Origin of the sequence: Citrobacter amalonaticus (assembly GCF_002918555.1) — a bacterium.
GTDB classification, from domain to species: domain Bacteria; phylum Pseudomonadota; class Gammaproteobacteria; order Enterobacterales; family Enterobacteriaceae; genus Citrobacter_C; species Citrobacter_C amalonaticus_A.
The window spans coordinates 114,665-172,335 of record NZ_PQMB01000007.1 but is presented as its reverse complement, the minus strand read 5'-3'; the positions used below and the strand labels follow the sequence as shown (position 1 = coordinate 172,335).

Sequence of the window (57,671 nt, the reverse complement as noted above, 5' to 3'; positions counted from 1 at the left end):
GGTGGTCCCACCTGACCCCATGCCGAACTCAGAAGTGAAACGCCGTAGCGCCGATGGTAGTGTGGGGTCTCCCCATGCGAGAGTAGGGAACTGCCAGGCATCAAATTAAGCGTGCTGATATGGCTCAGTTGGTAGAGCGCACCCTTGGTAAGGGTGAGGTCCCCAGTTCGACTCTGGGTATCAGCACCACTTATTCGGTTAAAGTTCGGCACAGTAGAAAAGAATTTGTCTGGCGGCAACAGCGCGGTGGTCCCACCTGACCCCATGCCGAACTCAGAAGTGAAACGCCGTAGCGCCGATGGTAGTGTGGGGTCTCCCCATGCGAGAGTAGGGAACTGCCAGACATCAAACAAGTGAAAAGGCCATCCGTCAGGATGGCCTTTTTGCATTCTGGTTCAGGAAATTCAATGAATGACCTGTGATAAAAATGCACGCGTACGTTCTGATTTTGGTTGAGCGAAAAACGTCTCTGGTGGTGCCTGCTCAACAATTTCACCTCGATCCATAAAGATCACCCGGTCAGCTACAGTTCTTGCAAACCCCATCTCATGTGTGACGCAAAGCATAGTCATGCCAGATTGCGCCAAACCTATCATAGTATCCAGTACCTCTTTTACCATCTCCGGATCCAGCGCAGAGGTCGGCTCATCAAACAGCATTATTTTCGGCTTCATGCACAACGAGCGCGCAATAGCTACGCGCTGCTGTTGACCACCAGATATTTGCCCGGGAAACTTGTGGGCATGTTCAGCGATACGTACACGTTCCAGGTAGTGCATGGCCAGAGATTCAGCCTCTTTTTTTGACATCTTACGCACCCAAATGGGTGCCAGCGTGCAGTTTTGCAAAACCGTCAAATGGGGGAAAAGGTTGAAATGTTGGAAGACCATTCCGACTTCCTGGCGGACGCGTTCAATGTTGCGGATGTCATTATTAAGCTCAACGCCATCCACTACGATACGTCCCTGCTGATGCTCTTCCAGATGGTTAATACAGCGAATTGTTGTGGATTTCCCTGAGCCAGAAGGCCCGCACAGAACGATTCGCTCCCCCTGTTTCACATTTAGATTGATATCCTTCAGAACCTGGAATTGCCCGTACCATTTGTTGACGTTCTCCAGTGTGATCATTGCGTCGGCTGGTTGTATTAATCGTTGGCTCATAGGATCCTCAGTGCGGCGTACGCCCGGTGTTAAAGCGATTTTCCAGATGTTGGCTATAGCGCGACATGCTGAAACAAAAAATCCAGTAAATCAGGGCGGCAAAAACGTACCCTTCTGTGGACATGCCCAGCCAGGCGGGATCGACGGTTGCCTGCTGGACGCTACTAAAGAGATCGAACAGACCGATGATGATAACCAGGCTGGTATCTTTAAACAGTGCGATGATGGTGTTTACCAGGCCGGGGATCACCAGCTTCAGCGCCTGCGGTAAGATAACCAATCCCTGCATTTTCCAGTAACCCAGGGCAAGAGATTCTGCTGCTTCATACTGTCCTTTTGGTAAAGCCTGGAGCCCTCCACGAACGACTTCCGCGACGTAGGCTGACTGAAAGAGGATCACCCCAACCAGTGCGCGGATCAGCTTGTCGATACTACTTCCTTCCGACATAAACAGTGGCAACATCACAGAGGACATAAACAACACGGTAATTAACGGTACGCCGCGCCAGAATTCGATAAAAATAACGGACAGGACCCGTACGACAGGCATACGGGAGCGCCGTCCCAGCGCCAGTAATATTCCCCACGGAAGCGCTCCGGCTATCCCAACGGAGGCGATGATTAACGTTAGCGTCAGTCCTCCCCATTGCCGGGTTTCAACGCGCTCCAGTCCGAGAAATCCACCATACATCAGCCACCATACGATGATGGGGTAGATAACGGCCCAGATAGCGATATAGCGCCCGCGATGAGGAATCGCTCTGATGAACATAGGAATAATGGATAACAGGCTGACGATCAGGGCCAGATTTATGCGCCAGCGCTGATCGTGCGGGTAGAGTCCATACATAAACTGGCCAAAACGCTCATGGATGAAAACCCAGCAGGCACCGGTCTTTGTACAGTCGGCGCGAGTTGATCCCACCCAGTTGGCCTGCAGAAATGCCCAGTTCAGCAGCGGCGGGATAAGTACCCACATCAGCCATAAACAAAAGATTGTCAGTAGACTATTGGACCAACTGGAAAACAGATTCTTGCGCATCCATTGCCACGAGCGACCCGCGCCTTTACTGGCTGGGCGCACGGGATGAGACAGCAGAGCTTTTGTCATCATAGTTCCTTAGCGCTCGATCAGTGCAATCCGACGGTTGTAGATATTCATCAGCAGTGAAATGCTCAGACTGATGATCAGGTAGACCGACATAGTGATAGCAATAGTTTCAATGGCCTGACCTGTCTGATTAAGTACGGTACCGGCAAACAGAGAAACCATATCCGGATAGCCAATTGCAGCGGCAAGCGACGAGTTCTTCACAATGTTGAGATACTGGCTGGTTAGCGGGGGAATAATGATCCGTAGCGCCTGAGGAATGATGACCTGACGTAGCGTCACCGTATTCGGTAATCCCAGCGATCGTGCTGCTTCATGTTGGCCATAAGGTACGGCCTGAATTCCTGCGCGAATGATTTCAGCAATAAATGCAGAGGTATAAACAGAGAGCGCGAGCGTCAGCGCTGCCAGTTCGGGGATCAGCGCCATACCACCGCGAAAGTTGAAGCCCCTTAGCTCTGGTACATCCCAGTGCACTGCGGCACCAAAAAACCAGTGTGCCAACAAAGGGAGTAATATGAGAAGCCCCACTGCGGCAGGCCAGGTTTTGCGTAGCTGTCCCGTTTTTGCCTGATGGATTTTATTAAAGCGAAAAAGCCCAACGGATATGGCAATCGCAATAACGACGGCTCCCGCTAGTTCAGGCATTCCCTCTCCCATCTGCGGAGCAGGAATATAAAGCCCCCGGTTACTGAGAAAGACCACATCGAGCGCACTCACCGCCTGTCGCGGGCCTGGCAGATTACGTAACACGGCAAAGTACCAGAAGAAAATTTGCAGGAGAGGTGGGATATTGCGGAACGTTTCAACATAGACCGTGGACAGTTTTCGCAGAAGCCAGTTATCAGACAGGCGTGCTAACCCAAGAAAAAAGCCGATGAAAGAGGCAAAAACAATGCACAACGCAGAGACCAGCAGCGTATTGAGTAAGCCGACCAAAAAGACGCGACCATAGGTGTCTCCTTGTTCGTAGTCAATTAAATGCTGGACAATACCAAATCCGGCGCTGCGATCGAGAAAAGCAAAACCTGAAGTAATGCCACGGTTGCTCAGGTTATTAACGGTGTTATGAATTAAGTAGATAATAATACTGGCAACCGCAATAACGGCGAGGAGCTGAAATAGCCAGGCGCGGATCGCAGGGTTAGAAAAGGAGAGCGTTCCTTTTACAGTTGAGCGATTATGGAACATAAGAAAACCTCGGTAACCATAACTCCGGACTGAACGCCGCTGTAGCGGCGTCCGTTACATCACAGCGGTTTAACGCACAGGTGGTGCGTATTGGATACCGCCGTTATTCCAGAGATTGTTCTGACCACGTTTGATCTTCAGCGGACTTTCCGATCCGACATTGCGTTCAAAGATCTCCGAATAGTTACCGACCTGCTTAATAATGTTGTACGCCCATTTGTTATCAAGCTTCAGATCTTTACCGTAATCCCCCTCTTTTCCCAGTAGATGCGCCATGTCCGGCGTTGCTGGATTAGCAGCCTTCTCATCCACGTTCTTCGAGTTAACACCCATTTCTTCCGCATTCAGCATGGCGAACAGCGTCCAGCGAACAATGGAGAACCACTCATCGTCACCGCGGCGTACCACTGGTCCCAGCGGTTCTTTAGAAATAACTTCTGGCAGGACAATCCACTCCGCAGGATTACTCAGCTTGATTCGCAGGGCGTACAGCTGAGACTGGTCGGAAGCCAGCGTATCGCAACGACCAGACTCAAGTGCTTTGGCTGATTCATCTGAGCGGTCAAAAGTAACCGGGGTATATTTCATCTTATTGGCCTTAAAGTAATCGGCCACATTAAGTTCTGTATCGGTTCCCGCCTGAATGCACACGGTAGCGCCGTCCAGTTCTTTGGCACTCTTGAGACCCGCTTTATTGTGGGTAAGAAAACCAATGCCATCGTAATAGGTTACACCTGTAAAAGACATGCCCATCCCGGCATCGCGAGAGGAGGTCCAGGTGGTATTCCGGGAGAGTAAATCAACTTCGCCGGACTGGAGGGCAGTAAAGCGTTCCTTAGCAGTAAGCGGGGTATATTTTACTTTTGTATCATCACCTAATACGGCAGCGGCGACGCCACGACAAACATCCACATCAATGCCTGAGAATTTACCGTCTGCATCCGCGTAAGAAAAACCCGGCAAACCATCGCTGATACCACATTGTACAAACCCTTTTTTCTTAACGGCATCCAGCGTTGCGCCAGCATGTGCCTGATTTGCAACAGCAAGCAGCACACTGGCTGTTGCCAGTGTGGCGATCATCATCTTTTTCATAATGCATCCTGTGTGGCGAAAATTATCGTTATAGAAAGTTGTTCAGAGAACGTCTTTTACCTGCCTGTGGCCAGGGCCATACTCGTTTAAGCAAAGGTAGTGCCAGTTTTTGCGTACGGAAGTTCGACGCAATAAGCAGAGTGTAGACAGGAAAAAATAAATGCAGCGCCCCTAAATGGGGCGAAATTGAAACGTAAGCCACATTTTGGAGCAAAATATTTTATTGAGCAGGAAATGTGTTGAATAACCGTTGCGGGCGTGAATATCGACAGCGTGAGTAATACGAAAGAGATTCCGTAGAAAGAATATCGCCAGGTTTTTCGAGAAAAAAGGTGCTTAAAATCTATCTTTTAATTCTAAAAGAGAACGGTATTTCCCAACCGTTTGTCTTATCAACAATATATCTGATTCAGAGTGCGACGATGCCGCACTCTGAATGATGTTATTTGGTCAATGCAACGATCCCCAACGTCAGGCCAGCAAGTGCCGCAGCGCCACCCGCAATCGCGCCAGCCGTTTCCCAGTTATCCTGAGTGGTACCTTTCATGCAGGTATTTGTGTGAACCAGTCGACCCTGATCGTCATAAACAGGCACGCAAGGTGAATCGTGTGCACAACCCACCAGCAATGCGGTGAGCAGTGCAACTGAAATTAATCTTTTCATGGTGTTACCTCAAAATAAGCGTTTCGCCAAATCCAGCTGAGCAAATGCCAGACTTGTTGCGAACCCAGCGTTTATTTTACCACCACTTAAAAAAAGACATACATGTGGAATAATCTCAATTCATGTGAATTGTAAAAATAATGGAGAAAGTGAACGTAAGAAAGAATACCCGGGATGCCTGGCGTGACTATGTTATTAATAATTAAGGCCGTTGCTATGTAAAAAAAGACGCCCGAAGGCGTCTGATTTTTAATTTTTAGTCCTGACGTCGGTTAAATCGACGTCTGACGACAACGAAGAAGACCGGAACAAAGAAGATAGCTAGCAGTGTTGCTGTCAGCATTCCCCCCATAACTCCGGTACCCACTGCGTTTTGCGCGCCGCTACCTGCGCCACGACTGATAACCAACGGCATTACCCCCAGAATAAAGGCCAGCGAGGTCATCAGAATAGGGCGAAGACGCATACGAGAAGCTTCAAGGGTGGCTTCAATTAACCCTTTGCCTTCTTTCTCCATCAGATCTTTGGCAAACTCCACGATCAGGATGGCATTTTTGGCGGAAAGACCGATGGTAGTCAGCAGACCTACCTGGAAGTAAACGTCGTTATTCAGACCGCGTATGGATGCGGCCAGAAGCGCACCGACCACGCCGAGCGGTACAACCAACATGACAGAAAATGGAACAGACCAGCTCTCATACAATGCGGCGAGACACAGGAATACGACGATTAACGAAATAGCGTATAACGCAGGTGCCTGATTGCCGGAGAGCCGTTCCTGATATGACATCCCCGTCCAGTCATAGCCGATACCAGCTGGCAGTTGTGCCGCCAGGTTTTCCATTAGCGTCATGGCTTCACCGGTGCTACGACCCGGTGCGGCCTCTCCCAGTATTTCCATTGAGGGCATGCCGTTGTAACGTTCCAGACGCGGCGAACCATAAATCCAGTGCGACGAACTGAACGCAGAGAATGGCACCATTTCACCATTCCCACTACGTACGTAGAGATTGTTGATGTCGTTGGGTAACATACGGAACGGCGCGTCAGCCTGAACGTATACCTTTTTCACCCGGCCATGATCGATAAAATCGTTCACATAGGTGCCGCCAAGGGCCGTGGAAATCGTTTGGTTTATATCCGACAGACTTACGCCTAACGCCTGGGCTTTTTCCTGATCAATATCCAGCTTAAATTGCGGAGTATCTTCCAGACCGTTAGGGCGCACACGCACCAGTAGGTCCGGATGTTCTCTCACCATACCCAACAGCTGGTTCCGGGCTTTCGTCAGTTCTGTATGACCGAGGTTAGCCTGATCAATTAACTGAAAATCAAAGCCGGTCGCGGTACCCAGTTCAAGAATGGCAGGCATGTTGAACGGGAACACCAGTCCATCTTTGATCTGGCTGAACGCCCTGGTCGCACGTTCGACGATAGCCGTCACGCCGTTTTCATCGCCCGAACGTTCTTCCCATGGTTTGAGGCTAATAAAGACGATACCGGAGTTCTGTCCCTGGCCGCTAAAGCTGAAGCCATTAACGGTGAATACCGATTTTACGTTAGCTTTTTCCTGGTTCAGGTAGTAATTCTGAATCTGATCCAGCACCTGCTGTGTGCGCGTCTGTGTTGCACCGGCAGGAAGTTGCACCATTGTCATAAAGACCCCCTGATCCTCATCGGGCAAGAAGGAGGTGGGGAGGCGTAAAAACAGAACAGCCATTCCGCCGACGATAAGAACATATAGCAACAAGTAGCGTCCGGTTTTGCGCAGAATACCGCTGATGCTATTGCTGTAATGCCCGACGCTTTTATCGAACAGGGCGTTAAACCATCCGAAAATACCGCCTTTCTTTTCATCATGCCCGGCAGGAACGGGTTTTAGCAGCGTCGCGCAAAGCGCTGGCGTCAGAATGAGGGCGACCAGAACAGAAAGCGCCATTGCTGAAACAATGGTCAGAGAGAACTGGCGGTAAATGGCGCCGGTCGAGCCGCCAAAGAACGCCATGGGGATAAATACCGCCGAGAGCACCATCGCGATCCCGACCAGCGCGCCCTGGATCTGGACCATGGATTTCTGCGTCGCCTCTTTGGGCGGCAGTTTCTCTTCCGCCATGACGCGTTCGACGTTTTCTACTACCACGATGGCGTCATCGACCAGCAGGCCGATGGCCAGCACCATTCCAAACATCGTTAGCGTGTTGATGGAGAATCCGAATGCGGCGAGGATCGCGAATGTTCCCAACAGTACGACAGGCACTGCGATAGTTGGAATCAGCGTGGCGCGCAGATTTTGCAGGAACAGGTACATCACCAGGAACACGAGGATGATGGCTTCAAACAGCGTTTTCACCACCTCGTTAATCGAGATTTTTACAAATGGTGTGGTGTCATAGGGGTAAACCACTTGCAAACCTTGCGGGAAGAAAGGTTGTAACTCAGCCAGCTTTGCTTTGACGCCTGCGGCAGTATCCAGCGCGTTTGCACCGGTCGCCAGCTTAATGCCCAGACCTGTTGCGGGCTGACCATTAATTTTCGTCACCATGTTATAGTTTTCGCCGCCGAGTTCGATGCGGGCTACATCTCTGAGGTGAACCATCGAGCCATTTTGGCTCACCTTCAGCGTTATGCGGCCAAACTCTTCCGGCGTTCTCAGGCGTGTCTGAGCAATAATGGAGGCATTAAGTTGCTGACCCTGGACGGATGGTGCGCCTCCCAACTGGCCTGCGGCAATCTGATTGTTTTGCGTTCTCAGTTGATTGATAACGTCCAGCGGGGTCAACTGATATTTGTTCATTGCGTTGCTGTCGAGCCAGATGCGCATTGCGTACTGTGCACCAAACATCTGGACATCGCCGACACCGGCTGTTCGGCTTATTGTATCTTTAACGTTAGACGCCACATAGTCGGAAATATCATCCTGCGTCAGATTGTTATTATCGGAGACAAAACCCGCCACCATCAGGAAACCGCTGCTGGATTTCTCGACGCTGATCCCCTGCTGCTGTACTTCCTGAGGCAGTAACGGCATCGCTAACTGTAATTTGTTTTGCACCTGAACCTGTGCGATATCCGGGTCAGTACCCGACTCGAAAGTCAGAGTAATGGTGACGCTCCCGGAGGAATCGCTGGTGGAGGACATATACATCAGGTTATCGATACCGTTCATGTTCTGTTCGATAACCTGCGTAACCGTATCCTGTACCGTCTGTGCATCCGCGCCTGGATAGTTGGCGGAGATTGCGACGGCCGGAGGCGCAATGGTCGGATACTGTGCAACGGGCAGTTGCATGATTGCCAGAGCCCCTGCCATCATCAGAATGATGGCCAGAACCCAGGCAAAAATAGGGCGATTGATAAAAAAGTTAGCCATGTCCGGTTACCTTATTGCGCAGTTTTTGCGGCTGGAGTTTCGGTATCGGTGGTTGCTTTAACCTGTACGCCGGGATGCGCTTTCTGCAATCCGCTGACGATAACCTTATCGCCAGGCTGTAAGCCCTCGCTGATTAACCACTTATCGCCTAGCGCCTGAGTAGCAACGACGGGGCGAGCCTCGACCTGACTCTTGTCATTGACAACCATCACCGTTGCATCGCCGCGCGGTGTACGCGTTACTCCCTGTTGTGGTACGAGAATGGCGTCGGGCTGAACACCTTCATCAATGCGTGCGCGAACAAACATCCCTGGCAGAAGCGTATGCTGAGGGTTCGGGAATACGGCCCTGAGCGTGATCGACCCTGTGCTTTCATCAACGGTGACATCAGAGAACTGCAACGCACCTTTCAGCGGATACGTTTTTCCGTTCTCCATTACCAGTTCGACGGAGCTGGTAGCGCTGTCTTTATGCAGGCTCCCCTGTTCAACAGCCTGTTTGAGGCGCATAAAGTCACTGCTGGATTGGGTTACATCAACATAAATAGGATCAAGCTGTTGAACCGTTGTCAGCTCAGTCGCCTGACCATTGGTCACCAGTGCACCTTCGGTGACGTTAGATTTACCGATACGTCCGCTAATGGGCGATGTCACTTTGGTGTAGGCCAGGTTGATACGCGCGCTTTCGACCGCCGCTTTTGCCGCGATAACGGAGGCATCGGCCTGGCGGGCATCAGCAATTGCCTGATCGTATTCCTGTTGACTGATGTATTTTGTGCCCACCAGCGGGACATAACGTTTTACCGTTAAATGTGCGATAGCTGCCGCCGCTTCACTCTTTGCCAGTTCGCCTTTGGCGCTGTCGTAGTCGGCCTGGTAGGTTGCGGGATCGATCTGATAAAGCGACTGACCTGCTTCAACATCGCTGCCTTCGATGAAATTTCTTTTAAGAACGATACCACTGACCTGAGGTCGAACCTCTGCAATGCGGAAAGCACTTGTCCGTCCCGGGAGTTCGGTCGTCACGGCTAACGGCGCAGACTCGACCACATGTACGGTAACCTGTGGCTCAACGGCATGAGACTGTTTATCTCCCTGGTCGTCACAGCCGGTGAGGAACGCAGCGGAGATGATGATGAATGAGGGCAGGAGTGAAAACCTGGCATGTTTCGACATTGCTATTCCTTAAAAACCGAAATCTCGTTATTTACCGGATGACGGTAGGGAGTTAACGTACACAAAGAAAAATAACAGTGGGCTATCCTACAAATTATTAGGTCGGGATGTAAGCAATACTTATTTAATGGCGAGATGTACGGCACGTAAAAGCAAAAAAAAGATTAATACATTGCTTTTTTATAATGCACAAATAGCAATTTTTGGAATTAGGATAACATAATTTGAAATACGCATTCGTGTTGTGAATGATATTATTTATTAACATAAAAATTAATTATATGTTTTGATATTTCGTGCCGGATAACTTTCGCAAAGCTCGTTTAATATCAGGGTTGGTGTTACATTTTTTTGCCACGATAAAAACACCTGAAGTTTTTATTTTTTTTCCTCTGTACCTGACACGATAACTGATGGCGAAGAAAACAAAAGCCGATGCGCTCAAAACACGGCAACATTTAATTGAAACGGCGATCGTCCAGTTCGCCTCTCGCGGCGTCAGCAACACGACGCTCAATGACATTGCAGATGCCGCTAACGTCACGCGTGGCGCTATCTACTGGCATTTTGAAAATAAGACGCAGTTGTTTAATGAAGTATGGCTGCAGCAACCACCTGTGCGCGATCTTATCCAGGATCGACTGGTCGGATGCTGGAATGATAATCCGTTACAGCAAATGCGTGAGAAATTAATCGTTGGCTTACAATATATCGCTGAAGTCCCGCGTCAACGGGCGCTATTGCAAATTTTATATCATAAGTGTGAATTTAATAACGATATGATATCAGAACAGGAAATACGCGAAAAAATAGGATTTAATCATCAGGCGCTGCGGGAAGCATTACAATGGGGAATGAATTCCGGAGCAATATCAACCAGTCTGGATATAGATGTCATGTTAATTATAATTCAGGGGAGTTTTAGTGGCATTGTCAAAAACTGGTTAATGAATCCTGCTGATTATGATCTCCATAAACAGGCTCCTGCATTAGTGGATAATGTATTTCGGATGTTTAGTAAGGATGGCAACGAAATGTGATTGATTCATCGAGAAAATAGCTCCGGATCGATAATCTTTATTATTTCTTCTTATTAATCCAGGTCGGCGCAATCCACCAGCTTCAGCGGATTCACTGAATTCATGTTGCGACACTTATCCACATCTGTGCTTATCAGCTCAATCCACTGCATCAGTAAGGCGTCAAAAAGGAAAACGGATGCGGCGAAAGCAACCAGCCACCAATACTTACGAATCATTGTCAAATCCTGCGTATTCATGTCTTAGCCTGCAGGGAATATACACGAATTTTGCTGGCTGAAAAGCAGACTTACAATGATTTTACTTCCCCCTTTCTGACTGATTTTGAGAGATTTTTTGTTTTTCTTTTTTTAACTTTCGCAAGCTCTTTTTCTGAATAATGAGAGCTTACGCTTAGTCTCCTGAGACCCATTTTGATGTATTCGCCATTGACTTCAATTCCGACAAATTTGCGCCCGGTATCTACCGCGACGGCTCCCGTCGTAAAGCTTCCGGCAAAAGGGTCTAAGACAGTATCTCCTGGGTTTGAAGAGGCCAGAATCACCCGTTTGAGCAGCGCTTCGGGTTTTTGCGTAGGGTGATTCTCATATTCATCCATCAGATAGCGAACACGAGGAAACGTCCAGACGTTGCCCGGCACCTTTTTTATGTTGTAGGGTTGCGGCGGGTTTTTCCGGTAATCGATTAGCGCTCTTTTAGCCCCGGTCCTGGTTTCTACCAGAATATCACCGCTGTTAAATGTGTAATTCTTTGGATCTTTCACCATCATCAGGATGGGCTCATACATTGAGCCAAAGAACTTCTTCGCCTGTACGCCAGAACTGTCGTATGACCACACGATACGGCTTTTGATGCTGAACAGCTTCCTGCATTTCAGGTCGATGTAAGGCATGTTCTCCGTGCTGTTCATGATGTACATCGTACCTTGTTGTTTCAGGATGCGGTGGCACTCATCAATACATTCAAACAGCCATGTCAAAAAAAGTTCTTCATCCCAGGACTCCACCATGCCATCGAAATCTTTCCCGATGTTATAAGGCGGGTCAGCAAAGATTAAGTCAACGCTTTCTGGCGGCAGCTTTTTCAGTTCAGTCAGCGCGTCACCATGGATTATCTGCTTCGATTCATCACCAAAGTATGCTGGTTCACATCCGGACTTCACGCTAACCCCCTATGATGCGTATAAAAAAGGCGCTCCCCATGCCGAGTAGCGCCTTTTTAAACAAGCATTTAGCTAATCGAAATTAGTTCATGCCGTATTTTTTCAATTTTTTACGCAGCGTACCACGGTTGATGCCCATCATCAGAGCAGCACGGGTCTGGTTACCACGGGTGTATTGCATCACCATGTCCAACAGGGGCTGTTCTACTTCAGCCAGTACCAGCTCATAGAGGTCATTAACATCCTGACCGTTCAGTTGAGCAAAATAGTTCTTCAGTGCCTGTTTAACCGAGTCACGCAGGGGTTTTTGGGTTACCTGATCCTGAGAGTTAACGGTAGAAACGGTCAGTACGTCAGAATTTACGCGTTGTTCGAACATAGTTCTGTCAGCTCTTTATTTCTGTTTACGCAAAATTTTCGAAGTATGCCTCCAACGCCTCCAGCTGTTCGCTGGCATCCTCAATGGCGTTGAATGTGCGCCGAAACTGGTCATTTGGAGCGTGCTCCTGGAGATACCAGGAGACGTGTTTACGTGCAATTCGGTACCCTTTTGCCTGACCATAAAAGTCATGCAGTTCCCGAATATGCTCGCAAAGCAAGCGCTTAACCTCTGCCAAAGGCAGGGGGGGCAGCAACTCCCCAGTGTCCAGATAGTGCTGGATTTCCCGAAAGATCCAGGGTCTTCCCTGAGCTGCACGGCCTATCATCAGGGCATCCGCCCCCGTATAGTCGAGTACAGCTCTGGCTTTATGCGGGCCAGTAATGTCGCCATTCGCGATAATCGGAATGGAAACTTTCTGCTTAACTGCCCGAATGCTGTTGTATTCAGCATCTCCATTGAACAAACAGGCGCGGGTGCGTCCATGAATGGTCAGAGCCTGAATGCCACAGTCTTCAGCCAGTTGGGCAATCTCTACGCAGTTACGGTGTTCCGGAGCCCAGCCGGTGCGAATCTTCAGGGTGACAGGAACGTCCACTGCACTGACGACCTCGGTTAGTATCGACTTCACTAAATCCGGGTACTGCAAGAGGGCTGAACCTGCGAGCTTACGATTCACTTTTTTAGCCGGACACCCCATATTGATATCAATAATCTGGGCGCCGCTTTCCACGTTAATGCGTGCGGCATCGGCCATCTCAACAGGATCGCTACCGGCAATTTGCACCGTGCGAATTCCTGGCTCATCAACGTGTACCATTCGTAAACGAGACTTGTCGCTTTCCCAAACCTGCGGGTTAGAAGACATCATCTCGGATACTGTCAATCCTGCTCCCATCTCATAGCACAGCGTCCGAAACGGTCTGTCAGTGATGCCAGCCATAGGCGCTGCGATCAGGCGATTTCTGAGCGGGTATTGTCCGATACGCATGAGTTAAGAAATGACCATACTGTGACTGCAAGGCGGCGTATATTACGCATTTTTTGCACGAGATGAAAGGCCAAACTTTAACCAATCCTCTGAGGTGGATCAAAGAATCGCTGTAAAACTGAACGGTCATGAATAATTAACTATATAAATCATTGCATTAGAAATATGAGTCTAATCTATCCGAACATATAATTTTGCGTAACTTCTCATTTTTTCTTCGTTGGCAGGGGCTGAAACCAGATAATCTGCTGAATTAATCAGCAAATTATCGCGCCGTAGTGTGACGATGACCTCATTTCAGAACAAGATCGTGAAGCGTAGTTAACGTTTACTCGGTGACCTCACGGGCATTGAGCGGTTGCACCGGGCAGCTGTTGTTATGCGGAATAGTACCTTTGAAGTTGTTCAGCAGCTCTTGTGAAGCGTTGAGGCGGATTTCATAACGAACCCACGGATATGCTCACCGTAGGGCGGCGTGGGTATTGCTGGATATTTGAATGAAAGGAGAGGGGAACGGCGGTTCGTGTGGCGAGGCGTGATCGACCGATCACGCCCGGAAAGATTACTTTTTACGACCCGTGATTCGGCACCACTCTTCTTTCTCTACGACCGGGTCAAGGGTGAAGAGATCGGCATAGGCTTCGCAGACGCTGTCCGCCTGGCTGGCAAGGATACCGGAAAGCCCCAGTAAACCGCCTGTAACGGGCAGGACGCTGATTAATGGCGCCAGTTCACGTAATGGGCCAGCGAGAATGTTTGCGACCACCACGTCGGCTTTCATGGCGTCTGGCTGATCCTGCGGCAGGTACAGCTCCAGACGCTCTGACACGCCATTACGCTGGGCATTGTCGCGGCTCGCCTGAATTGCCTGTGGGTCGATATCCACGCCGATAGCTTTTGCTGCGCCCAGTTTCAGCGCCGCAATGGCCAGAATGCCGGAACCGCAGCCGAAGTCGATGACGGTTTTACCGGTTAAATCGAGGCTGTCGAGCCATTGCAGGCACAGAGACGTCGTTGGGTGCGTTCCGGTACCAAACGCCAGGCCAGGGTCCAGCATTACGTTGACTGCGTTCTCATCCGGCACATCACGCCAGCTTGGGCAGATCCATAACCGTTCGCCAAAGCGCATCGGATGGAAGTTATCCATCCACTCGCGTTCCCAGTCTTTGTCTTCCAGTTGTTCGATTTTATGGACGAATCCGGCTCCCAGCAGCGGATGGTTTTCCAGAATGGCGACCACCTCTTTCATGTCGGTTTCCGCGTCAAACAGACCGATCACATCGGTATCGCCCCACAGGCGGGTTTCACCCGGTAAGGGTTCAAACACCGGCGTGTCGTGTGTGTCCTGGAAGGTGATGGAAACGGCGCCCGTTTCCATCAGGGCATCACTCAGATCTTCCGCGTTAGCACCGGTAGTATTCAGTTTCAGTTGGATCCATGGCATGGCAAAACTCTTTATTTATCAGTAGTCAATGTAGTGGCTTGTGGGACGGAAGTACCAAAACGATTCCCGATCAGAAAAGCCAGCAAACTCAGCAGTAACGAAGGCACAATCGGATGGAAGCCCAGATACTGAATATTAAACGTGGCAAGAACGGCATACAGTAAGCCGCCAATAATCATCGCGCTCAACGCGCCGGCAGCATTGGCACGCTCCCAGTACAATCCCAGCACCAGCGGCCACAGGAAGACGGCTTCCAGACCGCCAAACGCTAACAGGTTCAGCCAGATAATCATCTCAGGTGGCTTCCATGCGGCCAGCAACAGTAATGCGCCTAAAACCAGGGTGATCACCGCCGACATCCGCTTCAGACGAACCTCATTTTTCAGCTGTTCCGGACGCAGGTTCAGGTAGAGATCTTTAATGATCGTCGCGGAACTTTGCAACAGCTGGGCGTTGATCGTTGACATGATCGCCGCCATTGGCGCGGCCAGGAAGATCCCGGCGGCAAATGGCGGCAGTACCTTAACCATCAGGGTTGGGATCACCAGATCCGGTACGGTCAGATCGGGGATCACCGCCCGGCCCAGCGCGCCCGCCAGGTGCATGCCGAACATCAGGATTGCCACCACGATGGTGCCGATGATAATACCCCGGTGTACCGCTTTGCTGTCTTTATAGGAGATGCAGCGTACCGCCGTGTGCGGTAAGCCGATCACCCCAAAACAGACCAACACCCAGAATGAGGTCATGAAGGTCGGAGAGAGGATATCGTCAGTCCCTTGCGGCGACACCAGTTTCGGATCGATAGCCTGCAATGTTTCTACTGCATGACCCAGCCCCCCCGCCGCATGAACCACGCCTGCCAGCAGGACAATGGTACCAATCAGCATTACCATACCTTGCATCGTGTCGTTAAGTACGCTGGCGCGAAAACCACCAAACGCGGTATACAGCGCAATGCTGATGCCAAAGATAAGCAGGCCGGTTTCATAGGGGATTCCCGCCGCCGTTTCCAGTAAACGCGCGCCGCCAATAAACTGTACCGTCATTGCGCCGACGAAAGCCACCAACAGGCTAAGGCTCGCCAGCCACACCAGCAAACGGCTCTGGTAGCGGGCGAACAGCATATCGTTGAGCGTCACGGCGTTATAACGCCGCGCCAAAATAGCGAATTTCTTACCGAGAATGCCCAGCGAAAGCCAGACGGCAGGCAGCTGGATCATGGCCAGCAATACCCAACCCAACCCGTACTTATATGCGGCACCAGGACCGCCGATAAATGAACTGGCGCTGATATAGGTGGCGGTAAGCGTCATTGCGAGCACAATCCCGCCCATTGAGCGGCTACCGAGGAAATACTCGTTCAGGAAGGTGCCGGTAGTTCGCTTGCGCATGGCATAAACAGACAGGCCAAACACGACGAACAGGTAGGCCACAAGCGGCAGAATGACCTCAAGCTGCATTGTCATCCTCCAGAGAAATATCACGATAGATAAATTTCACCATTGCCCAGCACAGCAAAATAAAGACCAGTGGAGTCAGCAGACAGGCCATTTCGAACCAGTGCGGAAGCCCGGTAATACCCGTTGCTGAATCAGGTAAGTAAGCAGCCACTAACCAAGCGGCCAGATATAAAAGGGTCAGCCACAGCGCCCAGCGCGCCTCTTTGTGGGCCTGAACAAAACGAGCGTCCATTTGAATCCCTTGTGGATGAAGAAAACGGGGATTGTACCTTATGGGACTTCACTCTCCCCAGAAATAAAAAAGGCCGGAATCTCCGGCCTTTTGCTGCGATAGCAGTCTTATTTTTCCTGAAGACCGAGTTTCTTCTCCAGATAGTGGATATTCGTTCCACCGTGCTGGAAGTTCTCGTCGTTCATGATGCGAGTCTGGAGATCAATGTTGGTTTTGATACCGTCGATGATCAGCTCCTGCAAAGCGTTTTTCATGCGGGCAATCGCCACATCGCGGCTTTCACCGTAGCAGATGAGCTTACCGATCATTGAGTCATAATACGGCGGTACAGTGTAACCGGCGTAAATATGAGACTCCCAGCGCACACCAAAGCCACCCGGCGCGTGGAAACGCGTGATTTTACCCGGGCTTGGCAGGAAGGTGTTCGGGTCTTCGGCGTTGATACGGCACTCGACCGCATGGCCTTTCACCACAACCTCTTCCTGTTTGATGGACAGCGGTTGACCCGCCGCGATACGCAACTGTTCTTTGATCAGGTCAACGCCGGTGATCATTTCGGTAACCGGATGCTCTACCTGAATACGGGTGTTCATTTCGATGAAATAGAACTCGCCGTTTTCGAACAGGAATTCAAAAGTACCCGCCCCGCGATAACCGATGTCAACGCACGCTTTGGCGCAACGTTCACCGATATAGCGACGCAGTTCCGGTGTAATCCCCGGCGCTGGCGCCTCTTCGACCACTTTCTGGTGACGGCGCTGCATGGAGCAGTCACGTTCTGCCAGATAGATGGCGTTGCCCTGGCCATCAGCCAACACCTGAATCTCGATGTGGCGTGGGTTTTCCAGGTATTTTTCCATATATACCATGTCATTGCTGAAGGCAGCTTTCGCTTCAGCTTTGGTCATGGAAATGGACTGCGCCAGTTCGGCATCGCCACGCACAACGCGCATACCGCGACCGCCGCCGCCGCCAGACGCTTTGATGATCACCGGGTAGCCAATGCGTTTCGCATGAGCGCGGTTAACATCCATATCTTCGCCCAGCGGGCCATCGGAACCCGGTACGGTCGGAACGCCGGCCTTTTTCATCGCGGTGATTGCCGAGACTTTGTCGCCCATCAGGCGGATAGTGTCAGCTTTCGGGCCGATAAAGATGAAGCCGGAGCGTTCTACCTGTTCAGCAAAGTTGGCGTTCTCAGAGAGGAAGCCGTAACCCGGATGGATGGCTACTGCGCCGGTAATTTCAGCGGCGCTGATGATTGCCGGGATGTTCAGATAGCTTTTCACGGAAGGAGCCGGGCCAATACAGACCGTCTCATCCGCCAGTAATACGTGTTTTAAATCGCGATCCGCGCTTGAGTGCACAGCGACAGTCTTGATGCCCAGTTCTTTACAGGCACGCAGAATACGCAATGCAATCTCGCCGCGGTTGGCGATAACAATTTTATCCAGCATGTTCGCCTCGTTACTCGATGACGACCAGCGGCTCGTCAAATTCTACCGGTTGACCACTTTCGACCAGGATTGCTTTCACGGTACCTGACTTGTCCGCTTCAATCTGGTTCATCATTTTCATGGCTTCAACGATGCACAGGGTATCGCCCGCGTTGACTTTCTGGCCGACTTCGATGAACGCTTTTGCGTCCGGGCTCGGCGTGCGGTAGAAAGTACCAACCATTGGGGAGCGTACGATGTGACCACTGATTTCCGCTGCTGCAGGCGCTTCCATCGCTGGAGTGGTCGCCGGAGCGACAGCGTTAGACAGAGCTGGCTGCTGCATCATTGGTGCAGCGTAAGCCTGTTGCATCATTGGAAAACTTGCAGCTGGCGCCGCACGGCTGATGCGTACAGATTCTTCGCCTTCGGAAATTTCCAGTTCGGAGATGCCTGATTCTTCAACCAGCTCGATCAGTTTTTTAATCTTACGAATATCCATGAGTGGGTTCCGTACTCTTTGTTTAGTGTGATTGTGACAGGCGTTTTACCGCCGTCTGTAAAGCATTGGAATGACTGTTGCGGGCAAGACGCCTCGCGTTTCTGACATTGCTCGATTTGCCAGTGCACCCGACAGCGAAATTCAGAATCTGACAGTCATTGTGCGGCTATCTTCTGCCATTTTCGGGCAAAAAACAAAATATACCTTCAATACGCGATTGTCACCCTTTCAGCGAGTAAAAAACGCTGTCCGGGAAAGCAAAGTCGCACATTATAACTATTTCGTCGCAATTGGCAGCTAAATACTGGTCTTATCAGGGAAGATAATCAACCGCTAACATGCAAATAACATCCGCGAGTCTGTGTTTTGCAACAAACCGCACAGTTCATAAAACTAGCGCCACCACTGGCGGAACTTCTTATATCGCAAGGCCAGAAGCGCAAGAGCTAAAGCGGCGTAGACGATCGGCTGGGGAGACAAAATTTTCACCGACCACAGATAATGAATGGGCGCCAGGATCGCGACAAGATAGACGAAGTTATGCAAAAGTTGCCAGCGCTTGCCCAGCTTTCGCTGTGCCGCCTGGGTGGAAGTCAGCGTGAGCGCCAGGAGGATCAGCCAACAGATGATACCAAGCGTGAGGTAAGGGCGAGAAATCAACTCCCGGCCTAACAATCCTAAATTATTACTACCCAACTCCAGCAGGGCGTAACTGGTCAGATGCAGCGTCGCCCAGGCGAAACACCATAACCCCAACAGGCGACGGGTGCGTATCAATAAGGGTTGTTTAGCGTAGCGCGCAAGAGGCGCGACCAGCAGGGTGGCGAGCAAAAATTTCAGAGCCATCCTGCCGGTAAAATGCTGAATATCTTTCACGGGATCGGCACTGAGTCCCCCGTTATTCACTGCCCAAAAGAGCCAGAGAAAAGGTAAAAAACCGGCGAGATGTAACAGCACTTTCAGCCAGGTTATTTGCTTTACGGTGAGTCGCACTTAAAAATTCTCCCGCAGATTCAACCCGCGATATAGCGACGCCACGTCATCAGCGTAACCATTAAACAGTAGCGTAGGTTGTCTTTGTACATCCAGAATACCGCCTGCCCCGATAAAACGTTCAGTGGCCTGCGACCAGCGCGGATGATCAACATGAGGGTTTACATTGGCATAAAAGCCATATTCGTTCGGGGCGGAGAGATTCCAGGTGGTCGGCGGGCGCTCGCGGGTCAGTTTAATACTGACAATCGACTTAATCCCCTTAAAACCATACTTCCACGGTACCGTAAGCCGGATGGGGGCACCGTTTTGCGGCGGCAGCGCTTTGCCGTAGACGCCGACGGTTAACAAGGTAAGTGGGTGCATCGCTTCGTCCAGACGTAGCCCTTCGACATAGGGATACTGAAGTCCGCCGCCAATAAAGCGGTCTTTCTGTCCTGGCATATCATCAGGGGCGTAGAGTGTTTCAAACGCCACATATTTAGCGTTGCTGGTGGGTTCAGCCTGGGCGAGTAGCTTGTGTAAAGGAAAGCCAATCCAGGGAACGACCATCGACCAGGCTTCGACACAGCGCATCCGATAAATCCGCTCTTCCAGTGGAAAGCGGGAGGTCAACGCATCGTGATCCAGCGTCAAGGGTTTTGCCACCTCACCGCTGATTTTCAGCGTCCACGGATCGGTTTTTAGGCTATTCGCATTGGCGGCAGGATCGGCTTTATCCAGACCAAACTCATAAAAGTTGTTATAACCGCTGACTTTCTCTTCCGGCGTTAAGGGAAGATGGCTTTGCCAGGCGGGCGGTTTGCTGAAATCAAGCGCTTTTCCTGCCGGAGCCGGGGGCCGATCGTTGCCCTTAAACCAGCTCAATAAATCGGCATGGGCCGTAACAGGTAGTGACAAGGCTGCAGCACCAAGCCCCAGGGCTTTTAATACCTGGCGACGCTGCATAAAAAAAACCGACTCGGCAGTGACGTCGGCTTCTGTAAATGGACGTAATTTCTGCATAACAGACTCCTGGCGTACGCGTCACGATTCATGGAAGGACGCGTAGTTACTATGGCAGGGTGTCTGTAAAAATGCCGTGAAATTTAGTTAATTAAGTGTAAATATCTGCGGCAGCGGTGCTTACTGAACCTTCACCAGCGTGCGGCCCTGCACCTGGTTATTAATAATGGCATCGGCAAACTTCGGTGCATCTGCCAGTGCAATCTCTGTTGCTGCCTGCGCATAGAACGATTCTGGCAGATCGTTAACCAGGCGCGCCCAGGCTTTTGCACGACGTGCTGGCGGCGTCATCACTGAATCCACCCCCTGCAAACGGACATTACGCAAAATAAACGGCATGACCGTGGTCGGCAGAGCGAAACCGCCAGCCAGACCGCAGGCCGCAACGCAACCACCGTAGTTCATTTGCGCCAGCACTTTCGCCAGCACTTTGTCACCAACGGTATCGATCGCACCTGCCCAAAGCTGTTTTTCCAGCGGGCGTGATTCCGCAAATTCATTGCGGTCTAAAATACGATTTGCGCCGAGACTTCTCAGGTAATCATGGGTGCTTTCACGACCAGAAACGGCTGCAACCTGATAACCTAACTTATGCAGCAGAGCGACAGCCGTGCTCCCTACGCCGCCACTGGCACCAGTGACCACAACCTCGCCGTCTTCAGGACGAATACCCGCATCTTCCAGCGCCATGACGCACAGCATGGCGGTAAAACCAGCGGTACCAATCACCATTGCTTTACGAGCGTCCAGTCCTTCTGGCAACGCAACCAGCCAGTCGCCTTTGACGCGAGCCTGTTCGGCCAGCCCCCCCCAATGGTTTTCGCCCACGCCCCAACCGGTCAGCAGAACGTCCTGCCCGGCATGAAAACGCGGATCTTCACTGGTATGAACGGTACCGGCAAAATCGATACCAGGAATCATCGGAAAGTTACGGATGATCTTCCCTTTCCCGGTGATAGCGAGTGCATCTTTGTAGTTCAGGCTGGACCAGTGGACATCAACTGTCACATCGCCTTCCGGCAGCCGGCTCTCTTCGAGAGTCTGAACGGACGCGATGGTTTTACCGTCCTGCTGTTCTAAGATCAAAGCCTGCATAACCTGTCCTCATTTTGCATGGTGGATTGGAAAATTATTTATGATGACTATACTCGCTAATCGAAACGTGATGCCGATTCAACGCAATAAATTGCCAGATGCACCTGATTTGGTAGTATGCACTCACTTTTTTGCACAACCGGGCGGATTTCAAGTTTAGTTGGTTTTTAGGTTCCGCTTGATCACTTTCGCGCCGCTTTATAACTGTCGGAGTTAACACAAGGATGCGATTAACGACGAAATTCTCAGCCTTTGTCACGTTACTAACAGGTTTAACGATCTTCGTTACCCTGATTGGCTGCTCGCTGAGTTTCTACAATGCCATTCAATACAAGTTCAGCCACCGCGTTCAGGCAGTAGCGACAGCGATTGATACTCACCTTGTTACCAGCGATTTTTCTACGCTCAAGCCGCAAATTAGCGAGCTGATGATGTCCGCCGACATTGTGCGCATCGACCTGCTGCATGGAGAAAAGCAGATCGACACCCAGACGCGCAGCGGCAGCTACCGTCCGGTTGGTACCAGTAATCTGTTTCGTGAAGTGACGGCCCCCCTCCTTAAACATCCGGGAATGACGTTGCATCTGGTGTATCAGGATCCGATGGGCAATTATTTCCACTCGCTGATGACAACGGCACCGTTAACGCTGGCAATCGGCTTTATTGTCATTATGTTGTTCTTCGCCGTCCGTTGGCTCCAGCGGCAGCTTTCCGGGCAGGAGCTGCTGGAGGTTCGCTCGACGCGAATACTGAACGGAGAGCGCGGGCCAAACGTTCGCGGTAGCGTATATGAGTGGCCCTCGCGCACCAGTAGCGCCCTGGATATGTTGCTTTCAGAGATTCAACACGCCCAGGAGCAACGCAGTCGGCTCGACACGCTGATCCGATCTTATGCCGCGCAGGATACAAAAACCGGTCTTGGTAATCGTCTGTTTTTCGATAACCAACTGGCGACGTTGCTCGAAGATCAGGAGAAAGTGGGCGCGCATGGCGTTGTCATGATGATACGTCTGCCTGACTTCAATCTGCTGCGTGACAACTGGGGACGCCATTCAGCGGAAGAGGAGCTGTTTGGTCTTATCAACCTGCTTTCCACCTTCATGATGCGTTATCCTGGTTCGCTGTTGGCGCGTTACCACCGCAGTGACTTTGCCATACTGCTGCCGCACCGCACGCTGAAAGAGGCCGAAAGCATTGCCGGACAGCTATTAAAAGCCGTAGATTCACTTCCCGTTAATAAAATGCTCGATCGTGACGATATGGTACATATCGGCATTTGCGCCTGGCGCAGCGGGCAATCGACCGAGCAGGTAATGGAACATGCGGAGGCCGCCACCCGTAACGCTGTTTTGCAGGGGGGGAATAGCTGGGCGGTGTATGACGATACGCTCCCGGAGAAAGGTCGTGGTAATGTTCGCTGGCGCACCCTTATCGAACAGATGCTCAGTCGCGGTGGACCGCGTATCTATCAAAAGCCGGCAGTGACCCGGGAAGGCCGTGTTCATCACCGGGAGCTGATGTGCCGTCTCTTTGATGGGAATGAAGAGGTGCTTTCGGCAGAATACATGCCAATGGTGCTGCAGTTTGGCCTGGCTGAAGAGTACGATCGTCTGCAGATTAGCCGCGTTATTCCACTACTGGGCTACTGGCCAGAAGAAAATTTGGCGGTCCAGGTCACGGTTGAATCGCTGATTCGCCCGCGTTTTCAGCGCTGGCTGCGTGATACATTGATGCAGTGTGAAAAATCGCAACGAAAACGCATAATTATTGAACTTGCAGAGGCGGATGTAGGTCAACACATCAGCCGGTTACAGCCTGTGATTCGCCTGGTGAATGCACTTGGTGTTCGGGTTGTGGTCACGCAGGCGGGTTTGACCCTGGTAAGTACCATCTGGATTAAAGAGCTTAATGTTGAATTGATCAAGCTTCATCCGAGCCTGGTCAGAAATATTGAGAAGCGAACAGAGAATCAGCTACTGGTGCAAAGTCTGGTGGAAGCGTGCACAGGCACGAATACTCAGGTTTACGCCACTGGCGTTCGTTCGCGGGACGAGTGGCTGACGCTGACAGCGCGTGGTGTGGCGGGCGGACAGGGTGATTTTTTTGCTGCCTCACAGCCACTTGACACAAACGTGAAAAAATATTCTCAAAGATATTCGGTTTAACCTGCCGTTTATTCTGTTTTCACGTAGAATAACGCGCGCTGTGCCTTCATGGGGGTGTGCTTGTCTGCTCGCCAGTTTGTTACAGCACATATGCAGGTGAATGACCTTTAACAGGTTGCAAATGAGAGCGAGGACTGCTGCTGACGTACTCAGCCCTGAGGGACTCAGGTAGAGATTTGTAACAGAGGAAACGAACTGCACTAATTTTCACCGTAGCAGATGATTTTTGCGCCTTGTCGCTGCTGCGTGTGGTTGGTAAAGTAAGCGGATTTTGTTTTCCGCCCCAGCTTTCAGGATTATCCCTTAGTATGTTGAAAAAATTTCGTGGCATGTTTTCCAATGACTTGTCCATTGACCTGGGTACCGCGAATACCCTCATTTATGTAAAAGGACAAGGCATCGTATTGAATGAGCCTTCTGTGGTAGCCATTCGTCAGGATCGTGCCGGTTCACCGAAAAGCGTGGCTGCAGTAGGTCATGATGCGAAGCAGATGCTGGGTCGTACACCGGGCAATATCGCTGCTATCCGCCCAATGAAAGATGGCGTTATCGCTGACTTCTTCGTGACTGAAAAAATGTTGCAGCACTTCATTAAGCAAGTGCACAGCAACAGCTTCATGCGTCCAAGCCCGCGTGTGCTGGTGTGTGTTCCGGTTGGAGCGACTCAGGTTGAACGCCGTGCAATCCGTGAATCCGCACAGGGCGCTGGCGCCCGCGAAGTGTTCCTGATTGAAGAACCGATGGCTGCGGCAATTGGCGCAGGTTTGCCGGTTTCTGAAGCAACGGGCTCCATGGTTGTGGATATCGGTGGCGGTACGACCGAAGTGGCCGTTATCTCTCTGAACGGCGTGGTTTACTCCTCCTCCGTGCGTATCGGCGGTGACCGTTTCGATGAAGCCATCATCAACTATGTACGTCGTAACTACGGTTCTCTGATTGGTGAAGCCACCGCAGAACGTATTAAGCACGAAATCGGTTCTGCCTATCCGGGCGACGAAGTGCGCGAAATTGAAGTGCGCGGTCGTAACCTGGCCGAGGGCGTTCCACGCGGCTTCACTCTGAACTCTAACGAGATTCTGGAAGCGCTGCAGGAGCCGCTGACCGGTATTGTCAGTGCTGTGATGGTTGCACTGGAACAGTGCCCGCCGGAACTGGCGTCAGATATCTCCGAGCGCGGAATGGTGCTCACGGGCGGTGGCGCACTGCTGCGCAACCTTGACCGTCTGTTAATGGAAGAGACCGGTATTCCAGTTGTTGTTGCTGAAGATCCGCTGACCTGTGTGGCGCGCGGCGGCGGCAAGGCGCTGGAAATGATCGACATGCACGGCGGCGACCTGTTCAGCGAAGAGTAATCGGATGCGGGCAGGGTGATGCTTTGATTACCCTGCCGGCTCTGATACGAGAATACGCAAACTTATGAAGCCAATTTTTAGCCGTGGCCCGTCGCTACAGATTCGCCTTATTCTGGCGGTGCTGGTGGCGCTCGGCGTTATTATTGCCGACAGCCGCCTGGGGATGTTCAGTCAAATCCGCACGTACATGGACACCGCCGTCAGTCCTTTCTACTTTATTTCCAATGGTCCCCGTGAATTACTCGACGGCGTTTCGCAAACGCTGGCCTCGCGTGACCAACTCGAACTTGAAAACCGGGCACTGCGCCAGGAACTGCTGCTAAAAAACAGCGACCTGCTGATGCTGGGACAATATAAACAGGAGAACGCGCGTTTGCGCGAGCTGCTGGGGTCTCCGCTACGTCAGGATGAGCAAAAGATGGTCACGCAGGTGATCTCAACGGTTAACGATCCTTACAGCGATCAGGTTGTGATCGACAAAGGGAGCGTTAACGGCGTTTACGAAGGCCAGCCGGTTATCAGTGATAAAGGCGTTGTGGGCCAGGTGGTCGCAGTCGCAAAACTCACCAGCCGCGTTCTGTTGATCTGCGATGCCACCCATGCGCTGCCGATTCAGGTGCTACGTAACGACATTCGCGTGATTGCCGCCGGTAACGGCTGTACTGATGATTTGCAGCTTGAGCATCTGCCAGCCAACACCGACATTCGCGTCGGGGATGTGCTGGTGACCTCTGGTCTCGGCGGTCGCTTCCCGGAAGGGTATCCGGTTGGCGTTGTTTCCTCCGTCAAGCTTGATACGCAGCGGGCGTATACCGTAATTCAGGCGCGCCCGACGGCGGGTCTGCAACGCTTGCGTTATCTGCTGCTGCTGTGGGGGGCGGATCGCAATGGCGCGAATCCGATGACGCCGGAAGACGTGCACCGCGTAGCGAATGAACGTCTGATGCAGATGATGCCGCAGGTTCTGCCTTCACCGGATACGATGGGGCCGCCGGCACCCATGCCGGATCCGGCTACGGGAATCGGTCAGGTGCCTGCGGGTTCAACCGTGCCAGCAACGACGCAGCCTCCTGCGCGTGCGCCGGGAGGACCGTAGTGGCAAGTTACCGTAGCCACGGACGCTGGGTTATTTGGCTCTCGTTCCTTATTGCACTCTTGCTGCAGGTTATGCCCTGGCCGGAAGACATTATTGTTTACCGGCCAAACTGGGTTCTGCTTATCCTCTTGTATTGGATCCTTGCTCTGCCTCATCGCGTAAATGTGGGCACAGGTTTTGTGATGGGTGCCATACTGGATCTTATCAGCGGTTCGACGCTGGGCGTAAGAGCGCTGTCGATGAGTATCATCGCTTATCTGGTGGCGCTCAAATTCCAGCTGTTTCGTAATCTGGCGCTCTGGCAACAGGCGCTGGTGGTGATGTTGCTTTCGCTGGCGGTGGATATTATTGTTTTCTGGGCAGAGTTTTTAGTGATCAACGTCTCTTTCAGACCCGAAGTGTTCTGGAGTAGTGTAGTTAACGGTGTGCTCTGGCCCTGGCTCTTCTTATTGATGCGCAAAGTGCGTCAGCAGTTTGCTGTGCAATAAAGGTTTCTATGATTTCGTTATATCTCGCTTCCGGATCGCCTCGCCGTCAGGAATTACTGACCCAGCTGGGGGTTTCTTTCGAACGCATCGTCACCGGGATTGAAGAAAAACGTGGCGATGGTGAAAGCGCCATGCAGTATGTCTCTCGTCTGGCGCGAGAGAAGGCCCAGGCTGGCGTGACGCAAACACCGCATGATTTGCCGGTACTTGGAGCCGATACCATCGTAATCCTTAACGGTGAGGTTCTGGAAAAACCGCGCGATGCAGAGCACGCGGCGTGCATGTTGCGGAAAATGTCCGGGCAGACGCATCAGGTGATGACCGCGGTCGCGCTGGCGGATAGCCAGTGCGTGCTGGATTGCCTGGTGGTGACGGAAGTGACGTTCAGAGCACTAACAGATGCGGATATCGCTGGCTACGTGGCCAGCGGTGAACCGATGGATAAAGCAGGTGCATACGGTATTCAGGGGCTGGGTGGCTGTTTTGTCAGGAAGATTAATGGCAGCTATCACGCCGTGGTCGGCTTACCGCTGGTTGAAACGTATGAGTTGCTGAGCAATTTTAACTCACTGCGTGAGAAAAGGGATAAACATGACGGCTGAATTGTTGGTAAACGTAACGCCATCGGAGACGCGCGTGGCGTACATTGATGGCGGTATTCTGCAGGAAATTCATATTGAACGTGAGGCGCGACGCGGAATTGTAGGCAATATCTACAAAGGTCGGGTAAGCCGTGTACTTCCGGGTATGCAGGCGGCTTTTGTAGATATTGGATTAGATAAAGCCGCGTTTCTACATGCTTCCGACATTATGCCGCACACCGAATGTGTGGCCGGAGATGAGCAGAAGCAGTTCACCGTGCGCGATATTTCCGAGCTGGTGCGCCAGGGACAGGATCTGATGGTGCAGGTTGTGAAAGACCCGTTGGGTACGAAAGGTGCTCGTCTGACAACCGACATCACGTTACCCTCCCGTTATCTTGTCTTTATGCCCGGAGCTTCTCACGTGGGGGTTTCCCAGCGTATTGAAAGCGAAACCGAACGCGAACGCCTGAAAAAAGTGGTGGCGGAATACTGCGACGAGCAGGGCGGATTCATTATTCGTACAGCGGCAGAAGGCGTTTGTGAAGAAGATCTGGCCTCAGATGCGGCTTATCTCAAGCGTGTCTGGACCAAAGTCATGGAGCGCAAGAAGCGCCCTCAGACCCGCTATCAGATGTATGGCGAGCTGGCGCTGGCACAGCGGGTACTGCGTGATTTCGCTGATGCTCATCTGGACCGTATTCGCGTGGATTCCCGGCTGACCTATGAATCTTTGCTGGAATTTACCGCGGAATATATTCCTGAGATGACCAGCAAGCTGGAGCATTACAGCGGGCGTCAGCCGATCTTTGATCTCTTTGATGTGGAAAATGAGATCCAGCGTGCACTGGAACGTAAGGTTGAACTGAAGTCGGGCGGTTATCTGATCATCGATCAGACAGAAGCGATGACGACCGTCGATATTAATACCGGCGCGTTTGTGGGTCATCGCAACCTCGATGACACTATTTTTAATACCAACATCGAAGCAACCCAGGCGATTGCCCGACAGCTGCGTCTGCGTAATCTCGGCGGCATCATTATTATCGATTTCATCGACATGAATAATGAAGATCATCGCCGCCGGGTGCTGCACTCCCTTGAGCAGGCGTTAAGTAAAGATCGGGTGAAAACCAGCATTAACGGTTTTTCCCAACTGGGACTGGTAGAGATGACGCGTAAGCGTACGCGTGAAAGCGTGGAGCATGTGCTCTGCAATGAATGTCCGACCTGTCACGGTCGCGGAACGGTGAAAACGGTGGAAACCGTCTGCTATGAGATCATGCGCGAAATCGTCCGTGTCCATCACGCCTACGACTCTGACCGCTTCCTGGTCTATGCGTCCCCGGCGGTGGCGGAGACCCTGAAAGGGGAAGAGTCTCACGCGCTGGCGGAAGTCGAGATTTTCGTCGGCAAACAGGTCAAAGTGCAAATTGAGCCGCTCTATAACCAGGAGCAGTTTGACGTCGTAATGATGTAAACCGACTCTGAGCCAGATGACTGATGGCTCTTTTTTTGGCAGACAAGGAGAGACGCGTGAGGCGATTGCCGGGGATTTTACTGCTCACTGGAGCCGCGCTCGTCGTTGTCGTAGCGCTGCTGGTCAGTGGTCTGCGCCTTGTGCTGCCGCAACTCGACAGTTGGCGTCCGACGATCCTCAGCAAAATTGAGTCAGCCACCGGTATTCCGGTTAACGCCAGCCAGCTCTCTGCCAGCTGGCAAAATTTCGGTCCTACCCTCGAAGCCCGCGATATTCATGCGCAGTTGAAAGACGGCGGTGAATTTTCGGTTAAACGTGTGACCCTGGCGCTGGATGTCTGGCAGAGCCTGTTGCACATGCGCTGGCAGTTTCGCGACCTCACCTTCTGGCAACTTAACTTCCGAACCAATACGCCTATCGAACGGAGTGACGGCGGAGACGGGCTTGAAACCAGCAGGATAAGCGATCTTTTTCTACGCCAGTTCGATCACTTCGATCTGCGCGACAGCCAGATTAGTTTCCTCACGCTCTCCGGCCAGCGCGCTGAGCTGGCTATTCCTCAACTGACCTGGCTTAATGGCAGAAACCGCCATCGCGCTGAAGGTCAGGTCAGCCTATCCAGTCTGACCGGGCAGCATGGCGTGATGCAGGTGCGGATGGATCTGCGTGATGATGACGGCCTGCTGAATAATGGTCGGGTCTGGCTACAGGCTGATGATATTGACGTGACGCCGTGGCTGGGGAAATGGATGCAGGACAACGTGGCGCTGGAAACCGCGCGCTTCAGTCTGGAAGGCTGGATGACCATCAGCAAAGGCGAAATCTCCGGCGGCGATGTCTGGCTGAAAAAGGGGGGGGCAAGCTGGCAAGGCGAAAATATCACTCATACCCTTTCTGTTGATAATCTGACGGCGCATATCAGCCGCGAGCAGTCCGGCTGGCAGTTTGCTATTCCTGATACGCGTATCACCATGGATGATAAACCCTGGCCCCGTGGCGCGCTGACGCTTGCCTGGCTCCCGGAGCAGGAAGTCGGTGGCGAAAATAACAAGCGCAGCGACGAGCTGCGCATCCGTGCCAGCAATCTGGAACTCTCCGGGGTGGAAGGGTTGCGCCCGATGGTGGCGAAGCTCTCTCCTGCGCTGGGCGATATCTGGCAATCTACCCAGCCGAGCGGAAAGATAGATCGGCTTTCGCTGGATATCCCGCTCCAGGCGACCGACAAAACGCGCTTTCAGGCATCGTGGCGCGATCTGGCCTGGAAACAGTGGAAGCTATTGCCGGGGGCGGAGCATTTCTCCGGCACGTTGTCAGGGAGCGTGGCGGAAGGTGTGCTCACCGCGTCGATGAAGCAGGCGAAGATGCCTTATGAAACGGTCTTCCGCGCGCCGCTGGAAATTGCAGATGGCGTGGCGACGCTGCGCTGGCTGAACAATGACAATGGCTTTCAGCTTGACGGGCGCGACATTGATGTTAAAGCCACAGCGGTTCATGCACGTGGCGGCTTCCGCTATCTGCAACCAACGGGCGATGAACCCTGGCTGGGAATTCTGGCGGGTATCAGCACCGACGATGGCTCTCAGGCCTGGCGTTACTTCCCGGAAAACCTGATGGGCAAAGCGCTGGTGGACTACCTCAGCGGGGCGATTCAGGGAGGACAGGCGGATAACGCCACGCTGGTCTACGGTGGTAATCCTCATTTGTTCCCGTATAAACACAACGAAGGGCAGTTTGAGGTACTGGTACCGCTGCGCAATGCCAAATTTGCTTTCCAGCCGGACTGGCCTGCGCTGACCGATCTGAATATTGAGCTGGATTTCCTTAACGACGGCCTGTGGATGAAGACCGACAGCGTTAACCTGGGCGGCGTGAAGGCCAGCAATCTGACGGCGATCATTCCTGATTATGCTAAAGAGAAGCTGCTGATTGACGCGGATATTAATGGGCCAGGAAAAGCCGTCGGACCGTACTTTGACGACACTCCGCTGAAAGATTCTCTTGGCGCAGCGCTTGAGCAGCTACAGATGGATGGCGATGTGAATGCTCGCTTACATCTTGATATTCCGCTCGACGGCGAGCAGGTTACCGCCAAAGGTGATGTTTCGCTGCGTAACAACAGCCTGTTCATTAAGCCGCTTGATAGCACGCTGAAGAACCTGAACGGGAAGTTCAGCTTTATCAATGGCAATCTTAAGAGCGAGCCATTGACTGCAAACTGGTTTAATCAGCCGCTGAACGTTGATTTCACTACTAATGAAGGGGCGAAAGCCTATCAGGTTGCCGTGAATCTTGAAGGCAACTGGCAGCCGACCCGCACCGGTGTGTTGCCCGCTCAGGTGAATGAGGCGTTGAGCGGTAGCGTGGCGTGGAGCGGCAAAGTGGGGATCGATCTGCCGTATCATGCCGGGGCAAAATACAATATTGAGTTAAAGGGTGACCTTAAAAATGTAAGTAGTCACTTACCATCCCCGATGGATAAATCAGCGGGTGAGCCATTGCCTTTCGCCATTAAAGCTGACGGCGATCTGCGCAGTTTCGCGCTGACCGGTAGCGCCGGAAAGGGTAACCATTTCAACAGCCGTTGGTTATTGAATCAGAAGCTCACGCTCGACCGTGCTATCTGGGCGACGGACAGTCGGACAACGCCGTCGCTTCCCGATCGGGAAGGAGTGGAGCTGAATCTGCCAGCTCTGGACGGCGCGCAATGGCTGGCGCTGTTCCAGAAAGGGGCGGCGGACAAAGTGGGCAGCAGTGCGAAATTCCCGCAACGCGTGACGCTACGCACGCCTTCCCTGGCGCTGGGCGGACAGCAGTGGAATAACGTGAGCATTGTCTCTGAAGCGGCGTCGAATGGTACTAAAGTCGAAGCTCAGGGGCGAGAGATCAACGCCACGCTGGCGATGCGGAATAACGCGCCGTGGCAGGCGTTTATCAAATATCTCTACTACAACCCGACAACGGCGAAAAGCAGTAGTGCGGCTACCTCATCGTCGCCTTTCTCATCAACCGACAGCGTCAGCTTTCACGGTTGGCCTGACGTGCAGTTACGTTGTGAAGAGTGCTGGATGTGGGGGCAAAAATATGGACGCCTTGACGCCGATGTGGCGATTAAAGGCGATACGCTGACATTGAGCAACGGTCTGCTGGATACCGGATTCGCCCGACTGACCGCGGACGGGGAGTGGATTAACACACCTGGCCGTCAGCGCACTTCGCTGAAGGGCAAGCTGCGTGGTAACAAGATTGATGCAGCCGCCGGGTTTTTTGGCGTTTCTACGCCAATCCGGAATTCCTCATTTAACGTTGATTATGATTTGCACTGGCGTAATCCGCCGTGGCAGCCGGATGAGGCCTCGCTTAACGGGATTATTCGCACCCAACTGGGTAAAGGGGAAATCACTGAGCTTAGCACTGGTCACGCGGGTCAGCTGCTGCGCCTGCTGAGTTTCGATGCTCTGCTGCGTAAGCTGCGCTTTGATTTCAGCGATACCTTCAGCGAAGGGTTTTACTTTGATTCGATTCGCAGCACCGCGTGGATTAAAGATGGCGTAATGCATACGGACGATACGCTGGTGGACGGACTGGAGGCTGATATTGCGATGAAAGGGTCGGTCAATCTGGTGCGACGTGAACTGGATATTGAAGCTGTTGTGGCACCGGAAATTTCCGCAACCGTGGGCGTTGCCGCCGCGTTTGCGGTGAATCCTATCGTGGGTGCGGCGGTGTTTGCCGCGAGCAAGGTTCTGGGACCACTGTGGAGCAAAGTCTCGATTCTGCGCTATCGCATCACCGGCCCGGTAGACAAACCGCAGATCAACGAAGTCCTGCGCCAGCCTCGCAAAGAAAGCCAGCAATGATTTGACGGAGGGGCGAAATTGCCCCAATCTCAGTAAATAGATCTTCTCCTGAAGTCACCAATGAGTAGCAAAAACGATGAGTCTGAACCTGGTAAGTGAACAATTGCTAGCAGCGAATGGCCTGAAACATCAGGATCTGTTCGCTATTCTGGGCCAACTGGCCGAACGCCGACTTGATTACGGCGATCTCTATTTTCAGTCGAGCTACCACGAATCCTGGGTTTTAGAAGATCGCATCATCAAAGATGGTTCTTACAATATCGATCAGGGTGTTGGCGTCCGTGCGGTAAGCGGTGAGAAAACCGGTTTTGCCTATGCCGACCAAATCAGCCTGTTAGCGCTGGAACAGAGTGCGCAAGCCGCACGTACTATCGTGCGTGACAGCGGCGACGGTAAGGTCAAAACGCTGGGGGCGGTGGAACATCAGGCGCTTTATACCTCGGTTGATCCCTTACAGAGCATGAGTCGCGAAGAGAAACTGGATATCCTCAGACGCGTGGACAAAGTGGCACGTGAGGCGGATAAACGCGTTCAGGAAGTGACCGCCAGCCTGACCGGGGTGTATGAATTGATCCTGATTGCGGCAACGGATGGCACGCTGGCGGCAGATGTTCGTCCGCTGGTGCGACTGTCAGTGAGCGTACAGGTGGAAGAGGACGGTAAACGTGAGCGCGGTGCCAGCGGTGGCGGCGGGCGTTTTGGCTATGAGTTTTTCCTTGCCGACCTGGATGGCGAAGTCCGTGCTGACGCGTGGGCGAAAGAAGCTGTCCGTATGGCGCTGGTAAATCTTTCCGCAGTGGCAGCGCCAGCCGGAACGTTGCCGGTTGTACTGGGCGCTGGCTGGCCGGGCGTGCTGCTGCACGAGGCGGTGGGACACGGTCTGGAAGGCGACTTCAACCGTCGCGGTACCTCTGTCTTTAGCGGGCATATGGGGGAGCTGGTCGCATCTGAACTTTGCACGGTGGTTGATGATGGCACGATGGCCGATCGCCGTGGTTCTGTCGCTATTGATGACGAAGGGACACCTGGCCAGTACAACGTATTGATTGAGAAAGGTATTCTGAAAGGTTACATGCAGGATAAACTCAATGCGCGTCTGATGGGCGTTGCGCCAACCGGTAATGGGCGTCGTGAGTCTTATGCGCATTTGCCGATGCCTCGTATGACCAACACTTACATGCTGCCGGGCAAGTCCACGCCGCAGGAGATCATCGAGTCCGTTGAGTACGGTATCTACGCGCCGAACTTTGGCGGTGGTCAGGTGGATATCACTTCAGGCAAGTTTGTTTTCTCGACCTCTGAAGCGTATCTCATCGAAAACGGTAAGGTGACGAAGCCGGTGAAAGGCGCGACGCTGATCGGCTCCGGAATCGAAGCGATGCAGCAGATTTCAATGGTGGGTAACGATCTGAAGCTCGACAACGGCGTTGGCGTCTGTGGTAAAGAGGGGCAGAGTTTACCGGTAGGCGTGGGTCAGCCAACGCTGAAGGTGGACAACCTGACGGTAGGCGGCACTGCCTGATTGTATCTTTTGCCGGATGGCGGCTAAGGCCTTATCCGGCCTACAGATCTCATACCAGCCACAGGCCCGATACGCGTAGCGTCATCGGGCACTTTATCCCTTCTCTTTACCCCTGCCGTACATACCCTTAAACAGCCGGGAGACATCGACAAAATAGTCCGTCAGAGAGTTAATCACCACCTGCACCTTGAGCGGCAGTTTGTCCTTTTCGGTATACAGTGCATAGACCGGACGCGGATCGGACTGATAGCGCGGCAGCAGGATCTCCAGCTCACCGCTGTTGATCTCATTGATCACCCACATCAGCGGGACATAAGCAACACCTGCCCCTGCGGTCAACCAACGGCTGAGGGTCATCGGATCGTTAGTGACGAAGCGTCCCTGAGGGATTAATCGGGTTGAGATCCCCTCCGGGGCGATCAGTTCAAACTCGTTATCCGGGCGAACGCTGTATTCAAGCCATGAATGGTTGCTGAGATCGGCGGGTTTCTCCGGCGTACCGTACTGCGCAAGATAGCTTTTGGCGGCGCAAACCACCATCGGCATCGCCCCCAGACGACGAGAAAACAGGCTGGAATCCTGCAATGCCCCAACGCGGATCACGACATCCAGCCCGTCGGCGATCAGATCAGGTGCCGGGATCCCGGTGACCAGATTGACGGTCAGGCCCGGGTACTCTTTGAGCATCCTTGCCGTGAGTCCGGCGAGGACATTTTGTGCCATGGTTGAAGAACAACCTATGCGCAGCGTGCCGATGGGCGTGTTGTTAAAAGCGTAAAGCTGCTCATGAACATCCTGCACTTCATGCAGCATCCGTCGGCAACCCTGATAATAGATTTTCCCGGCTTCGGTAAGCCCAATGCTGCGCGTGCTGCGGTTTAGCAGCTTAACCTGAAGCTCATCTTCCAGCTTAGCCACCGTCTGGCTGATGGAGGATACGCTCATTTGTAGCTGTCTGGCAGCGGCGGTGAACGAGCCAAATTCCACGACTTTGGCGAACACCGACATGCGTTTTAATCGTTCCATTGTTCACTCTGGCTTAAAAGTGATTTAGATCACATAATATAGATAACAGCATAACAGTTACGGTAATATATTATTATTCAAATAACAGCTATGCCGCTCTCGCCCGGCTTTCCTTGCCTTTCTCTGCGGCGGCACCTGCTGAAAACTATATCGCCTGCACTCTCTCTAAAATCAAGGTCAACATGAGTCTGTTTCCCGTTATCGTGGTGTTTGGTCTCTCCTTCCCACCGATATTTTTCGAATTGCTTTTGTCACTGGCTATTTTCTGGCTGGTGCGCCGCGTGCTTGTGCCGACCGGCATCTATGATTTTGTCTGGCACCCGGCTCTGTTTAACACTGCGCTGTATTGCTGCCTTTTCTACTTGATATCGCGTCTGTTCGTTTGAGGTTGAAGTGAAAACACTAACAAGAAAAATCTCCCGTACGGCCATTACCGTCATATTCGTCATTCTGGCCTTCATCGCAATTTTCCGCGCCTGGGTTTATTACACCGAATCCCCCTGGACACGCGACGCGCGCTTCAGCGCCGACGTAGTGGCAATCGCCCCGGATGTCGCCGGGCTTATCACCAACGTCAACGTTCATGATAATCAACTGGTGAAGAAAGACCAGGTTCTGTTTACCATCGATCAGCCGCGCTATAAAAAAGCGCTCGAAGAAGCGGAAGCAGACGTCGCCTACTATCAGGTGTTATCACAGGAAAAACGCCAGGAGGCCGGGCGTCGTAATCGTCTTGGCGTGCAGGCAATGTCGCGTGAAGAGATCGATCAGGCCAATAACGTACTGCAAACCGTATTACATCAGCTGGCGAAGGCGCAGGCTACCCGCGATTTGGCAAAATTAGACCTCGAACGCACGGTGATCCGTGCTCCTGCCGATGGTTGGGTGACCAACCTGAACGTCTATACCGGTGAGTTTATCACGCGTGGTGCAACGGCTGTTGCGCTGGTGAAGCAGAACTCTTTCTATGTCCTGGCGTATATGGAAGAGACTAAACTTGACGGCGTCCGTCCCGGGTATCGCGCAGAGATTACGCCGCTTGGCAGTAACAAAGTGTTGAAAGGAACCGTTGACAGCGTGGCGGCAGGGGTTACAAATGCCAGTAGCACCCGCGATGCCAAAGGGATGGCGACTATCGATTCTAATCTGGAGTGGGTGCGTCTGGCGCAACGTGTTCCGGTACGCATTCGTCTTGACGATCAGCAAGGTAATCTCTGGCCTGCCGGGACCACCGCAACCGTCGTGATCGCCGGTAAGCAGGATCGTGATGAGAATAACGACTCCTTCTTCCGTAAAGTGGCGCACCGTCTGCGCGAATTCGGTTAATCACGATGGGCATTTTCTCCATTGCCAATCAGCATATCCGCTTTGCGGTGAAGCTGGCATCTGCCATTGTGCTGGCGCTGTTTGTTGGCTTTCACTTTGAGCTTGAAACTCCACGTTGGGCGGTGCTGACGGCGGCAATCGTTGCCGCAGGGCCGGCTTTTGCTGCGGGTGGAGAACCTTATTCTGGTGCAATCCGCTATCGCGGAATGTTACGTATTGTCGGTACCTTTATTGGTTGTATTGCCGCGCTGGTGATTATTACCACCATGATTCGCGCCCCGCTGCTGATGATTCTGGTGTGCTGCATCTGGGCCGGGTTTTGTACCTGGATCTCTTCCCTGATACGCATTGAGAACTCCTACGCATGGGGACTTTCTGGCTATACCGCGCTGATTATCGTGATCACCATTCAGGCAGAGCCACTGCTGACACCACAGTTTGCCCTTGAGCGCTGTAGTGAGATCGTCATTGGCATTGTCTGTGCAATTATGGCTGACCTGCTTTTTTCTCCTCGTTCAATTAAAAATGAAGTCGATCGCGAGCTGGACAACCTGCTGGTGGCGCAGTACCAGCTGATGCAGCTGTGTATCAAGCATGGTGATAGCGAAGAGGTGGATAAAGCCTGGGGCGATCTGGTTCGTCGTACTACGGCGCTCGACGGTATGCGTAGTAACCTGAACATTGAATCCTCCCGCTGGGGGCGTGCGAATCGACGTTTAAAAGCGCTGAATACGCTCTCGCTGACGTTAATTACGCAGTCCTGCGAAACTTACATAATTCAGAACACCCGGCCGGAATTGATTACCGATACCTTCCGTGAGCTGTTTGAGACGCCGGTCGAAACGGCGCAGGATGTCCATAAACAGCTCAAGCGTATGCGTCGTGTTATCGCCTGGACCGGTGAGCGTGAAACGCCGGTGACTATTTATACCTGGGCTGGCGCCGCAACGCGCTATTTGCTGCTCAAACGAGGTGTGATCAGCAACACTAAAATCAGTGCGGCGGAAGACGAGGTGCTGCGGGGCGAGCCGGTCGTTAAGGTCGAATCAGCCGAACGTCATCATGCAATGGTCAACTTCTGGCGTACCACGCTCTCCTGTGTGCTGGGGACGCTGTTCTGGCTGTGGACCGGCTGGACATCCGGTAGCGGTGCGATGGTGATGATTGCGGTGGTTACCTCGTTGGCAATGCGTCTGCCTAATCCACGGATGGTGGCGATCGACTTTATCTATGGGACGCTGGCTGCGCTGCCGCTGGGGGCGCTCTATTTCCTGGTGATTATCCCGAATACACAGCAAAGCATGTTGTTGCTGTGTTTGAGTCTGGCGGTGCTGGGGTTCTTCCTCGGTATTGAGGTACAAAAACGCCGCCTGGGATCGATGGGGGCGCTGGCGAGTACCATTAATATCATCGTGCTGGATAACCCGATGACTTTCCACTTCAGCCAGTTCCTCGACAGCGCATTGGGACAGATCGTGGGCTGTATGCTGGCGTTTATTGTCATATTGCTGGTGCGTGATAACTCCCGGGACAGAACCGGACGAGTGTTGCTCAACCAGTTTGTCTCCGCTGCTGTTTCGGCAATGACCACCAACGCGGTTCGTCGTAAGGAAAATCATCTGCCCGCACTGTATCAACAGCTGTTTTTGTTGATGAACAAGTTCCCTGGCGATCTGCCGAAGTTTCGCCTGGCATTAACCATGATCATCGCCCATCAGCGTCTGCGTGACGCGCCAATTCCGGTGAATGACGAGCTTTCCGTTTTTCACCGTCAGCTGCGCCGCACTGCCGATCACGTGATTTCTGCCGTGAGCGACGACAAGCGCCGACGCTACTTTAGCCAACTGCTGGATGAACTGGATATCTATCAGGAGAAGCTCCGCGCTTGTGAGGCGCCGCCGCAGGTCACGGAGCCGGTGAAGCGACTCTCAGGCATGTTGCACAAGTACCAGCATGCCCTGACGGATAACTAAGCGATAAAAACCGATGCCAAAAGCGTCGGTTTTTTTATGGCTATACTTATCTGACATGTGGGAGCTATGACATCGGGAGAAAAATAGACATGCCAACACTTCAGGACAATGCGCTGTTTCAGACAGGATATTGGGTTAATGGGATCTGGAAACAGCTGGATAACACTTTTGATGTCGTCAATCCGGCGACCGGAGAGGTCATTGCGAAAGTTGCAAAGGCGGGCAAACAGCAAACGGAAGAGGCAATTGCCGCCGCAGCGAAAGCTTTCCCGGCATGGCGGGCAAAGACGGCGAAAGAGCGTTCGGCAATTCTGTATCGCTGGTACGAACTGATCGTTGAAAACAAAAGCTGGCTCGGTCGTCTGATGACGGCAGAACAGGGCAAGCCATTGAAAGAAGCCGAAGGTGAAGTGGAATATGCCGCCAGCTTTATTCAATGGTTTGCTGAGCAGGCGAAACGTGCCAATGGCGAGATTATTCCGCCTGTCAAACCGGGCTCCCGCATTCTGGCTACCCGTGAACCGATTGGTGTAGTGGCGGCAATTACGCCGTGGAACTTCCCCATGGCGATGTTGACCCGCAAATTGGGACCGGCGCTGGCCGCAGGCTGCACCGGGGTGATCAAACCCGCCAATAATACGCCGCTCAGTGCTTTTGCGCTGTTAACGCTGGCGAAGGAGGCAGGCGTTCCGGATGGGGTACTTAACGCTGTCGCAGGCAATACGCCGGAAATCAGCGATGCCATTATGGCCAGTCATGATGTCCGTAAGATTTCCTTTACCGGCTCCACCTCCGTCGGCAAAACGCTAATGCGCAATGCTGCCGAAACGATGAAAAAGGTATCGATGGAGCTGGGCGGCAATGCGCCATACATCGTGTTTGAAGACGCGGATATTGATGACGCCGTTAAAGGCGCGATTGCCAATAAATTCCGTAACGCCGGGCAGGTGTGCGTCAGCGTTAACCGTTTCTATATTCATGAATCAGTCTATGACGAATTTACCCGCAAACTGGCTGATGCCGTGGATGGGCTGAAAGTGGGTAACGGCATGGATAATGGCGTTATTGTTGGCCCGCTGATTGAGCCTGCCGCTGTCGAAAAAGTGCGTGAGCACGTGGAAGATGCGCTTGCGAAAGGGGCGAAAGTGCTGGCAGGTGGGAAGGCGCACTCGCTGGGTGGAAATTTCTGGCAGCCAACGGTGCTTGGCGACTGTAGTGATCAAATGATGCTCGCGAATGAGGAAACCTTTGGTCCTGTAGCCGCCTGCTTCCGTTTTACTCGCGAGGAAGAGGTTGTCGAGCGTGCCAACAACACACCGTTTGGCCTGGCGGCTTACTTCTATACCCAAAACCTACAGCGCGTATTTCGTGTTTCTCAGGCTCTTGAAAGTGGCATGATCGGTATTAATGAATGTGCTGTCTCTACCGAACTGGGTCCGTTTGGTGGGGTAAAAGAGTCGGGGCTTGGACGGGAAGGGTCGGTGCTGGGATTAGACGAGTTTTTGGAAGTGAAAACGCTGCATATTGGCGGCCTGTAGCCTGGCAGGCGTGGCGTCGGGAAAGGGGCGACAGATGAATATCTATACTTTTGATTTTGATGAAATTGAGGAGCCGGGCGATTTCTATCGCGAGTTTACGCGGACGTTTGGTCTTGCCAAAGGAAAAGTGCGCGATCTCGATTCGCTATGGGACGTGGTGATGAGTGAAGTGCTGCCGTTACCGCTGGAAATTGAGTTTGTTCATCTGCCTGATAAGCTGCGCCGACGCTACGGCGCTCTGATTCTGCTGTTTGATGAAGCCGAAGAAGAGCTGGAAGGTCAGCTGCGCTTTAACGTACGCCATTAATGGACGGACGTAGTCAACGCAACAACAGCCGGAAAGTCGATAAGCATAAAAAAAGCCCCCGGCAGGCGGGGGCAAGGTCGTCGGACTAGACGACGAGGGTTTATTTATACAGTTCGGCAGTGGCGTGCCACTGGTCGCCTGTACTTAATTCAACAACGCGATAGCTGCTGGCACCGGCTTTTTCTGCTTTAGCCGCGATTGCCTCGCGCATATCCATTGGGGAGCTGCCGATCTGCGCGACGGAGATGCTACCCATTGGCTGAAGATTTTGTGCTTCCTGAGTATTCACCTGATGTACTGCGGCGCTTGCGCCAAAAGAGAGTACAGAAGCCAGGCCGAGTGCTGCGATAATGTATGTAGTTTTCATGGTTTTATTCCTTAATTCATTGTACTCACGGGCTGAAGGGCGTTTTTTATGCGATGTCTCGTGAGCGTAAATAATGTCGTTCGGTTATCAGCGAAACTTATTTATACAGTTCAGCCGTTGCATGCCAGTTGTCGCCGCTACGTGCTTCGGTAATCTGATAGGCTGACGCCCCATTCTCTTCGGCTTTTTTGTTCAGCATTTCGTGCATATCCATCGGAGAAGAGCCGATTGCGCTAACGGAAACAGAACCGATGGCCTGGCGGCCTTGCGCTTGCTCTGCGTTAATGGACTCTGCCGCGAATGCGCCAAAAGAGAGAACGGACAGAACGCTTAATGCTGCAACAGTAGTTTTGATTTTCATGATTTTTACCTCGTCGAATTCTTTTATTGGGGTCTTCGTTTCGTGACCCTCATCACAAAATCAAGTATACACTAATCACGCGATTAATTAATACCACGCTAATTGTTTCTCTTGATATTAGGTTTTTAAAAATGAATTTCTTATAGCTAAATGGAATTAAAAAAGACAGGTTTAACGAATAAATTTAATAAATTCATAGAGATATGTGATTTTGCAAAATGTGCGTTTTTCAGCTTTTACATTCACCAGATAAATGAAATATCATGGTTAAACGCACTATTTGTTAAATCAGATGCAGAGGAAAGTTACGGAAAAGTGAGGTGCAGGCAGGTGTTTCCCCCGTCGCGCCAGGCGACGACGGGGTGATGAATTACAGCTCTTGTTCGAACAATTCCAGAATGGCTTCGTACAGATCTTTTACGGAAAAATCGTTGGCTGGCGTGGTGAAGATAGTGTCATCACCGGCAATCGTACCGAGGATACCCTCTGCTTTGCCCAGTGAGTCCAGCAGGCGGGCGATCAGCTGTGCTGCACCTGGGCTTGTATGAATAACCACCACCGCATCGTTGTAGTCGATATCCAGAACCAGGTTCTTTAATGGGCTGGACGTTGTTGGCACACCCAGTTCAGCCGGAAGGCAATACACCATCTCCATTTTCGCATTGCGGGTACGCACTGCGCCGAACTTGGTTAGCATGCGGGAGACCTTGGACTGGTTGATATTATCAAAGCCCTGATCCTGCAACGCGAGGACGATTTCGCCCTGGGAACTGAATTTTTCTTCTTTAAGCAGCGCTTTAAACGCCTTAACTAATTCTTCTTGCTTAGCCGAGCTTCGCATAAGTCACCCGTAGTATGAGGATGGAAACAACATTATTATGCATACAGATGAATTTTTATGCAAACAGTCTACCTCGCTGGAGGCTGAAATAATGTTATGAAAGAGCGGAATTTTATCAAATTTCGTTATCAAGAAACATGCCTGTGTCACGGCGCGCAAATAAGCTTAAAAGTAAATTAATTGTTATCAAATTGATGTTGTTTTGCCTGAGCAGTAGAGTATATTGTCACCACCTGTTGGAAAGTTGCTCTCCTGTGTTGGCGGTTTTGGTTTACGTAACTTAGGTTTTATTTTACGTAAGTTAAATGCATAAAAGCCAAATTTGCGTGACTCCGCATTCTTGACGCGTTGTAGTTGTATTCATTGGATTTGTGAATTATGGTCGCCGCCGCGGAGCAACAAACACTTAGCTTATCAATATAATAAGGAGTTTAGGATGAAAGTCGCAGTCCTCGGCGCAGCTGGCGGTATCGGTCAGGCGCTTGCATTACTGTTAAAAACCCAACTGCCTTCAGGTTCAGAACTCTCTCTGTACGACATCGCTCCAGTGACTCCCGGTGTGGCCGTTGATCTGAGCCATATCCCAACTGCTGTGAAAATCAAAGGTTTCTCCGGTGAAGACGCTACTCCGGCACTCGAAGGTGCTGATGTCGTGCTGATTTCTGCGGGTGTTGCCCGTAAACCGGGTATGGATCGTTCCGATCTGTTCAACGTCAACGCAGGTATTGTGAAGAACCTGGTACAGCAGATCGCGACAACCTGTCCGAAAGCCTGCGTGGGTATCATTACTAACCCGGTGAACACCACCGTGGCAATCGCGGCTGAAGTGCTGAAGAAAGCCGGCGTTTACGACAAGAACAAACTGTTTGGCGTGACCACGCTGGACATCATCCGCTCCAACACGTTTGTGGCGGAACTGAAAGGCAAACTGCCAACCGACGTTGAAGTTCCGGTTATCGGTGGACACTCTGGCGTGACCATTCTGCCGCTGCTGTCGCAAATTCCGGGCGTGAGCTTTACTGAGCAGGAAGTTGCCGATCTGACCAAACGTATCCAGAACGCGGGTACTGAAGTGGTTGAAGCGAAGGCCGGTGGCGGCTCTGCAACTCTCTCTATGGGTCAGGCGGCTGCGCGCTTTGGTCTGTCTCTGGTACGTGCGCTGCAGGGCGAAAAAGACGTGGTGGAATGTGCCTACGTTGAAGGTGACGGCCAGTATGCCCGTTTCTTCTCTCAGCCGCTGCTGCTGGGTAAAAACGGCGTGGAAGAACGTAAGTCTATCGGCAAACTGAGTGCATTCGAGCAGAACGCGCTGGAAGGCATGCTGGATACGCTGAAAAAAGACATTACTCTGGGCGAAGAGTTCGTTAACAAGTAAGCGAGCCGTTGCCAGATAAAAACCGGAGCACTGACTCCGGTTTTTTTATGCCTGCCGTTGCCTCTTCTCGGCGACGCTTGTTAATTCGTCGCCGGGTATTCCTGAATGGTGACCTGGAGCGTGAGTTGCTTGTCATCACGCATGACGATCACCGGAATCACAGAGCCTGGGCGAATTTCAGCAACCTGGTCCATTGTTTCCAGCGCGGAGACAGCAGGTTTGTTGTTCACTGAAATAATGAGATCGTTAACCTGAATTCCTGCCTGCGCCGCCGGGCCGTCTGGTGAGACTTCATTGACGACGATACCCTGGAGCTGATCCATGCCGCCGCCCTGTGAATGAAGCGGGGCGATCTCGCGGCCGCCAATGCCGATATAGCCACGGATCACGCGGCCATCGCGGATCAGCTTATCCATAATTTTGGTCGCCAGCTGGAATGGGATAGCAAAGCCGATCCCTTCTGGTGTTTCACCGTCGTTGCTTTTATCAAACGACAGCGTGTTAATGCCCATGAGCTCGCCCAGCGAGTTCACCAGCGCGCCGCCGGAGTTACCGTGGTTGATGGAGGCATCTGTTTGCAGAAAATTTTGACGGCCCGTCGGGTTCAGGCCGATACGACCGGTTGCGCTGATGATCCCCTGGGTAATCGTCTGCCCGAGGTTATAGGGGTTACCGATCGCCAGGACGACATCGCCAATATGCGGCACGCGTTTGTTATTAATTGGAATTGTCGGCAGACCACCGGTAGCGTTGATTTTCAGCACCGCAAGATCGGTTAACGTATCAGAACCCACCAGCAGCGCTTCGAATACACGCCCATCCTGCAATGCGACGATGATTTGGTCGGCATCATTAATGACGTGCTTATTGGTAATGATATAGCCGCGCTGATCCATGATCACCCCGGATCCCAGCGTGCGAATTTCAAGCTGGTTATGTGCGGTACTGTTCATACTCCGGTTGTAGACGTTGACGACGGCCGGAGCGGCACGGCGTACAGCTGAGTTATAGCTGTCAGGCGTCTCATCGGTACTGTCATATTGTGGCGCAGAAAGGGGATTGACGTTGCGCAGCGAGGGCATGGCGGCCAACAAAATGGCGCCGACAATCAAACCAATTGCGATCGAACGTAAGAGCTTCACAAACATGATGGAGGCGTCATTAAAAAAGGGAACGGTTGCAGCATATCACGAGTTAACCGGACATCACACGCAAGGCTGATGTCCGGGGGGATAATGTTAACGCAGGAGCAGATAGATGCTCTCATTGCCACGGACGATCTGCAGCGCAATGATCGACGGTTTCGCTTCCAGCACTTTACGCATTTCGGCAATCGAATTCACACGATCGCGGTTGACGCCGATGATCACATCGTCTTTCTGCAAACCCGCCTGGGCGGCAGGACTGCTTTTTTCAACGCTGTCGATCCGGATGCCTTTGCTGCCGTCTTTCAGTTGTCCATCACTGAGCGTCGCTCCTTGCAGCGCCGGAGCAATCATCTCTGCGCTGGCGGAAGAGGAGGAGCTGGTGTCCAGGGTGACTTCAAACTCCAGCGGTTTGCCGTTGCGCAGCAGCCCGATCTTCACTTTGGTGCCCGGTTCGGTCGTGGCGATACGTGAACGCAGTTCGGCAAAACTGCTGAGTGGTTTACCGTTGAGGCTGGTGATGATGTCGCCGGACTTCACGCCCGCCTTCGCAGAACCCGAGTTCGGCAGCACTTCACTGACAAACGCGCCACGCTGCACGTCAAGTTTGAATGCTTTGGCGATATCAGCGGTCATTTCAGTGCCTTTAATGCCCAGCAGACCACGTTTAATTTCACCAAACTGGATCAACTGTTGCGCCAGCGTACGCGCCATATTAGCTGGAATGGCAAAGCCAATGCCGATGCTGCCGCCGCCGGGAGCCAGAATCGCGGTGTTAATGCCGATCAGCTCTCCGTTGAGGTTGAGCAGTGCGCCGCCGGAATTCCCGCGGTTAATGGAGGCATCGGTCTGAATAAAGTTTTCCAGACCTTCGAGATTCAGCCCGCTACGACCCAATGCCGAAACAATGCCGGATGTCGCGGTTTGCCCCAGACCAAACGGGTTACCGACGGCCACGGCAAAATCGCCCACCCGCAGTTTGTCAGAGTCGGCGATAGCGATTTGCGTCAGATTGCCCGGGTTTTGAATTTGTAACAGGGCGATATCGCTCTGGTCGTCCCCGCCAATCAGTTTTGCGTCAAACTCGCGTCCGTCGTTTAGCTGAACGCTGATCTTTTGTGCCTGATTGATGACATGGTTGTTGGTCAGAACGTAGCCTTTGGCGGCATCAATAATAACGCCGGATCCTAAGCCTTCAAATGGCTGAGCCTGCTGGTCAGGCAGATCATCACCAAAAAACTTTTTGAACTCTTCCGGGACCTTCTGGCTCTGGACGGTGGTGCCTTCAACCTGCACGCTGACCACGGCTGGCAGGACTTTCTCCAGCATAGGCGCGAGGCTGGGGATAGCGCTCTGGCCGGGAACCTGACCCGGTATTGACGCGAAGGACTGAATCGGCGCCGAGAGAGTTAACCCGACACTTAACGCGAATGCACTCAACAGCTGGGTTTGTTTTTTCATTGATCCTGCTCTCGTACCTTGAGTAAAAGGAAAGACGATTCAAAACAGTTTGATGTTATTGAATTTTCGGCCTGCTAACAATGAGACTGTTGATTAAATAATAGCTGGGACGGGGGAGATGAGGAGGGCGCAATCATTGCGCCCTGGAAATTTCTTGATGATGTGTGGTTAGTCGCGCTTTGCGCCACTACGCAGCAGGCCGGACGCCCCTTCGGAGTAGTCGCGTGGCATCTGTACTGGCGCCTGATCGTTGCTTGCTTCGGACTCTGCCAGGCGGTTACGGAACGGGTTGGATTCCGCAGACAGTTCCGGCAGCAGGCTGCTGGAGCTTTTTGCCATATGCTGGTACAGCTGGCGATAATCGTGCGCCATGTTGTCCAGCAGTTCAGCGCTACGGGCAAAGTGGCTGACCAGCTCTTCACGGTATTCTTCCAGCTCTGCTTTATTCTTTTCCAGTTCGTACTGCAACGCCTGTTGCTGACGTAATTTGCGATTACCAAAACGCATGGCTACAGCACCAATGATAATGCCGACGACTAACCCAATTAGCGCGTATTCCCAGGTCATGAACATCTCCCGTTGTCTTTTGTTTCCGTAGGGTGTTGGCTTTAGGCTCCATGCCTGCGCCCGATTATGCCACTATAACCGCTAATCCTGTAGAAGTGGAATCCCGTGTTTATATCACGTAATGTAGAACGGCCTTTTTTTCGACAACCGTGAACGACGGCACACCGATTTTCAAGGAATAACAATAACATCATGCAAAGCTTTTCCCCCACATCGCGTTATCTCCAGGCACTTAATGACGGTAGTCACCACCCCGACGACGTACAAAAAGCAGCGGTTGACCGTCTGGAAACCATTTACCAGTCATTGACGAATAGAAAGCCGCCGATGCCGCAGACAGGTGGATTGATGGCCCGCGTCGGCAAACTACTGGGTAAACGTGAACCGACAGAAAATGCGCCGGTACGCGGTCTGTATATGTGGGGCGGGGTGGGGCGTGGTAAAACCTGGCTGATGGATCTCTTCTACCACAGCCTGCCGGGTGAACGTAAACAGCGTCTGCATTTTCACCGTTTTATGCTGCATGTACACGAAGAGCTGACGGCGTTACAGGGGCAAAGCGATCCGCTGGACATCATTGCCGACCGCTTTAAAGCCGAAACCGATGTGCTGTGTTTTGATGAGTTTTTTGTCTCCGATATTACCGACGCAATGCTGCTTGGCGGTTTAATGAACGCGCTGTTTGCCCGTGGTATTACGCTGGTCGCGACCTCGAATATTCCGCCGGATGAGCTGTACCGCAACGGCCTGCAACGTGCGCGTTTTCTTCCCGCCATTGATGCCATCAAACAGCATTGCGACATTATGAATGTCGATGCTGGCGTGGATTATCGTCTGCGTACGTTGACCCAGGCGCACCTGTGGCTGTCGCCGCTTAACGATGAGACACAACAGCAGATGGACAAACTCTGGCTGGCGCTTGCCGGTGCAAAGCGTGAAAAGGCGCCGACGCTTACGGTAAACCACCGTCCACTGGCGACGCAGGGGGTTGAGAATCAGACGCTGGCGGTCTCCTTCAATACGTTATGCGTCGATGCCCGCAGTCAGCATGATTACATTGTGTTGTCGCGTCTGTTTCATACCGTGCTGCTGTCTGATGTCCCGGTGATGACGTCGCTAATGGAAAGCGAAGCGCGGCGATTTATCGCCCTCGTGGACGAGTTTTATGAACGTCACGTCAAGCTGGTGGTGAGCGCGGCGGTACCTTTGTATGACATCTATCAGGGTGAGCGGCTGAAGTTTGAATTTCAGCGCTGCCTGTCGCGTTTGCAGGAGATGCAGAGCGAAGAGTATCTGAAGCGAGAACATCTGGCGGGTTAAACCCGCTGCAAATCTCATAAAAGGGGTCGATCTTTGACCCCGACTTCTCTATAATCTTGCGACCCCACGTTACAAGAGAGTTTTTTCCCAAAACTTTCTCGCCGGCATAGGCTATTCGAAGGGGTAGGTTTGCCGGACTTTGTCGTGTGAACCTCAACTGACTAAACGTTTGGGTGAACACCTACGTGTAACTTATTTATTTGGGTAAGCTTTTAATGAAAACTTTTACAGCTAAACCAGAAACCGTAAAACGCGACTGGTATGTTGTTGACGCGACCGGTAAGACTCTGGGTCGTCTGGCTTCCGAACTGGCTCTGCGCCTGCGCGGTAAGCACAAAGCGGAATACACTCCGCACGTAGATACTGGTGATTACATCATCGTTCTGAACGCTGACAAAGTTGCTGTAACTGGCAACAAGCGTACTGACAAAGTGTACTATCACCACACTGGCCACATCGGTGGTATCAAAGAAGCGACCTTTGAAGAGATGATTGCTCGCCGTCCTGAGCGTGTGATTGAAATCGCGGTTAAAGGCATGTTGCCAAAAGGCCCGCTGGGCCGTGCTATGTTCCGTAAGCTGAAAGTTTACGCAGGTAACGAGCACACCCACGCGGCACAGCAACCGCAAGTTCTTGACATCTAATCGGGATTATAGGCAATGGCTGAAAATCAATACTACGGCACTGGTCGCCGCAAAAGTTCCGCAGCTCGCGTGTTCATCAAACCGGGCAACGGCAAAATCGTTATCAACCAACGTTCTCTGGAACAGTACTTCGGTCGTGAAACTGCCCGCATGGTAGTTCGTCAGCCGCTGGAACTGGTCGACATGGTTGAGAAACTGGATCTGTACATCACTGTTAAAGGTGGTGGTATCTCTGGTCAGGCTGGTGCGATCCGTCACGGTATCACCCGCGCTCTGATGGAGTATGATGAGTCCCTGCGTGGCGAACTGCGTAAAGCTGGTTTCGTTACTCGTGATGCTCGTCAGGTTGAACGTAAGAAAGTCGGCCTGCGTAAAGCACGTCGTCGTCCGCAGTTCTCCAAACGTTAATTCGTTTCTGCTCCGGCAGAAAACAGTTGGCGAAAAAGCCCGCTCCGGCGGGTTTTTTTATGGATAAATGGCGTAAATACCCACAGCACTCCGCTAATTGTCCCCTCTTTTTCCCCTTTTCCAGAATCGACTCACCACAAAGGTCACAAAATCTGGTAAACTATCATCCAATTTTCCGCCCAAATATCGGGTATTGCTCATTTTTTGTTTGCTTTTTGAACGATGATGACTTTTCCGAAGTGGGTGACATAACTTCTGACTGGCCATACTGTGGCTGGTAGCAGTAAAAATTCTGAATATACCTGGAGGTTTTCATGGCTGTCGCTGCCAACAAACGTTCGGTAATGACGCTGTTTTCTGGTCCTACTGACATCTATAGCCATCAGGTCCGCATTGTGCTGGCTGAAAAGGGTGTTAGTTTTGAGATCGAACACGTGGAAAAGGACAATCCACCTCAGGATCTGATTGACCTCAACCCGAATCAGAGCGTTCCGACACTGGTGGATCGTGAGCTGACCCTGTGGGAATCTCGCATCATTATGGAATACCTGGATGAGCGTTTCCCTCATCCTCCGCTGATGCCGGTTTATCCGGTGGCGCGTGGCGAAAGCCGCCTGTACATGCACCGTATTGAAAAAGACTGGTATACGCTGATGAACGTCATCGTAAACGGTTCCGCTGCGGAGGCTGACGTTGCGCGTAAACAGCTGCGCGAAGAGCTGCAGGCAATTGCGCCGGTGTTCGGTCAAAAGCCGTACTTCCTGAGCGATGAGTTCAGCCTGGTCGATTGCTATCTGGCTCCGCTATTGTGGCGCCTGCCGCAGTTGGGGATCGAGTTCAGCGGTGCGGGTGCTAAAGAGCTGAAAGGCTACATGACGCGCGTCTTTGAGCGTGATTCTTTCCTTGCTTCCTTAACCGAAGCTGAACGTGAAATGCGCCTCGGTCGGGGTTAATCAGTATGGATTTGTCACAGCTAACGCCAAGACGTCCGTATCTGCTGCGTGCATTCTATGAGTGGTTGATGGACAACCAGCTCACGCCGCACCTGGTGGTGGATGTGACGCTGCCTGGTGTGCATGTCCCCATGGAGTATGCGCGCGATGGGCAAATTGTTCTGAATATTGCGCCTCGCGCCGTCGGGAATCTGGAGCTGACTAACGATGAAGTGCGCTTTAATGCGCGCTTTGGCGGGGTGCCGCGTCAGGTTTCTGTTCCACTGGCGGCTGTTCTGGCGATTTATGCTCGTGAGAATGGTGCAGGTACGATGTTCGAGCCTGAAACGGCTTATGATGAAGACGTCAGTAGTTTGAACGATGACGAAGTGACATCGGGCGTTGAAACCGAAACCGTGATGTCGGTCATTGATGGCGATAAGCCGGACCATGACGATGACAGCGATCCTGATGACGAACCGCCGCCGCCGCGTGGTGGTCGCCCCGCATTACGCGTTGTGAAGTAATATCAAACAGGCCCAAAGGGCCTGTTTTGTTTCCCACCAGCGTTAATAAAACAGCATGATGGTGACTGCCATGTTCACCACAAATCCGATCGCCATTGGGATCGCCGTCCGTTTTACCACCTCAAACGGCGATACGCCGGCAATCCCTGACGTCACGACAATCACCGCGGTAATGGGTGAAACGGCGCGCACCAGCGTGGTGGCGAAGTGCATCGGCATAATCATCACCACAGCCGGAATGTGCAGACCCGCCGCGATATCCGGGATCAGGCTGGCAAAAGACATAAACGGTGCATTGCCGGAGCCCATGACGATCGCACAGGCTGCAATGACCAGCGCCATGATGATCATCACGCCGATACCGCCCAGTCCAGAATCTTCCGCTCCTTTAATCACCGCATCGACCGTCCCAATGGTGGTTAACCCTTTCGCGAAGATTTCACCGGCAACAACCAGCGTCACAACGTTGGCAAATTGTGTACCCATGCCGTCGAAAAAAGCCTGCACATCATCCATCGTTGCACGCAGATTGTGTTTACGGAAGAATTCCACAAACATGGTCAGTGTCATACTCATCAACATGACCACCACCAGATTCAGCTCTGCCTGCATCAACCCCACATGGGCGAGAAACAGTGAGCCAAGCATCAGGATCAGCGGCATCACTGGCAGGATGGCGTAACAGAGCGGAGGGACATCTTCCAGTGTCTTTTGCTCTGCGTTTCCGGCTTCAACCGGTTTTGCCTTTTTATCAAATGCGCGCTGGACGAAAAAGTGGGCGACGGCCACGGCGATGATAACGCAGGAGGCGACCGGTAGCTGGTAATGGAAGAAGTAAGTCGCAATCTTCATTCCCGCTACCTGGGCGGCGAAAATAGAGTTGGTTTCCAGAATCCCCCATTCGATCGACATGGATGTTGCGATAACCGCCACTGCGGACAGACGGCTCACGCCGAGGCTGACAAGGGTAGGGAAGAGGGTCACCATCAGCAGCATACCCAGTCCGGATGCGCTGGTAATGAACTGCGCCATAATCTGGCCAATAATATAGGTGGCAGCCAGCACGATATAGGGGGAGCGGATAAGCTTCAGCGGGCGGCTGAGCAGGCTGACCATTGCTCGACTGGCGCCCATCCGGTCCATATAGCGGGCATAGCCGCCTACGGCCATGATGGAAAGGCCCAATCCCGCCGCACGGCTGGAGAGCATACGTAATATTTCGTTGTAGATATCGACCAGTAAATAGCCGCTACTTTTATCGGGGGCGACCAGCGCGCCGTAGCCTAGCCAGACGCCGCACAGCATCAGGAAGATCCCGGCTGCAGCCAGTACCACCTGCGGTTTGTAGTTTTTAAGGATCAGGTAACCCATCGTCAATAAAACGATGGCAGAGATAATGATGCCGAACATTGTTTCACTCCATGCCAGAAAAGAAGAAAAATTCGGTAATAAGATGATGTAAAAACGAATGTTATATTTTTTGTGACGGAATTTATGGAGTGAATCTCTTATTTTTAAATCGCAATTTAAATAAATTTGCCATTTAAAATAGATGGTTATGATAATTCATCAAGTTCATATTCTCTAATTTCATAAACTCTGAAAAGCCAGCAGGAATTAAAATGGTTCTGATTAATTGATCCGCGAATAATATTCATATTTTATATTTTTTAATCAATGAGCCACTCCGGCTGGCCATCATTTCACCCTCCTTCCAATCCTGTGTTACGATGACCCGGCTGTTGTTTGCCCTAAGACTTAGCAGAATGGACCTTATGAGCGCATTTGATTCACAAGCAGAAGATTCGCCATCCACGATTGGTCGCAGCTTACGCAATCGTCCGCTGGCGCGGAAAAAACTGTCGGAAATGGTCGAGGAAGAACTGGAGCAGATGATCCGTCGCCGGGAGTTTGGCGAGGGGGAACAGCTGCCGTCAGAACGGGAACTCATGGCCTTCTTCAACGTGGGTCGTCCTTCCGTGCGTGAAGCGCTTGCGGCATTAAAGCGTAAAGGGCTGGTACAAATTAACAACGGTGAACGCGCCCGCGTTTCGCGCCCCTCTGCGGATACCATCATCAGCGAGCTTTCCGGCATGGCGAAAGATTTTCTCGCGCATCCGGGGGGGATCGCCCACTTTGAACAGCTGCGGCTATTTTTTGAATCCAGCCTCGTGCGCTATGCCGCCGAGCATGCGAGCGACGAACAGGTCGATCTGCTGGCAAAAGCGCTGGAGATCAACAGCCAGTCGCTGGACGACAACGCGTTGTTCATCCGCTCTGACGTCGATTTTCATCGCGTGCTGGCGGAGATCCCTGGCAACCCCATCTTTATGGCTATCCACGTTGCGCTGCTGGACTGGCTGATTGCCGCACGCCCGGCGGTTGGCAGTCAGGAGCTGCATGAACACAATAACGTGAGCTATCAAGAGCATATCGCTATTGTCGATGCAATTCGCAAACGCGATCCGGAAGAAGCCGACCGCGCCCTGCAAACTCACCTGAACAGCGTTTCTGCCACCTGGCACGCCTTCGCGAAAAACAAATAATTGCGAATACGATCGCGATCCTGACGATCGTTTAGTGAGGCAGATCGCACTATAAGCTTTCTGTATTGTATTGCTGCTTATTTGATCTGGTATAACAGGTATAAAGGTATGTAGTCAGATAACACTAATCATTGACAGAGGTCGTTATGGCAAAAGATTTACGAGGCGTAATGCCAGCGTTGTTAACTCCTTTTGATAGCCAACAGAAACTGGATATTGAAAGCCTGCGCCGTCTGGTGCGTTTCAACATTGAGCAGGGTATTGATGGGTTGTACGTTGGCGGCTCGACTGGCGAAGCGTTTGTGCAGAACTGCGCAGAGAGGGAGCAGGTGCTGGAAGTGGTCGCCGAAGAGGCGAAAGGCAAAGTCACGCTGATTGCCCACGTGGGAACGGTGAGCACCGAAGAGAGCCAGCAGCTGGCCCGTGCGGCGCATCGCTATGGTTTTGATGCCGTCTCTGCGGTCACGCCGTTCTACTATCCGTTTAGCTTTGAAGAGCACTGCGATCACTATCGCGCAATTATTGATTCGGCAGATGGATTGCCGATGGTGGTTTATAACATTCCGGCGCTGAGCGGCGTAAAACTGACGTTGGATCAGATCAACACCCTGGTGACGTTGCCGGGTGTGGGCGCGCTGAAACAAACCTCTGGCGATCTCTACCAGATGGAACAGATCCGCCGTGCGCATCCCGATCTGGTGCTTTACAACGGCTATGACGAGATCTTTGCTTCGGGTCTGCTGGCAGGCGCGGATGGCGGGATTGGTAGTACGTATAACATTATGGGCTGGCGCTATCAGGGAATTGTGAAAGCGCTCAAAGAAGGCGATATCCGTGCGGCGCAGAAGCTGCAAACCGAGTGTAATAAGGTTATCGATCTCCTGATTAAGACTGGCGTATTCCGTGGGCTGAAAACAGTGCTGCACTATATGGACGTGGTTTCCGTACCGTTGTGCCGTAAACCCTTTGCGCCAGTGGATGAACAATACCTGCCAGAGCTGAAAGCGTTAGCGCAGCAGTTAATGGCAGAGAAGGCGTAACCGGGGAACGCCGGGGGCGCTTTGCATGCCCGGCCTGGAAATTTAAATCGTAGGCCGGATAAGGCGAAGCCGCTATCCGGCACCACAACGAAAACAAAAATCGTCGGGAGAGTAAAATGAGTATTTCTACCCAGAACATCCCGTGGTATCGCCATCTCAACCGGGCACAATGGCGGGCGTTTTCCGCCGCCTGGCTGGGATATTTGCTTGATGGTTTCGATTTTGTATTGATTGCCCTTGTACTGACTGAAGTTCAGGGGGAATTTGGGCTGACGACAGTGCAGGCGGCAAGCCTGATTTCAGCAGCCTTTATCTCCCGCTGGTTTGGCGGACTGATGCTGGGCGCAATGGGCGACCGCTACGGACGCCGTCTGGCGATGGTTACCAGCATCATTCTGTTCTCGATGGGGACGCTGGCCTGCGGTTTTGCGCCAGGCTACACCACGATGTTTATCGCCCGGCTGGTGATTGGGATGGGAATGGCAGGCGAGTATGGCTCAAGTGCAACCTATGTCATTGAAAGCTGGCCAAAGCACCTGCGCAATAAAGCCAGTGGTTTTCTGATTTCCGGTTTCTCTGTCGGCGCTGTCATTGCTGCTCAGGTCTATAGTCTGGTGGTTCCGATCTGGGGTTGGCGCGCACTGTTCTTCATTGGCATCCTGCCGATTATTTTCGCCCTCTGGCTGCGGAAAAATATTCCGGAAGCGGAAGACTGGAAGCAGAAGCATGAAGGCAAAGCGCCAGTACGCACAATGGTTGATATTCTCTATCGCGGTGAACATCGCATCGCTAACATTCTGATGACAATCGCCGCGTCGACCGCGCTGTGGTTCTGCTTTGCGGGCAATCTGCAAAATGCAGCGATTGTTGCGGTACTGGGCCTGCTGTGCGCCGTTATCTTTATCAGTTTTATGGTGCAGAGCAGCGGCAAGCGCTGGCCGACGGGCGTCATGCTGATGGTGGTTGTGCTGTTTGCCTTCCTCTACTCATGGCCTATCCAGGCGCTGTTGCCGACCTATCTGAAAACCGAGCTGGCTTACGATCCTCACACGGTTGCAAATGTGCTGTTCTTTAGCGGCTTTGGCGCGGCGGTTGGCTGCTGCGTGGGCGGTTTTCTTGGGGACTGGTTGGGTACGCGCAAAGCCTATGTTTGTAGCCTGCTGGCCTCGCAGGTGCTGATTATTCCGGTGTTTGCAATCGGCGGCACTAACGTCTGGGTATTGGGCTTACTGTTGTTTTTCCAGCAAATGTTAGGGCAGGGGATCTCCGGGATCTTACCGAAGCTGATCGGCGGTTACTTCGATACCGACCAGCGTGCGGCGGGACTGGGCTTTACCTACAACGTCGGTGCGCTTGGCGGGGCGCTGGCACCGATCATTGGTGCATTGATCGCGCAACGTCTGGATCTGGGTACTGCACTGGGATCGCTCTCTTTCAGCCTGACGTTTGTCGTGATCCTGCTGATTGGCCTGGATATGCCGTCACGCGTTCAGCGTTGGCTGCGCCCGGAAGCGCTGCGTACTCATGATGCCATCGACGGCAAACCGTTTAGCGGGGCCGTGCCGTTTGGCGGCGACAAAAGCGCCTTTGTAAAAACAAAAAGTTAATCCGTTTGCCCGGCCCTGCGCCGGGCAATAGTCATAAGGGAATAAGCATGTCGTTACTTGAACAACTGGATATCAAGATTGCTGCGAACGGCGGGCTGATTGTCTCCTGCCAGCCTGTTCCTGACAGCCCGTTAGATAAGCCGGAAATTGTTGCGGCAATGGCGCTGGCCGCGGAACAGGCTGGTGCGGTGGCGTTGCGCATTGAAGGGGTGGAAAACCTGAAGGCGACCCGGGCGGTCGTTTCGGTGCAGATTATCGGCATTCTCAAACGTGACCTTGATGACTCTCCGGTACGCATCACCGCATATCTGGAGGATGTTGATGCGCTGGCGCAGGCAGGCGCTGACATCATCGCCATCGACGGTACCGATCGCGTACGTCCGGTACCTGTAGAAACCTTACTGGCGCGTATTCATCATCACCAACGCCTTGCGATGGCTGACTGTTCGTCCATGGCGGATGGCATGGCCTGCCAGAAACTCGGTGCCGAAATCATTGGCACTACCCTTTCTGGCTATACCACGGCAGAAACGCCCGAAGAGCCGGATCTGGCTCTGGTGAAGTCTTTAAGCGACGCCGGTTGTCGGGTGATTGCCGAAGGACGTTACAACACGCCAGCGCAGGCCGCCGGGGCGATGCGTCATGGCGCATGGGCGGTGACGGTCGGCTCAGCCATTACCCGGCTGGAGCACATTTGCCAGTGGTACAACACGGCGCTTAAAAAGGCGGTGCTATGACCACGCTGACGATTGATATCGGCGGCACGAAACTTGCCGCCGCACTGGTGGACGCTGATTTGCAGATCCGCGAACGCCGTGAGCTGCCTACGCCAGCCAGTAAAACGGCAGATGCTCTGCGGGAGGCGTTAAAAGCGCTGGTTGAACCGTTGTCCTCACGGGCGAAGCGGGTGGCGGTGGCTTCGACGGGCATTATCCGTGAGGGAAGTCTGGTGGCGATAAATCCGCAGAACCTGGGCGGGCTGATGCACTTCCCGCTGGTGCAAACGTTAGAAGAGATAACGGGGCTGCCAGCGCTTGCGGTCAATGATGCCCAGGCCGCCGGATGGGCGGAATACCATGCGATCGCCGGTGAAATCCGCGATATGGTTTTTATTACCGTCTCAACCGGGGTTGGCGGCGGTGTGGTCAGTAACGGCAAGCTGCTTACCGGAACGGGTGGCCTTGCCGGACATCTGGGCCATACGCTTGCCGATCCTCGCGGACCGGTTTGTGGCTGCGGGCGTGTTGGCTGCGTGGAGGCTATCGCCTCCGGACGCGGGATCGCCGCGGCAGCGCAGGACGAGCTCGCCGGTTGCGATGCGAGAACGATCTTTGCGCGAGCGGCTGAGGGGAACGTGCAGGCGCGCGGACTGATTCAACATTCTGCGCAGGTGCTGGCGCGCTTAATCGCCGATGTAAAAGCGATAACCGACTGCCAGCGCGTGGTGATCGGCGGCAGCGTGGGGCTGGCAGAAGGTTATCTGGGGCAGGTACAACACTATCTGGCTCAGGAACCGTCGGTGTATCACGTGGAACTGAGTGCGGCACATTACCGGCATGATGCCGGGTTACTGGGCGCCGCTTTACTGGCTCATGGAGAAAGATGATGATAGTGGGTGAAGTTCGAACGCTTCCCGATGCCGGACTGCATCCGGTGCTGGAAGAGGCGCTAACGCTGGCGCTGGCTGTCCGGCCACAGGAGAAGGCGCCTGGCTGTTATGAGTTACAGGGCGACAATATCTTTATGAACGTGATGCAGTTTGCCACGCAACCCTCTGCGCAGAAGAAAGCAGAACTGCACGAGCGATACATCGACATTCAACTGCTGTTAGCGGGGGATGAGCAGATTTATTACGGGCTGGCGGGTTCCGCGCGTCAGTGCGAAGAGATGCATGTTGAGGATGATTACCAGCTATGCCGGGAGATTGCTGGCGAGCAAAGGATCACGCTGAAACCGGGGATGTTTGCGGTTTTTATGCCGGGCGAGCCGCATAAGCCGGGCTGTGTGGTACAGGCTACGATGGACATCAAAAAGGTGGTGATCAAGGTGCGCGCCAGTTTATTACATACCTGACGATGAGAGCGATGGTGTCGGATGGCAAGGCTTGCGCCATCCGACACAGGATATTACAACTTAGCGCTTAAACGTCACCGCTTCCGGCTGCGTCAGATGCAGCGTCGTTTGGCTCGGCACAGTCTCGGCAATGATTCGCCCGTGACGAATGGAATAACGTGCAGGCGTCTGGCGACGAACCGCGTCAAATCCATTCTCTGCCGGTAAAATCACCAGGTTCGCGGAATTCCCCACG

The 57,671-nt window shown here is 52.5% G+C and carries 54 protein-coding genes, 1 tRNA gene and 2 rRNA genes (2 of these 57 running past the window's edge); 29 read left to right on the top strand and 28 right to left on the bottom strand.

Annotation, left to right across the window (positions count from 1 at the left end; all coding sequences use genetic code 11):
- The 3 genes from rrf (C3432_RS24730) to rrf (C3432_RS24720) all read left to right on the top strand — a co-directional run.
- Window positions 1-99 (top strand): 5S ribosomal RNA (gene rrf / locus C3432_RS24730); it begins 17 nt to the left of the window's first position.
- A gap of 14 nt (window positions 100-113) precedes the next feature.
- A tRNA-Thr gene (locus C3432_RS24725) sits at window positions 114-189 on the top strand.
- Between the two features lie 39 nt (window positions 190-228).
- Window positions 229-344 (top strand): 5S ribosomal RNA (rrf, locus tag C3432_RS24720).
- Window positions 345-404: 60 nt separating this feature from the next.
- On the opposite strand, the gene C3432_RS24715 is transcribed toward rrf (C3432_RS24720), so the two are convergent.
- The 7 genes from C3432_RS24715 to C3432_RS24680 all read right to left on the bottom strand — a co-directional run bounded on the left by C3432_RS24715 (window position 405) and on the right by C3432_RS24680 (window position 9,769).
- Window positions 405-1,163 carry an amino acid ABC transporter ATP-binding protein gene (locus tag C3432_RS24715; protein WP_103779884.1) on the bottom strand — a complete coding sequence of 253 codons (759 nt, stop codon included), beginning with the start codon at window positions 1,161-1,163 and terminating at the stop codon, window positions 405-407.
- 7 nt (window positions 1,164-1,170) lie between these two features.
- Window positions 1,171-2,274: an amino acid ABC transporter permease gene (locus C3432_RS24710; protein WP_103779882.1), complete on the bottom strand. Its 1,104-nt coding sequence runs from the start codon at window positions 2,272-2,274 to the stop codon at window positions 1,171-1,173.
- A gap of 9 nt (window positions 2,275-2,283) precedes the next feature.
- The gene (locus C3432_RS24705) at window positions 2,284-3,465 is read right to left on the bottom strand and encodes an amino acid ABC transporter permease (RefSeq protein ID WP_103779880.1); all 1,182 of its coding nucleotides are present in this window, start codon (window positions 3,463-3,465) and stop codon (window positions 2,284-2,286) included.
- A gap of 69 nt (window positions 3,466-3,534) precedes the next feature.
- Window positions 3,535-4,560: an amino acid ABC transporter substrate-binding protein gene (locus C3432_RS24700; RefSeq protein ID WP_103779878.1), complete on the bottom strand. Its 1,026-nt coding sequence runs from the start codon at window positions 4,558-4,560 to the stop codon at window positions 3,535-3,537.
- A gap of 442 nt (window positions 4,561-5,002) precedes the next feature.
- Entirely contained in the window at window positions 5,003-5,224 is a 222-nt protein-coding gene (locus tag C3432_RS24690; protein WP_103779874.1) for a hypothetical protein, read from the bottom strand.
- Window positions 5,225-5,480: 256 nt separating this feature from the next.
- Complete coding sequence (locus C3432_RS24685) at window positions 5,481-8,594, bottom strand: efflux RND transporter permease subunit (protein ID WP_103779872.1); 3,114 nt, start codon at window positions 8,592-8,594, stop codon at window positions 5,481-5,483.
- Between the two features lie 11 nt (window positions 8,595-8,605).
- Window positions 8,606-9,769, bottom strand: a complete 1,164-nt coding sequence (locus C3432_RS24680; protein WP_103779870.1) for an efflux RND transporter periplasmic adaptor subunit — start codon at window positions 9,767-9,769, stop codon at window positions 8,606-8,608.
- A 413-nt stretch (window positions 9,770-10,182) separates the two neighbouring features.
- Here C3432_RS24680 and envR point away from each other — a divergent pair, with 413 nt between their 5' ends.
- Window positions 10,183-10,809, top strand: a complete 627-nt coding sequence (envR, locus tag C3432_RS24675) for an acrEF/envCD operon transcriptional regulator (protein ID WP_103779868.1) — start codon at window positions 10,183-10,185, stop codon at window positions 10,807-10,809.
- A 53-nt stretch (window positions 10,810-10,862) separates the two neighbouring features.
- On the opposite strand, the gene C3432_RS24670 is transcribed toward envR, so the two are convergent.
- From C3432_RS24670 to acuI, 12 genes are all read right to left on the bottom strand, one after another.
- The gene (locus C3432_RS24670; protein WP_103779866.1) at window positions 10,863-11,027 is read right to left on the bottom strand and encodes a DUF2556 family protein; all 165 of its coding nucleotides are present in this window, start codon (window positions 11,025-11,027) and stop codon (window positions 10,863-10,865) included.
- Window positions 11,028-11,098: 71 nt separating this feature from the next.
- On the bottom strand, window positions 11,099-11,971 hold the full coding sequence (gene yhdJ, locus C3432_RS24665) for an adenine-specific DNA-methyltransferase (RefSeq protein ID WP_103779864.1): 873 nt from the start codon (window positions 11,969-11,971) through the stop codon (window positions 11,099-11,101).
- A gap of 82 nt (window positions 11,972-12,053) precedes the next feature.
- A complete protein-coding gene (fis, locus tag C3432_RS24660; protein ID WP_000462905.1) occupies window positions 12,054-12,350 on the bottom strand; it encodes a DNA-binding transcriptional regulator Fis in 297 nt (98 codons plus the stop codon).
- 25 nt (window positions 12,351-12,375) lie between these two features.
- Entirely contained in the window at window positions 12,376-13,341 is a 966-nt protein-coding gene (gene dusB / locus C3432_RS24655; protein ID WP_103779862.1) for a tRNA dihydrouridine synthase DusB, read from the bottom strand.
- 562 nt (window positions 13,342-13,903) lie between these two features.
- Complete coding sequence (prmA, locus tag C3432_RS24650) at window positions 13,904-14,785, bottom strand: 50S ribosomal protein L11 methyltransferase (RefSeq protein WP_103779860.1); 882 nt, start codon at window positions 14,783-14,785, stop codon at window positions 13,904-13,906.
- Between the two features lie 11 nt (window positions 14,786-14,796).
- The gene (gene panF / locus C3432_RS24645) at window positions 14,797-16,248 is read right to left on the bottom strand and encodes a sodium/pantothenate symporter (RefSeq protein ID WP_103779858.1); all 1,452 of its coding nucleotides are present in this window, start codon (window positions 16,246-16,248) and stop codon (window positions 14,797-14,799) included.
- On the bottom strand, window positions 16,238-16,480 hold the full coding sequence (locus tag C3432_RS24640) for a YhdT family protein (protein ID WP_103779856.1): 243 nt from the start codon (window positions 16,478-16,480) through the stop codon (window positions 16,238-16,240). Before C3432_RS24640 ends, panF begins: the two co-directional genes overlap by 11 nt.
- Before the next feature lie 107 nt (window positions 16,481-16,587).
- Window positions 16,588-17,937 carry an acetyl-CoA carboxylase biotin carboxylase subunit gene (accC, locus tag C3432_RS24635; RefSeq protein ID WP_103779854.1) on the bottom strand — a complete coding sequence of 450 codons (1,350 nt, stop codon included), beginning with the start codon at window positions 17,935-17,937 and terminating at the stop codon, window positions 16,588-16,590.
- A 10-nt stretch (window positions 17,938-17,947) separates the two neighbouring features.
- Entirely contained in the window at window positions 17,948-18,418 is a 471-nt protein-coding gene (accB, locus tag C3432_RS24630; protein ID WP_103779852.1) for an acetyl-CoA carboxylase biotin carboxyl carrier protein, read from the bottom strand.
- Window positions 18,419-18,811: 393 nt separating this feature from the next.
- Window positions 18,812-19,411, bottom strand: coding sequence for a protein-methionine-sulfoxide reductase heme-binding subunit MsrQ (gene msrQ, locus C3432_RS24620; protein WP_103779850.1), 600 nt, complete (start codon window positions 19,409-19,411; stop codon window positions 18,812-18,814).
- The gene (gene msrP, locus C3432_RS24615) at window positions 19,412-20,416 is read right to left on the bottom strand and encodes a protein-methionine-sulfoxide reductase catalytic subunit MsrP (RefSeq protein ID WP_103779848.1); all 1,005 of its coding nucleotides are present in this window, start codon (window positions 20,414-20,416) and stop codon (window positions 19,412-19,414) included.
- A 120-nt stretch (window positions 20,417-20,536) separates the two neighbouring features.
- On the bottom strand, window positions 20,537-21,511 hold the full coding sequence (acuI, locus tag C3432_RS24610; RefSeq protein ID WP_103779846.1) for an acrylyl-CoA reductase (NADPH): 975 nt from the start codon (window positions 21,509-21,511) through the stop codon (window positions 20,537-20,539).
- A gap of 224 nt (window positions 21,512-21,735) precedes the next feature.
- On the opposite strand from acuI, the gene csrD reads away from it, so the two are divergent.
- The 8 genes from csrD (at window position 21,736) to tldD (ending at window position 34,052) form a co-directional block, all read left to right on the top strand.
- Window positions 21,736-23,676 carry an RNase E specificity factor CsrD gene (gene csrD / locus C3432_RS24605; RefSeq protein ID WP_103779844.1) on the top strand — a complete coding sequence of 647 codons (1,941 nt, stop codon included), beginning with the start codon at window positions 21,736-21,738 and terminating at the stop codon, window positions 23,674-23,676.
- Window positions 23,677-23,984: 308 nt separating this feature from the next.
- Window positions 23,985-25,028, top strand: a complete 1,044-nt coding sequence (mreB, locus tag C3432_RS24590; RefSeq protein ID WP_000913396.1) for a rod shape-determining protein MreB — start codon at window positions 23,985-23,987, stop codon at window positions 25,026-25,028.
- A 64-nt stretch (window positions 25,029-25,092) separates the two neighbouring features.
- Window positions 25,093-26,124, top strand: coding sequence for a rod shape-determining protein MreC (mreC, locus tag C3432_RS24585; protein WP_103779841.1), 1,032 nt, complete (start codon window positions 25,093-25,095; stop codon window positions 26,122-26,124).
- Complete coding sequence (mreD, locus tag C3432_RS24580) at window positions 26,124-26,612, top strand: rod shape-determining protein MreD (protein ID WP_103779839.1); 489 nt, start codon at window positions 26,124-26,126, stop codon at window positions 26,610-26,612. Before mreC ends, mreD begins: the two co-directional genes overlap by 1 nt.
- Before the next feature lie 8 nt (window positions 26,613-26,620).
- Window positions 26,621-27,214 (top strand): Maf family protein, encoded by a 594-nt coding sequence (locus tag C3432_RS24575; RefSeq protein WP_103779837.1) that lies wholly within the window; start codon window positions 26,621-26,623, stop codon window positions 27,212-27,214.
- Window positions 27,204-28,673: a ribonuclease G gene (gene rng / locus C3432_RS24570; RefSeq protein WP_103779835.1), complete on the top strand. Its 1,470-nt coding sequence runs from the start codon at window positions 27,204-27,206 to the stop codon at window positions 28,671-28,673. The genes C3432_RS24575 and rng overlap by 11 nt, the downstream gene beginning before the upstream one ends.
- Window positions 28,674-28,729: 56 nt before the next feature.
- On the top strand, window positions 28,730-32,530 hold the full coding sequence (yhdP, locus tag C3432_RS24565; protein WP_103779832.1) for an AsmA2 domain-containing protein YhdP: 3,801 nt from the start codon (window positions 28,730-28,732) through the stop codon (window positions 32,528-32,530).
- Window positions 32,531-32,606: 76 nt separating this feature from the next.
- A complete protein-coding gene (gene tldD, locus C3432_RS24560; protein ID WP_103779830.1) occupies window positions 32,607-34,052 on the top strand; it encodes a metalloprotease TldD in 1,446 nt (481 codons plus the stop codon).
- 93 nt (window positions 34,053-34,145) lie between these two features.
- Here the strand turns inward: tldD and aaeR are convergent, their stop codons facing one another.
- Window positions 34,146-35,078, bottom strand: coding sequence for an HTH-type transcriptional activator AaeR (gene aaeR, locus C3432_RS24555; protein WP_103779828.1), 933 nt, complete (start codon window positions 35,076-35,078; stop codon window positions 34,146-34,148).
- A gap of 182 nt (window positions 35,079-35,260) precedes the next feature.
- Between aaeR and aaeX the strand changes: the two genes are divergently transcribed.
- From aaeX to C3432_RS24530, 5 genes are all read left to right on the top strand, one after another.
- On the top strand, window positions 35,261-35,464 hold the full coding sequence (aaeX, locus tag C3432_RS24550) for a p-hydroxybenzoic acid efflux pump operon protein AaeX (protein WP_000051841.1): 204 nt from the start codon (window positions 35,261-35,263) through the stop codon (window positions 35,462-35,464).
- 7 nt (window positions 35,465-35,471) lie between these two features.
- Window positions 35,472-36,404, top strand: coding sequence for a p-hydroxybenzoic acid efflux pump subunit AaeA (aaeA, locus tag C3432_RS24545; RefSeq protein ID WP_103779826.1), 933 nt, complete (start codon window positions 35,472-35,474; stop codon window positions 36,402-36,404).
- A gap of 5 nt (window positions 36,405-36,409) precedes the next feature.
- Complete coding sequence (gene aaeB / locus C3432_RS24540) at window positions 36,410-38,377, top strand: p-hydroxybenzoic acid efflux pump subunit AaeB (protein WP_103779824.1); 1,968 nt, start codon at window positions 36,410-36,412, stop codon at window positions 38,375-38,377.
- An 89-nt stretch (window positions 38,378-38,466) separates the two neighbouring features.
- A complete protein-coding gene (locus tag C3432_RS24535) occupies window positions 38,467-39,915 on the top strand; it encodes an NAD-dependent succinate-semialdehyde dehydrogenase (RefSeq protein WP_103779823.1) in 1,449 nt (482 codons plus the stop codon).
- Between the two features lie 34 nt (window positions 39,916-39,949).
- Window positions 39,950-40,222, top strand: coding sequence for a barstar family protein (locus C3432_RS24530; RefSeq protein ID WP_103779821.1), 273 nt, complete (start codon window positions 39,950-39,952; stop codon window positions 40,220-40,222).
- 100 nt (window positions 40,223-40,322) lie between these two features.
- Here C3432_RS24530 and yhcN-B read toward each other — a convergent pair whose 3' ends face one another.
- The 3 genes from yhcN-B to argR form a co-directional block, all read right to left on the bottom strand.
- Window positions 40,323-40,589 carry a DUF1471 family stress response protein YhcN-B gene (yhcN-B, locus tag C3432_RS24525; protein ID WP_103779819.1) on the bottom strand — a complete coding sequence of 89 codons (267 nt, stop codon included), beginning with the start codon at window positions 40,587-40,589 and terminating at the stop codon, window positions 40,323-40,325.
- A 97-nt stretch (window positions 40,590-40,686) separates the two neighbouring features.
- Entirely contained in the window at window positions 40,687-40,950 is a 264-nt protein-coding gene (gene yhcN, locus C3432_RS24520) for a peroxide/acid stress response protein YhcN (protein ID WP_103779817.1), read from the bottom strand.
- A 370-nt stretch (window positions 40,951-41,320) separates the two neighbouring features.
- Window positions 41,321-41,791, bottom strand: coding sequence for a transcriptional regulator ArgR (gene argR / locus C3432_RS24515; protein ID WP_103779815.1), 471 nt, complete (start codon window positions 41,789-41,791; stop codon window positions 41,321-41,323).
- A 436-nt stretch (window positions 41,792-42,227) separates the two neighbouring features.
- On the opposite strand from argR, the gene mdh reads away from it, so the two are divergent.
- Entirely contained in the window at window positions 42,228-43,166 is a 939-nt protein-coding gene (mdh, locus tag C3432_RS24510; RefSeq protein ID WP_103779813.1) for a malate dehydrogenase, read from the top strand.
- A gap of 80 nt (window positions 43,167-43,246) precedes the next feature.
- Here the strand turns inward: mdh and degS are convergent, their stop codons facing one another.
- From degS to zapG, 3 genes are all read right to left on the bottom strand, one after another.
- Window positions 43,247-44,314, bottom strand: coding sequence for an outer membrane-stress sensor serine endopeptidase DegS (gene degS, locus C3432_RS24505; protein WP_103779811.1), 1,068 nt, complete (start codon window positions 44,312-44,314; stop codon window positions 43,247-43,249).
- 90 nt (window positions 44,315-44,404) lie between these two features.
- Entirely contained in the window at window positions 44,405-45,772 is a 1,368-nt protein-coding gene (degQ, locus tag C3432_RS24500; RefSeq protein WP_103779809.1) for a serine endoprotease DegQ, read from the bottom strand.
- Window positions 45,773-45,940: 168 nt separating this feature from the next.
- Window positions 45,941-46,339, bottom strand: coding sequence for a Z-ring associated protein ZapG (gene zapG / locus C3432_RS24495; RefSeq protein WP_103779807.1), 399 nt, complete (start codon window positions 46,337-46,339; stop codon window positions 45,941-45,943).
- 192 nt (window positions 46,340-46,531) lie between these two features.
- Here zapG and zapE point away from each other — a divergent pair, with 192 nt between their 5' ends.
- The 5 genes from zapE to sspB all read left to right on the top strand — a co-directional run bounded on the left by zapE (window position 46,532) and on the right by sspB (window position 50,170).
- Window positions 46,532-47,659, top strand: coding sequence for a cell division protein ZapE (gene zapE, locus C3432_RS24490; RefSeq protein WP_103779805.1), 1,128 nt, complete (start codon window positions 46,532-46,534; stop codon window positions 47,657-47,659).
- A 215-nt stretch (window positions 47,660-47,874) separates the two neighbouring features.
- Window positions 47,875-48,303, top strand: a complete 429-nt coding sequence (gene rplM, locus C3432_RS24480) for a 50S ribosomal protein L13 (protein ID WP_103779803.1) — start codon at window positions 47,875-47,877, stop codon at window positions 48,301-48,303.
- A 15-nt stretch (window positions 48,304-48,318) separates the two neighbouring features.
- The gene (gene rpsI, locus C3432_RS24475; protein WP_000829815.1) at window positions 48,319-48,711 is read left to right on the top strand and encodes a 30S ribosomal protein S9; all 393 of its coding nucleotides are present in this window, start codon (window positions 48,319-48,321) and stop codon (window positions 48,709-48,711) included.
- A 314-nt stretch (window positions 48,712-49,025) separates the two neighbouring features.
- On the top strand, window positions 49,026-49,664 hold the full coding sequence (gene sspA / locus C3432_RS24465; RefSeq protein WP_103779801.1) for a stringent starvation protein SspA: 639 nt from the start codon (window positions 49,026-49,028) through the stop codon (window positions 49,662-49,664).
- Window positions 49,665-49,669: 5 nt separating this feature from the next.
- Window positions 49,670-50,170: a ClpXP protease specificity-enhancing factor gene (gene sspB, locus C3432_RS24460; protein WP_103779798.1), complete on the top strand. Its 501-nt coding sequence runs from the start codon at window positions 49,670-49,672 to the stop codon at window positions 50,168-50,170.
- A gap of 42 nt (window positions 50,171-50,212) precedes the next feature.
- Here sspB and dcuC read toward each other — a convergent pair whose 3' ends face one another.
- On the bottom strand, window positions 50,213-51,580 hold the full coding sequence (gene dcuC / locus C3432_RS24455) for an anaerobic C4-dicarboxylate transporter DcuC (protein WP_103779796.1): 1,368 nt from the start codon (window positions 51,578-51,580) through the stop codon (window positions 50,213-50,215).
- Between the two features lie 356 nt (window positions 51,581-51,936).
- Between dcuC and nanR the strand changes: the two genes are divergently transcribed.
- The 6 genes from nanR (at window position 51,937) to nanQ (ending at window position 57,436) form a co-directional block, all read left to right on the top strand.
- Entirely contained in the window at window positions 51,937-52,716 is a 780-nt protein-coding gene (gene nanR, locus C3432_RS24450; RefSeq protein WP_103779794.1) for a transcriptional regulator NanR, read from the top strand.
- 146 nt (window positions 52,717-52,862) lie between these two features.
- Entirely contained in the window at window positions 52,863-53,756 is an 894-nt protein-coding gene (nanA, locus tag C3432_RS24445; protein WP_103779792.1) for an N-acetylneuraminate lyase, read from the top strand.
- A 116-nt stretch (window positions 53,757-53,872) separates the two neighbouring features.
- On the top strand, window positions 53,873-55,363 hold the full coding sequence (gene nanT, locus C3432_RS24440) for a sialic acid transporter NanT (RefSeq protein ID WP_103779790.1): 1,491 nt from the start codon (window positions 53,873-53,875) through the stop codon (window positions 55,361-55,363).
- A 47-nt stretch (window positions 55,364-55,410) separates the two neighbouring features.
- Window positions 55,411-56,100 (top strand): N-acetylmannosamine-6-phosphate 2-epimerase, encoded by a 690-nt coding sequence (locus C3432_RS24435; RefSeq protein ID WP_103779788.1) that lies wholly within the window; start codon window positions 55,411-55,413, stop codon window positions 56,098-56,100.
- The gene (gene nanK, locus C3432_RS24430) at window positions 56,097-56,969 is read left to right on the top strand and encodes an N-acetylmannosamine kinase (RefSeq protein ID WP_103779786.1); all 873 of its coding nucleotides are present in this window, start codon (window positions 56,097-56,099) and stop codon (window positions 56,967-56,969) included. Before C3432_RS24435 ends, nanK begins: the two co-directional genes overlap by 4 nt.
- Window positions 56,969-57,436, top strand: a complete 468-nt coding sequence (gene nanQ / locus C3432_RS24425; RefSeq protein WP_103779784.1) for an N-acetylneuraminate anomerase — start codon at window positions 56,969-56,971, stop codon at window positions 57,434-57,436. The genes nanK and nanQ overlap by 1 nt, the downstream gene beginning before the upstream one ends.
- 60 nt (window positions 57,437-57,496) lie before the next feature.
- Here the strand turns inward: nanQ and C3432_RS24420 are convergent, their stop codons facing one another.
- On the bottom strand, window positions 57,497-57,671 hold the 3' portion of the coding sequence (locus C3432_RS24420) for a cytosine deaminase (protein WP_016157577.1). The gene runs 1,106 nt beyond the window's last position; only the last 175 of its 1,281 coding nucleotides appear in the window; its start codon lies off the right edge, out of view; its stop codon occupies window positions 57,497-57,499.

Coding starts and splice junctions, on each gene's coding strand:
- zapG (WP_103779807.1), bottom strand. CDS start 46,339: ATGACCTGGGAATACGCGCTAATTGGGTTAGTCGTCGGCATTATCATT.
- nanK (WP_103779786.1), top strand. CDS start 56,097: ATGACCACGCTGACGATTGATATCGGCGGCACGAAACTTGCCGCCGCA.
- prmA (WP_103779860.1), bottom strand. CDS start 14,785: ATGCCATGGATCCAACTGAAACTGAATACTACCGGTGCTAACGCGGAA.
- zapE (WP_103779805.1), top strand. CDS start 46,532: ATGCAAAGCTTTTCCCCCACATCGCGTTATCTCCAGGCACTTAATGAC.
- C3432_RS24680 (WP_103779870.1), bottom strand. CDS start 9,769: ATGTCGAAACATGCCAGGTTTTCACTCCTGCCCTCATTCATCATCATC.
- tldD (WP_103779830.1), top strand. CDS start 32,607: ATGAGTCTGAACCTGGTAAGTGAACAATTGCTAGCAGCGAATGGCCTG.
- mreC (WP_103779841.1), top strand. CDS start 25,093: ATGAAGCCAATTTTTAGCCGTGGCCCGTCGCTACAGATTCGCCTTATT.
- degQ (WP_103779809.1), bottom strand. CDS start 45,772: ATGAAAAAACAAACCCAGCTGTTGAGTGCATTCGCGTTAAGTGTCGGG.
- csrD (WP_103779844.1), top strand. CDS start 21,736: ATGCGATTAACGACGAAATTCTCAGCCTTTGTCACGTTACTAACAGGT.
- mdh (WP_103779813.1), top strand. CDS start 42,228: ATGAAAGTCGCAGTCCTCGGCGCAGCTGGCGGTATCGGTCAGGCGCTT.
- acuI (WP_103779846.1), bottom strand. CDS start 21,511: ATGCAGGCTTTGATCTTAGAACAGCAGGACGGTAAAACCATCGCGTCC.
- rng (WP_103779835.1), top strand. CDS start 27,204: ATGACGGCTGAATTGTTGGTAAACGTAACGCCATCGGAGACGCGCGTG.
- yhcN (WP_103779817.1), bottom strand. CDS start 40,950: ATGAAAATCAAAACTACTGTTGCAGCATTAAGCGTTCTGTCCGTTCTC.
- mreB (WP_000913396.1), top strand. CDS start 23,985: ATGTTGAAAAAATTTCGTGGCATGTTTTCCAATGACTTGTCCATTGAC.
- dcuC (WP_103779796.1), bottom strand. CDS start 51,580: ATGTTCGGCATCATTATCTCTGCCATCGTTTTATTGACGATGGGTTAC.
- C3432_RS24670 (WP_103779866.1), bottom strand. CDS start 11,027: ATGATTCGTAAGTATTGGTGGCTGGTTGCTTTCGCCGCATCCGTTTTC.
- C3432_RS24640 (WP_103779856.1), bottom strand. CDS start 16,480: ATGGACGCTCGTTTTGTTCAGGCCCACAAAGAGGCGCGCTGGGCGCTG.
- aaeX (WP_000051841.1), top strand. CDS start 35,261: ATGAGTCTGTTTCCCGTTATCGTGGTGTTTGGTCTCTCCTTCCCACCG.
- dusB (WP_103779862.1), bottom strand. CDS start 13,341: ATGCGTATCGGACAATACCCGCTCAGAAATCGCCTGATCGCAGCGCCT.
- nanR (WP_103779794.1), top strand. CDS start 51,937: ATGGACCTTATGAGCGCATTTGATTCACAAGCAGAAGATTCGCCATCC.
- rpsI (WP_000829815.1), top strand. CDS start 48,319: ATGGCTGAAAATCAATACTACGGCACTGGTCGCCGCAAAAGTTCCGCA.
- envR (WP_103779868.1), top strand. CDS start 10,183: ATGGCGAAGAAAACAAAAGCCGATGCGCTCAAAACACGGCAACATTTA.
- accB (WP_103779852.1), bottom strand. CDS start 18,418: ATGGATATTCGTAAGATTAAAAAACTGATCGAGCTGGTTGAAGAATCA.
- sspB (WP_103779798.1), top strand. CDS start 49,670: ATGGATTTGTCACAGCTAACGCCAAGACGTCCGTATCTGCTGCGTGCA.
- nanT (WP_103779790.1), top strand. CDS start 53,873: ATGAGTATTTCTACCCAGAACATCCCGTGGTATCGCCATCTCAACCGG.
- fis (WP_000462905.1), bottom strand. CDS start 12,350: ATGTTCGAACAACGCGTAAATTCTGACGTACTGACCGTTTCTACCGTT.
- msrP (WP_103779848.1), bottom strand. CDS start 20,416: ATGCAGAAATTACGTCCATTTACAGAAGCCGACGTCACTGCCGAGTCG.
- C3432_RS24530 (WP_103779821.1), top strand. CDS start 39,950: ATGAATATCTATACTTTTGATTTTGATGAAATTGAGGAGCCGGGCGAT.
- C3432_RS24685 (WP_103779872.1), bottom strand. CDS start 8,594: ATGGCTAACTTTTTTATCAATCGCCCTATTTTTGCCTGGGTTCTGGCC.
- C3432_RS24705 (WP_103779880.1), bottom strand. CDS start 3,465: ATGTTCCATAATCGCTCAACTGTAAAAGGAACGCTCTCCTTTTCTAAC.
- aaeB (WP_103779824.1), top strand. CDS start 36,410: ATGGGCATTTTCTCCATTGCCAATCAGCATATCCGCTTTGCGGTGAAG.
- accC (WP_103779854.1), bottom strand. CDS start 17,937: ATGCTGGATAAAATTGTTATCGCCAACCGCGGCGAGATTGCATTGCGT.
- C3432_RS24435 (WP_103779788.1), top strand. CDS start 55,411: ATGTCGTTACTTGAACAACTGGATATCAAGATTGCTGCGAACGGCGGG.
- C3432_RS24710 (WP_103779882.1), bottom strand. CDS start 2,274: ATGACAAAAGCTCTGCTGTCTCATCCCGTGCGCCCAGCCAGTAAAGGC.
- C3432_RS24715 (WP_103779884.1), bottom strand. CDS start 1,163: ATGAGCCAACGATTAATACAACCAGCCGACGCAATGATCACACTGGAG.
- C3432_RS24700 (WP_103779878.1), bottom strand. CDS start 4,560: ATGAAAAAGATGATGATCGCCACACTGGCAACAGCCAGTGTGCTGCTT.
- rplM (WP_103779803.1), top strand. CDS start 47,875: ATGAAAACTTTTACAGCTAAACCAGAAACCGTAAAACGCGACTGGTAT.
- yhcN-B (WP_103779819.1), bottom strand. CDS start 40,589: ATGAAAACTACATACATTATCGCAGCACTCGGCCTGGCTTCTGTACTC.
- degS (WP_103779811.1), bottom strand. CDS start 44,314: ATGTTTGTGAAGCTCTTACGTTCGATCGCAATTGGTTTGATTGTCGGC.
- C3432_RS24575 (WP_103779837.1), top strand. CDS start 26,621: ATGATTTCGTTATATCTCGCTTCCGGATCGCCTCGCCGTCAGGAATTA.
- C3432_RS24690 (WP_103779874.1), bottom strand. CDS start 5,224: ATGAAAAGATTAATTTCAGTTGCACTGCTCACCGCATTGCTGGTGGGT.
- C3432_RS24535 (WP_103779823.1), top strand. CDS start 38,467: ATGCCAACACTTCAGGACAATGCGCTGTTTCAGACAGGATATTGGGTT.
- panF (WP_103779858.1), bottom strand. CDS start 16,248: ATGCAGCTTGAGGTCATTCTGCCGCTTGTGGCCTACCTGTTCGTCGTG.
- aaeR (WP_103779828.1), bottom strand. CDS start 35,078: ATGGAACGATTAAAACGCATGTCGGTGTTCGCCAAAGTCGTGGAATTT.
- argR (WP_103779815.1), bottom strand. CDS start 41,791: ATGCGAAGCTCGGCTAAGCAAGAAGAATTAGTTAAGGCGTTTAAAGCG.
- sspA (WP_103779801.1), top strand. CDS start 49,026: ATGGCTGTCGCTGCCAACAAACGTTCGGTAATGACGCTGTTTTCTGGT.
- nanQ (WP_103779784.1), top strand. CDS start 56,969: ATGATAGTGGGTGAAGTTCGAACGCTTCCCGATGCCGGACTGCATCCG.
- nanA (WP_103779792.1), top strand. CDS start 52,863: ATGGCAAAAGATTTACGAGGCGTAATGCCAGCGTTGTTAACTCCTTTT.